This is a genomic window from Acrocarpospora catenulata, assembly GCF_018476525.1.
GTDB lineage: Bacteria > Actinomycetota > Actinomycetes > Streptosporangiales > Streptosporangiaceae > Acrocarpospora > Acrocarpospora catenulata.
On sequence record NZ_JAHCST010000069.1, the window covers coordinates 1 to 48,329 of the forward strand.

The 48,329-nt window shown below is 71.3% G+C and carries 46 protein-coding genes; 22 read left to right on the top strand and 24 right to left on the bottom strand.

Going from position 1 to position 48,329, the window contains the following annotated elements:
• Positions 1–586 (bottom strand): RICIN domain-containing protein (locus KIP79_RS39560; protein WP_308170127.1); only part of this gene is annotated, 586 nt, incomplete at its 3' end.
• Between the two features lie 444 nt (positions 587–1,030).
• Here KIP79_RS39560 and KIP79_RS39565 point away from each other — a divergent pair.
• Complete coding sequence (locus KIP79_RS39565; RefSeq protein ID WP_214110154.1) at positions 1,031–1,780, top strand: hypothetical protein; 750 nt, start codon at positions 1,031–1,033, stop codon at positions 1,778–1,780.
• Positions 1,781–1,783: 3 nt separating this feature from the next.
• On the opposite strand, the gene KIP79_RS39570 is transcribed toward KIP79_RS39565, so the two are convergent.
• The 8 genes from KIP79_RS39570 to KIP79_RS39605 all read right to left on the bottom strand — a co-directional run bounded on the left by KIP79_RS39570 (position 1,784) and on the right by KIP79_RS39605 (position 11,070).
• On the bottom strand, positions 1,784–3,007 hold the full coding sequence (locus KIP79_RS39570; protein ID WP_214110155.1) for an RNA polymerase sigma factor: 1,224 nt from the start codon (positions 3,005–3,007) through the stop codon (positions 1,784–1,786).
• A gap of 7 nt (positions 3,008–3,014) precedes the next feature.
• Positions 3,015–3,395: a YciI family protein gene (locus KIP79_RS39575; protein ID WP_214110156.1), complete on the bottom strand. Its 381-nt coding sequence runs from the start codon at positions 3,393–3,395 to the stop codon at positions 3,015–3,017.
• Between the two features lie 86 nt (positions 3,396–3,481).
• Positions 3,482–5,671, bottom strand: coding sequence for a glycoside hydrolase family 31 protein (locus KIP79_RS39580; protein WP_214110157.1), 2,190 nt, complete (start codon positions 5,669–5,671; stop codon positions 3,482–3,484).
• A complete protein-coding gene (locus KIP79_RS39585) occupies positions 5,668–6,837 on the bottom strand; it encodes a glycoside hydrolase family 15 protein (RefSeq protein WP_214110158.1) in 1,170 nt (389 codons plus the stop codon). Before KIP79_RS39585 ends, KIP79_RS39580 begins: the two co-directional genes overlap by 4 nt.
• Before the next feature lie 22 nt (positions 6,838–6,859).
• Positions 6,860–8,131 (bottom strand): ABC transporter substrate-binding protein, encoded by a 1,272-nt coding sequence (locus tag KIP79_RS39590; RefSeq protein ID WP_214110159.1) that lies wholly within the window; start codon positions 8,129–8,131, stop codon positions 6,860–6,862.
• A gap of 20 nt (positions 8,132–8,151) precedes the next feature.
• Complete coding sequence (locus KIP79_RS39595) at positions 8,152–8,949, bottom strand: carbohydrate ABC transporter permease (protein WP_214110160.1); 798 nt, start codon at positions 8,947–8,949, stop codon at positions 8,152–8,154.
• Positions 8,942–9,877: a carbohydrate ABC transporter permease gene (locus KIP79_RS39600; RefSeq protein ID WP_214110161.1), complete on the bottom strand. Its 936-nt coding sequence runs from the start codon at positions 9,875–9,877 to the stop codon at positions 8,942–8,944. The genes KIP79_RS39595 and KIP79_RS39600 overlap by 8 nt, the downstream gene beginning before the upstream one ends.
• Positions 9,874–11,070: an ROK family transcriptional regulator gene (locus KIP79_RS39605; RefSeq protein ID WP_214110162.1), complete on the bottom strand. Its 1,197-nt coding sequence runs from the start codon at positions 11,068–11,070 to the stop codon at positions 9,874–9,876. The genes KIP79_RS39600 and KIP79_RS39605 overlap by 4 nt, the downstream gene beginning before the upstream one ends.
• A gap of 176 nt (positions 11,071–11,246) precedes the next feature.
• On the opposite strand from KIP79_RS39605, the gene KIP79_RS39610 reads away from it, so the two are divergent.
• Both KIP79_RS39610 and KIP79_RS39615 read left to right on the top strand, forming a co-directional pair.
• A complete protein-coding gene (locus KIP79_RS39610) occupies positions 11,247–12,674 on the top strand; it encodes a sensor histidine kinase (protein ID WP_214110163.1) in 1,428 nt (475 codons plus the stop codon).
• Positions 12,671–13,324, top strand: a complete 654-nt coding sequence (locus KIP79_RS39615) for a response regulator transcription factor (protein WP_214110164.1) — start codon at positions 12,671–12,673, stop codon at positions 13,322–13,324. Before KIP79_RS39610 ends, KIP79_RS39615 begins: the two co-directional genes overlap by 4 nt.
• 1 nt (position 13,325) lies before the next feature.
• Here KIP79_RS39615 and KIP79_RS39620 read toward each other — a convergent pair whose 3' ends face one another.
• From KIP79_RS39620 to KIP79_RS39635, 4 genes are read right to left on the bottom strand one after another with little or no spacing between them, the layout of a single operon-like run.
• Positions 13,326–14,519: an ABC transporter permease gene (locus KIP79_RS39620; protein ID WP_214110165.1), complete on the bottom strand. Its 1,194-nt coding sequence runs from the start codon at positions 14,517–14,519 to the stop codon at positions 13,326–13,328.
• Positions 14,516–15,184, bottom strand: coding sequence for an ABC transporter ATP-binding protein (locus KIP79_RS39625; RefSeq protein ID WP_214110166.1), 669 nt, complete (start codon positions 15,182–15,184; stop codon positions 14,516–14,518). The genes KIP79_RS39620 and KIP79_RS39625 overlap by 4 nt, the downstream gene beginning before the upstream one ends.
• Complete coding sequence (locus KIP79_RS39630) at positions 15,181–16,203, bottom strand: peptidoglycan-binding domain-containing protein (protein WP_214110167.1); 1,023 nt, start codon at positions 16,201–16,203, stop codon at positions 15,181–15,183. Before KIP79_RS39630 ends, KIP79_RS39625 begins: the two co-directional genes overlap by 4 nt.
• Positions 16,200–16,709, bottom strand: a complete 510-nt coding sequence (locus KIP79_RS39635) for a hypothetical protein (protein ID WP_214110168.1) — start codon at positions 16,707–16,709, stop codon at positions 16,200–16,202. The genes KIP79_RS39630 and KIP79_RS39635 overlap by 4 nt, the downstream gene beginning before the upstream one ends.
• Positions 16,710–16,898: 189 nt before the next feature.
• Between KIP79_RS39635 and KIP79_RS39640 the strand changes: the two genes are divergently transcribed.
• The 10 genes from KIP79_RS39640 (at position 16,899) to KIP79_RS39685 (ending at position 26,197) form a co-directional block, all read left to right on the top strand.
• Entirely contained in the window at positions 16,899–17,468 is a 570-nt protein-coding gene (locus KIP79_RS39640; RefSeq protein WP_214110169.1) for a dihydrofolate reductase family protein, read from the top strand.
• A 178-nt stretch (positions 17,469–17,646) separates the two neighbouring features.
• A complete protein-coding gene (locus KIP79_RS39645; RefSeq protein WP_214110170.1) occupies positions 17,647–18,090 on the top strand; it encodes a CBS domain-containing protein in 444 nt (147 codons plus the stop codon).
• Positions 18,087–19,379: an ArsB/NhaD family transporter gene (locus KIP79_RS39650; protein ID WP_214110171.1), complete on the top strand. Its 1,293-nt coding sequence runs from the start codon at positions 18,087–18,089 to the stop codon at positions 19,377–19,379. The genes KIP79_RS39645 and KIP79_RS39650 overlap by 4 nt, the downstream gene beginning before the upstream one ends.
• Positions 19,380–19,515: 136 nt before the next feature.
• Positions 19,516–20,586, top strand: coding sequence for a 4Fe-4S dicluster domain-containing protein (locus KIP79_RS39655; protein ID WP_214110172.1), 1,071 nt, complete (start codon positions 19,516–19,518; stop codon positions 20,584–20,586).
• Positions 20,574–21,392, top strand: a complete 819-nt coding sequence (locus KIP79_RS39660) for an FAD/NAD(P)-binding protein (RefSeq protein ID WP_214110173.1) — start codon at positions 20,574–20,576, stop codon at positions 21,390–21,392. Before KIP79_RS39655 ends, KIP79_RS39660 begins: the two co-directional genes overlap by 13 nt.
• Entirely contained in the window at positions 21,392–22,195 is an 804-nt protein-coding gene (locus KIP79_RS39665; protein ID WP_214110174.1) for an NADH-quinone oxidoreductase subunit B family protein, read from the top strand. Before KIP79_RS39660 ends, KIP79_RS39665 begins: the two co-directional genes overlap by 1 nt.
• The gene (locus KIP79_RS39670) at positions 22,192–23,478 is read left to right on the top strand and encodes a Ni/Fe hydrogenase subunit alpha (RefSeq protein ID WP_214110175.1); all 1,287 of its coding nucleotides are present in this window, start codon (positions 22,192–22,194) and stop codon (positions 23,476–23,478) included. The genes KIP79_RS39665 and KIP79_RS39670 overlap by 4 nt, the downstream gene beginning before the upstream one ends.
• Positions 23,475–23,966 carry a hydrogenase maturation protease gene (locus KIP79_RS39675; protein ID WP_308170130.1) on the top strand — a complete coding sequence of 164 codons (492 nt, stop codon included), beginning with the start codon at positions 23,475–23,477 and terminating at the stop codon, positions 23,964–23,966. Before KIP79_RS39670 ends, KIP79_RS39675 begins: the two co-directional genes overlap by 4 nt.
• Before the next feature lie 57 nt (positions 23,967–24,023).
• The gene (locus KIP79_RS39680; RefSeq protein WP_214110176.1) at positions 24,024–25,514 is read left to right on the top strand and encodes a bifunctional aminoglycoside phosphotransferase/ATP-binding protein; all 1,491 of its coding nucleotides are present in this window, start codon (positions 24,024–24,026) and stop codon (positions 25,512–25,514) included.
• 20 nt (positions 25,515–25,534) lie between these two features.
• A complete protein-coding gene (locus KIP79_RS39685; RefSeq protein ID WP_214110177.1) occupies positions 25,535–26,197 on the top strand; it encodes a CBS domain-containing protein in 663 nt (220 codons plus the stop codon).
• Here the strand turns inward: KIP79_RS39685 and KIP79_RS39690 are convergent, their stop codons facing one another.
• Entirely contained in the window at positions 26,198–26,614 is a 417-nt protein-coding gene (locus tag KIP79_RS39690) for a hypothetical protein (RefSeq protein ID WP_214110178.1), read from the bottom strand.
• A 98-nt stretch (positions 26,615–26,712) separates the two neighbouring features.
• Here KIP79_RS39690 and KIP79_RS39695 point away from each other — a divergent pair, with 98 nt between their 5' ends.
• From KIP79_RS39695 to KIP79_RS39720, 6 genes are all read left to right on the top strand, one after another.
• Positions 26,713–27,690: a GlxA family transcriptional regulator gene (locus KIP79_RS39695; RefSeq protein ID WP_214110179.1), complete on the top strand. Its 978-nt coding sequence runs from the start codon at positions 26,713–26,715 to the stop codon at positions 27,688–27,690.
• Between the two features lie 56 nt (positions 27,691–27,746).
• Positions 27,747–30,113: a glycoside hydrolase family 65 protein gene (locus KIP79_RS39700; RefSeq protein WP_214110180.1), complete on the top strand. Its 2,367-nt coding sequence runs from the start codon at positions 27,747–27,749 to the stop codon at positions 30,111–30,113.
• Positions 30,114–30,200: 87 nt separating this feature from the next.
• Positions 30,201–31,208: an Acg family FMN-binding oxidoreductase gene (locus KIP79_RS39705; protein WP_308170131.1), complete on the top strand. Its 1,008-nt coding sequence runs from the start codon at positions 30,201–30,203 to the stop codon at positions 31,206–31,208.
• 48 nt (positions 31,209–31,256) lie between these two features.
• Positions 31,257–31,925: a dienelactone hydrolase family protein gene (locus tag KIP79_RS39710; RefSeq protein ID WP_250214604.1), complete on the top strand. Its 669-nt coding sequence runs from the start codon at positions 31,257–31,259 to the stop codon at positions 31,923–31,925.
• A gap of 75 nt (positions 31,926–32,000) precedes the next feature.
• Positions 32,001–32,414, top strand: a complete 414-nt coding sequence (locus KIP79_RS39715) for a hypothetical protein (protein WP_214110181.1) — start codon at positions 32,001–32,003, stop codon at positions 32,412–32,414.
• Entirely contained in the window at positions 32,411–32,695 is a 285-nt protein-coding gene (locus KIP79_RS39720; protein ID WP_214110182.1) for a hypothetical protein, read from the top strand. The genes KIP79_RS39715 and KIP79_RS39720 overlap by 4 nt, the downstream gene beginning before the upstream one ends.
• Positions 32,696–32,723: 28 nt before the next feature.
• Here the strand turns inward: KIP79_RS39720 and KIP79_RS39725 are convergent, their stop codons facing one another.
• From KIP79_RS39725 to KIP79_RS39740, 4 genes are read right to left on the bottom strand one after another with little or no spacing between them, the layout of a single operon-like run.
• Positions 32,724–34,094 carry an FAD-binding oxidoreductase gene (locus KIP79_RS39725; protein WP_214110183.1) on the bottom strand — a complete coding sequence of 457 codons (1,371 nt, stop codon included), beginning with the start codon at positions 34,092–34,094 and terminating at the stop codon, positions 32,724–32,726.
• A complete protein-coding gene (locus tag KIP79_RS39730; protein ID WP_214110184.1) occupies positions 34,081–35,115 on the bottom strand; it encodes a methyltransferase in 1,035 nt (344 codons plus the stop codon). Before KIP79_RS39730 ends, KIP79_RS39725 begins: the two co-directional genes overlap by 14 nt.
• Complete coding sequence (locus tag KIP79_RS39735) at positions 35,112–36,239, bottom strand: aminotransferase class V-fold PLP-dependent enzyme (protein ID WP_214110185.1); 1,128 nt, start codon at positions 36,237–36,239, stop codon at positions 35,112–35,114. Before KIP79_RS39735 ends, KIP79_RS39730 begins: the two co-directional genes overlap by 4 nt.
• Positions 36,239–36,979: a tryptophan 2,3-dioxygenase family protein gene (locus KIP79_RS39740; RefSeq protein WP_214110186.1), complete on the bottom strand. Its 741-nt coding sequence runs from the start codon at positions 36,977–36,979 to the stop codon at positions 36,239–36,241. The genes KIP79_RS39735 and KIP79_RS39740 overlap by 1 nt, the downstream gene beginning before the upstream one ends.
• A gap of 336 nt (positions 36,980–37,315) precedes the next feature.
• Between KIP79_RS39740 and KIP79_RS39745 the strand changes: the two genes are divergently transcribed.
• Together KIP79_RS39745 and KIP79_RS39750 are read left to right on the top strand one after the other, a co-directional pair.
• Positions 37,316–37,987, top strand: coding sequence for a pentapeptide repeat-containing protein (locus KIP79_RS39745; RefSeq protein WP_308170133.1), 672 nt, complete (start codon positions 37,316–37,318; stop codon positions 37,985–37,987).
• Between the two features lie 47 nt (positions 37,988–38,034).
• Entirely contained in the window at positions 38,035–39,081 is a 1,047-nt protein-coding gene (locus KIP79_RS39750; RefSeq protein ID WP_214110187.1) for a quinone-dependent dihydroorotate dehydrogenase, read from the top strand.
• On the opposite strand, the gene KIP79_RS39755 is transcribed toward KIP79_RS39750, so the two are convergent.
• From KIP79_RS39755 to KIP79_RS39770, 4 genes are all read right to left on the bottom strand, one after another.
• Entirely contained in the window at positions 39,078–39,929 is an 852-nt protein-coding gene (locus tag KIP79_RS39755) for a carbohydrate ABC transporter permease (protein ID WP_214110188.1), read from the bottom strand. The two genes, KIP79_RS39750 and KIP79_RS39755, sit on opposite strands and share 4 nt — an antisense overlap.
• A 1-nt stretch (position 39,930) precedes the next feature.
• Entirely contained in the window at positions 39,931–41,037 is a 1,107-nt protein-coding gene (locus KIP79_RS39760; RefSeq protein WP_214110189.1) for a carbohydrate ABC transporter permease, read from the bottom strand.
• A gap of 73 nt (positions 41,038–41,110) precedes the next feature.
• A complete protein-coding gene (locus tag KIP79_RS39765) occupies positions 41,111–42,373 on the bottom strand; it encodes an extracellular solute-binding protein (protein ID WP_214110190.1) in 1,263 nt (420 codons plus the stop codon).
• 44 nt (positions 42,374–42,417) lie between these two features.
• Positions 42,418–43,434, bottom strand: a complete 1,017-nt coding sequence (locus KIP79_RS39770) for a LacI family DNA-binding transcriptional regulator (protein WP_214110191.1) — start codon at positions 43,432–43,434, stop codon at positions 42,418–42,420.
• Positions 43,435–43,589: 155 nt separating this feature from the next.
• Between KIP79_RS39770 and KIP79_RS47855 the strand changes: the two genes are divergently transcribed.
• The gene (locus KIP79_RS47855) at positions 43,590–45,860 is read left to right on the top strand and encodes an amylo-alpha-1,6-glucosidase (RefSeq protein ID WP_308170132.1); all 2,271 of its coding nucleotides are present in this window, start codon (positions 43,590–43,592) and stop codon (positions 45,858–45,860) included.
• A 349-nt stretch (positions 45,861–46,209) separates the two neighbouring features.
• Here the strand turns inward: KIP79_RS47855 and KIP79_RS39780 are convergent, their stop codons facing one another.
• Both KIP79_RS39780 and KIP79_RS39785 read right to left on the bottom strand, forming a co-directional pair.
• Entirely contained in the window at positions 46,210–47,913 is a 1,704-nt protein-coding gene (locus KIP79_RS39780) for a beta-N-acetylhexosaminidase (RefSeq protein WP_214110192.1), read from the bottom strand.
• Between the two features lie 326 nt (positions 47,914–48,239).
• Positions 48,240–48,329 (bottom strand): transposase (locus KIP79_RS39785; RefSeq protein WP_214110197.1); only part of this gene is annotated, 90 nt, incomplete at its 5' end.

Consider the following 48,329-nt stretch of genomic DNA (forward strand, 5'->3'; position numbering starts at 1 on the left):
TGAGCTTCAGCGGCTGCATGATCGACACCGGCGGGGTGGCGGCGTCGGCCAGGCCGTACAGGGTGCCGGAGCCGACCCTGGTCACCGGGCGGATGACCGAGCCCACGTTCACGACCAGGGTGCCGCCACTCGCGGGGGTGCCGCTCCACCGCTGGTTGGCCTGCCCGTTGCAGGTCCACAGGATGACCGAGGTGCCGTTGGCCGTGCCCGCCAGGTTCACATCCAGGCACAGATTGGACTGCAGGCCGGTGATGGAGCCGTCGGCGTTCTGCCGCCACTTCTGGTTGTTCTGCCCGTTACAGGTCCAGATGATCACCTGGGTGCCGGGTGAGGTCTGGTTGTTGTAGGCGTCCAGGCAGCGCGTACCGTTGAACGTCCGCAGCTCGCCTGCCGCCGTGAACTCGAACGCCTGGTTGGCCTGGCCGTTGCAGTCCCAGATGTTCAGCGGCGTGCCCTGGGCGTTGTTGTTGCCCGCGACGTCCAGGCAGCGTCCGGAGGAGGCGCTGACCAGTGGCGCGGGCGCGGCCCAGGCCGGCGTGGCCCAGGTGATCGCGGAGGCCAGGAGGGTCACGAGCGCCGTCGCCACGCTCGTGACCACGGCCCCCGGCGATCGTCGCCGAACCGGTAAACGGACGGATGAATCGTGCATGGTGATGTCTCCTCGGGTGGAGAGGGGGCGGTCGCGCCCTGCGGGCCTCGATGGTCGGGAGAGGCCGGGTGTGTTATCGGTAACATCAGGATTTAGAACCTCTGTGGCACCCTGTCAATCCTCGCCACCGGCAACCGCAGGTCCGATCCGTCACTCCCAGGCGTTAGCGCTGTTCACAGCTGCCAGGAAGGAATGAAAGATGCATCAGCTGCCGACGACGGCGGGTGTTATCGCAAACACTCAAGAAACCTGATCGGAACAGCGGCGCTTGACACACCCGCGCCGTCTCGCCGAATCTCGCAGGAACAGGTGTCGCGACCTCGGCGGCCAACAGGGGCTGTGCGGGCTGAAACGTCGACTCTTCACGAAGGGATGACGTGGATGCACCCCATGCTGCGACGGCTGGACGACCTCGCCGCCCACCTGGCCACCCGCGGTGACGCTCTCGCCGTCCTCGGCCTCGGCTCGGCCGGGCTGGAGCACGACCGCCTCGACGAACACTCCGACCTGGACTTCTTCGTCATCGTCGAGGACGACGCGAAACCCCGCTACCTGGAGTCCATCGACTGGTTACAGGCGCCCTGCCCGGTGGCCTACAGCTTCGTCAACGACCGCAACGGCCGCAAGGCGCTCTACGCCGACGGAATCTTCGTCGAATACGCCGTCTTCACCCTCGCGGAACTGCCCCGGATCCCCTTCCAGGGCGCCCGCGTCGTCTGGCGCCGCGACGACGCCCCCGCCACCCTCGCGGCCTCCGGCACCCCACCCACCGCCCCGTCCGACGACACGATCGAGTTCCACCTCAACGAGGCCCTCACCAACCTCTACGTCGGCCTCCACCGCGACCTCCGCGGCGAACGCCTGACCGCCTCCCGCTTCATCCAGTCCTTCGCCATCGACCGAATAATCGCCCTCCTCCGCCTCACCTCCCCCCAGACACACCACCGCCGCGACCCATTCGAGCCAACCCGCCGCGTGGAACAGGCGTACACCCCAGCCGAACTCCCGCTGGCCGAGATGATCCCCGGCTACGAACACAACAGACAGGCCGCCACAACCACCCTCACCTGGCTGGAAAAACACTTCCCCGTCGACCCCGTGATCGCCGCCGCCATCCGCCAACTTCTGTAGCGGTCACCCGGCCGAAGCGGCGGCTGCTCGTTCCATGAGGAGGGTGCGTTCGCGGGTTGTGGGGGCCAGGGCGGCCGCGCGTTCCAGTTCCTCGGCTGCCTCGGTGTGGCGGCCCAGGCGGAGGAGGATGTCGCCGCGCACCGCGCCGAGGAGGTGGTAGCGGGCCATCCGGGGGTCGTTGCGGATGGTGTCGATTGCCTGGAGGGCGGTTTGGGGGCCGTCCGCATGGAGGAGGGCGACCGCGCGGTTGAGGTCGACGATGGGCGAGGGGGCGAGCTGGGCGAGGGCGTCGTAGAGGGCGACGATGGCCTCCCAGTCGGTGTCCTCGAAGCGACGGGCGCGGGCGTGGCAGGCGGCGATGGCCGCCTGCACCGTGTACGGCCCGAGCGGCTTGCCCATGCGCCTGGCCCGGGCGAGGGCGGCCAGGCCATGGGCGCTCAGCGTACGGTCCCAGCGCGAACGGTCCTGGTCCTGGAGCAGGACGGGCTCGCCGTCCGGGCCGGTCCGGGCACGGAACCGGGACGCCTGGATCTCCATCAGCGCCACCAGCCCGTGCACCTCGGGCTCACGCGGCATCAGACCGGCGAGGATACGGCCGAAGCGCATGGCGTCCTGCGCCAGATCCCAGCGGACCCACTCCTCGCTGGACGTGCCCGCGTACCCCTCGTTGAAGATGAGGTAGACGACCTCCAGCACAGCGGACAGGCGGGCGGGCAGTTCCTCGTCCCTGGGCACCTCGAAGGGCACCTGCGCCTCGGCCAGGGTGCGTTTGGCCCGGCTGATGCGCTGGCCCATGGTGGCGGAGGGCACCAGGAACGCGCGGGCGATCTCCTCGGTGGTGAGCCCGCAGACCAGGCGCAGCGCCAGGGCCGCGCGTGACTCCCGGGACAGGACCGGGTGGCAGGCGACGAAGACCAGGGACAGCAGTTCCGCGTCGCCGGCCTCCGGACCAGGGGCCCGGAGGTCGGCGGCCACCTCGGCGTACTTCTCGTCCCGCATGCGCTCGCGGCGGATCAGGTCGATCGCGCGGCGTTTGGCCGTGGTGGTCAGCCAGGCGCCGGGATTGTCGGGGATGCCTTGTCGCGGCCACTGTTCCAGCGCGCTCGCGAACGCCTCCTGCGCGATCTCCTCGGCCAGTCCGACGTCCTGGATCACCCGGGCCAGGAAGGCCACCAGGCGCGCGGACTCCATCCGCCACACCGCTTCGACCGTACGCCGCGCGTCCATCGCAGCCTCAGCCCTGCGCGCTCAGGTGCGCGAAGTCCGCCTCCTCGTAGTACGGGCGAATCTCCAGGATCTCCCGCGTCCCGGCCGGGTCGTGGGGGCACTGCCGGGCCCACTCGACGGCCTCTTCCATCGAGCTGACCTGCCAGATCCAGTAGCCGGCGATGATCTCCTTGGACTCGGTGAACGGGCCGTCCACGACCGAGGTGGTGCCGCCCTCGAAGACGACCTGGGCGCCCGCGGAGCTCGGCTTGAGGCCCTCGCCGTCGAGCATGATGCCCGCTTTGAGCAACTTCTCGTTGTAGGCCCCCATGATCGCCATCATCTCCGGATTCGGGGCGACCTTGTCCTCGCTCGCGCCGTCGACCTTGATCGTGACCATGACCTTCATGTTGTCTCCTTCTTCGGCGGGCCCGCCCGGCCATTCTGTCCGAGCGGGCGTTGTCATCTGGACGTCGAACGGGGGAGCGGCGTTTTCTACATGCCTTGGTCGGAGAAAATGGAACGCAGGTCAGGCCAGTGCCGGGCCGCGCAGAGCACCGGTGGCCGGTCCAGCGGCGCGGGGAGGGTGAGGGTCCTGCCTCCTTCCAGGGTGGTTTCCGTCCATACGTCGACCCACTGCCCGGCGGGCAGATAAGCCTCGATCTGGCTGGCGCCGGGCTCGGTGACGGGGATGACGAGCAACGCGTCGCCGAGTTTGTACTGCAGGGGGTGCGCCCAGATGTTCGGATCGTCGGGATAGTCGAAGAACAGTCCGCGCATCAGGGGCGCTCCGCCGCGCACGGCCTTCGCCGCCTCTCCCTCCAGGTACGGCACGAGCCGCTCCCGCACCCGCACGAAGCGCCGGAACACCGGCACGACGGCGGCGTCGCCGGTCCGCTCGGAGATGTTCCAGGGCGTGCGGTCGCGCAGCGGCCTGCGGTGGTGGTTGAACTCCGAGTGGTACTGCATGATCGGCATGAACGCCGAGGTGCCCGCGGCGCGCAGGTAGAGCTCGGCGGTGGGGATCTCGCCGGAGAATCCGGCCAGGTCCCACCCCCAGTAGACGATCCCGCAGGCCGAGGCGGTGATCCCGGCCCGGATCGAGGAGCGGAACGCATCCCAGGTGGAGTCCTCGTCGCCCGCCCAGAAGGCGCCGTGCGGCTGCGATCCGGCGAACCCCGCCCGGCTGAAGGTGACGGGCGCCTTCCCGCAGGAGCGCAGCAGGTCGCCGAAGGCCCGCGCGTAGTGGACCGGGAACCGGTTGTTGCCGTCGGCGCCCCGGGTGCCGTCGGCGTAGCGCAGGTCGTGGCCCCAGGCGTGCTCGCCGCCGTCGGTCTTGAACCCGTCGATCCCGATCTCCTCGACCAGGTAACGCCGCTTGGCCGTCCACCAGTCGCGTACCTCGGTCGAGGACAGGTCGGGCATCAGCGCGAGCGGGAACCACCACCCCCGGTTCCGGTACGGCCTGCCGTCGGCTTCCCGCACGCCGTACCCGTGCTCGACCAGTTGGCGGGCGTCCACGGCGGCCTGGTGGCGCGGGTGGGGGCGCATCTTCTGGAGCGGAATCTGCCACAGCAGCACCTTGACGCCGCGCTCGTGCAGTTCGTCGACCATGCCTTTGGGGTCAGGCCAGGGGCCGTCGGCCGGGAAGGTGTAGTCGCCCAGCCGGTGTGGCTCCTCCGACGGCGTGTACTCGGCGCCGCGGAAGGCGGTGAAGGTGGTCTCGTCGCTCCAGGCCTCGATGACCAGGGCGCCGACCGGGATGTCGAGGTCGCGGTGCCGGTCCAGCTCGGCCATCACCCGCTGCTGGGTGTTCCACTCGTTGCCGCTGGCCCACAGCCGGAACACCCAGCCCGGCAGCTCGACGGGCCTGCCGACCTCGTCGAGGAAGGCGTTGAGGATCTCGGCGGGGGTCCCGTCGTACAGGCGGAGGTCGAGTTCCGCCTCCGGCCCGACCTCGGCCTCGATTCGCAGGCGGTCCCCGAGGCGGTACCAGGTGCGCCGCGAGGTGGCCAGGTGCAGCCCCCAGGCCCGTGGCCCGCCGACGACCAGGGCGAACGGCATGGGCAGGTAGGTGCGGCCGTGTTCGCCCTGCGCCTTGTACTGCTCGAAGACCACCGCGTCGAGTTCGCGCCCACGCTGGTCGACCGCGTCGAACCGCTCCCCGAACCCGACCACGTGCTCCTCGGGCAGCAGCGCGAGCTCGAACCGGACGCGCAGGACCCCCTCCCCGTCGGCGAGCCAGCGAACGCTTCCTGGCACCACCCGGTCCACGCCCGACACGGTGAACTTCCCGCCGGTCTCGCCCCAGGTGGCCGCCGTCACCTTGAACCACCTGCCGGCACGGCCTCCGCCGGCGAAACGGTAGGCGTAACGGTGGCCGGCGCGTAGAACCGGGCTGCGCACCTGCCAGGATCCCGCGGCCGCGCGGGCGGCCTTGGCCTGGGCGGCGGCGAGGTGCCCGCCGTCGGCCGGCCCCGCCTCGGCCTCATCACGGGCGGGGACAAGAGGCAGCAGGATCGGCGGATCGTCGTCCTCGACCCACTCGCAGACCACCGATTCGACGGCAGTCGAAGCGCGGACCCGCAGTTCCACGCTCTCCCCATCGAGCGGCAGCGCCGGTACGCGCTGGTCCTCGGTGGTGGCGTAGGGATGCCCGCTGCCGAACGGCCGGTGGCGGATCATGACATGACTCCAAGTTCGTCGGCGAGGATCAGATACATGCCGTGGGACCACAGCAGCGGAGTCGCGACCGGTCCCCAGCGTTCCAGCCATTCGCCCAGCCGGTCGGGTGCGAGCAGCACGTCGGACACCTGTTCCGGCAGTTCCCCCGCCGGGGTCGCCTGCGCGGCCATCCAGTCCAGGTGCCGCAGCGCCTCCTCGCGCCGCCCCGCCGCCGCGTGGTTCAGGCCCAGCAGGCCGGCGAGCAGGATCCACCTGCCCCCGCCGTAGAAGGTGTCGGCCAGGTAGCGGTGCACGCCGTACCCGCGGGCGAGCTGGTCCTGGACGGCGGCCACGGTCGCGGTCGCCACCGGGTGCCCGGGCGGGTACAGGCCGAACGGGTACACGCAGGCCAGCAGGCTCGCGTCCACGGCATCGCCGGGCACCTCGGCGGTGTGGAAGACGGCGGGAGCGGTGGCCGGATCCGCTGTGGGACGGCCGTCGTCCAGCCATTTGCGCAGATGTCCGGCGGGGGCCACGCCGTAGCCGGCGACCAGGGCCGTGACCCCGGCCACCGCCACCTGCGCGGCGTGCGCGTCCGCCCGGTCGAGCACGCCGAGCGCGAGCGCGGCACGCAGCCCGGCGTGGATCGCGCCGAGCGTCGAGACGTGCCGCCGGTCGACGTGCTCCTCCCACCAGTCGTAGCAGGGCCGGTCCCAGAACCGGGACAGATACCGCACCGCCACCGCCACGGCGGGGCCGGGAACGGGAGCGCCGTGGCGGACGGCGTGCCGCTCCAGCGCCCACAGCCAGATGCCGTAGCCGTCCAGCTGGTGGTCCCACCACTGGTCGGCCCCGTCCGCACCGTCGAGGGTGAAGCGGGTCGGCAGCATGTCGGCCAGGGCGAGCTCCTGCCCGGCGTCCGCGCGGGCGATCAGGGCGTCCACCTGCGCGGCGCGAACGCCGATCACCTCCGCGCACCAGGCGTGGAAGGCGGTCGCGCTGTCCGCCTGGCCCGCGCGGCTCATGCCTTCGGCGATGAAGGCGCCGTCGCGCAGCCAGGCGTAGCCGCGGTAGGCGGAGAAGGTGGGCGAAGCCGGGTAGGCCCCCGAGGGCGACTGATGCGTGCTGATCAGCTCGATGCTGCGCGAGACGAGCAGGGCCCGCGTCAGCTCGCTTCCTACGGTCACTTCGTCAGATCTCCTGTTGCTCTCAGCCGAGCAGCGCGTCGACCTTGGCGGCGGCGTCCGCCAGGGCCTGCTCGACTGTCTTGCGGCCCGCGGCGGCGCTGGTCAGCTCCTGGGTCACCGCGTCCTGCATCTCCTGCTGCCGCTTGATGACCGGGGGCAGCGCGATCGCGTTCAGCGAGTCGAAGACCGCCTGCCGGTTGGCGGGCTTGGGGTCCTTGAGGTACCCGGCGAGGACCGCCTGGTCGGAGACGGGCGGGAGCTCCCAGGAAGACTGGATGCGCGTGGTGGCCGCCACCGGGGAGGAGCTCAGGAACTTGGCCCAGGCGTAGGCCTGCTTGCCGACCTTGGTGGTGGCCGACGCGGCGACCGCGTTGTGGAAGACGGCGCTGGCCTTCGAGGTGTCGCCGGGCTCGACCACGATGTCCCAGTTGAACGGCACGTCCTTGAGCCCGGCGAACTGCCAGATGCCGTTGTGCCACATGGCGAGCTTGCCGGACTTGAAGAGGTTGGTGTCGTAGTCGGCGGTGCCGCCGATCTCCGCCTCGGTCGGCATGGTCTTGCCGACCTTGGAGACCAGCCAGGTGGTGGCCTTGATCCCGGCGGGGCTGTTGAACGCGGTCTTGGTGCCGTCGGCGGTCAGGAACTCCCCGCCCGCCTGCTTGAGCGTCTTGTAGAACTCGAAGAACTGCACCGGCTGGAAGTCGCCGTACACCCCGGCCTTCTTGTCGGTGAGCTTCTCGGCGGCGGCCTGCTCCTCGGCCCAGGTCCAGTCGGCGGTCGGGGCGGGGATGCCCGCCTTGTCGAACAGGTCCTTGTTGTACAGGAGCACCACGGTGGAGAAGGAGGCCGGCAGGGCGAACTGCTTGCCGTCGTGCTTGAAGGCGTTCAGCGACTCGGCGGCCAGGCCCGCGGCGGGCTCGTCACCGGCGACCGAACCCAGGTCCAGCAGCGAACCGGCGGAGGCGTAGGTGACGAAGTTCTCGTAGTTCAGCTCGAAGGTGTCCGGGGCGGTGCCCCCGGCGAGGCTGGTCTGCAGCTTGGTGAAGTACTGGTCGTAGGGGGCCGTCTCGACGACCACGTCGACGTCCGGGTTCTCCTTCTCGAACGCCGCGACGATCGTGTCGAGATCCTTCACGTGGTCGGGGGCGGCGGAGAAGGTGAAGTAGCGGACCGTCACCTTGCCGCTCTCGGCGGACGGGGCCTTGGTGGCCGAGCCCTGGGCGCAGGCCGTGGCGAGCAACGCGGTGGCCAGGACGGCGGCGGCGAACCTCTTGGCCGGGAGTTCTTTGGGCATGGGGGTGTTCCTTTTGCTGGTTACTTGAGCCCGGACTGGGCGACGGAGGCGATGACCTGCTTCTGGGCGATGAGGTAGAGGACGATGATCGGCAGCACGCTGACCACCGACCCGGCCATCACGACGTTCCACTCGGTGGTGAAGCGGCCGTGCAGTTCGGCCAGGCCCAGCGGGAGCGTCATGAACTCGGGCGACTTGATGATCACCAGCGGCCACAGGTAGCTGTTCCAACTGGCCATGAAGGCGAAGATGGCGAACGTGGCGAGGGCGGGCCGAATCAACGGCACCACAATGAAGACAAAAATCCGGAAATGTCCGGCACCGTCGAGTACGGCGGCCTCGTCGAACTCCTTCGGCACCTGGGCGATGGCCTGCCGCAGCAGGAACACCCCGAACGCGGAGGCGACCGTGGGCGCCAGCACCGCGAAGTAGGTGTCGATCAGGTTGACGGTGCGCATCTCGATGAACAGCGGCACGATCAGCACCTGGAGCGGCACCATCAGCGTGGCCAGGTAGACCGCGAACAGCGCGCCCCGCCCGGGGAAGGGCAGCCGGGCGAAGGCGTAGGCGGCCATCGCGCTGGTGACCAGCTGCAGGATCGTGGACGCCACGCCGATCCACAGGCTGTTGAGCAGGATCCGCCAGAACGGCATCGTGTCCAGCAGCCGGCGGTACGCATCCAGGTTGGCGCCGTCGGGCGTGAAGTCCGGCGGGGTGGCCAGCACCGAACCGGCGGGCGTGATCGAGGTGATCACCATCCAGGCGAACGGGAACAGCATCACCAGCGCGCCCAGGACCAGCAGAACCCGTCTAGCCATAGTTCACCCACCGGCGCTGCGCGCGGATCTGGACCAGGGTCACCAGCAGGACGACCGCGAACAGCAGCCAGGACAGCGCCGAGGCGGCGCCCGCCCTGCCGTACCTGAAGGTGAGGTTGTAGATCTGCTCGACGACCACCTGCGTGCTCCCGGCGGGGCCGCCGCCGGTCATCACGTGCACCTGGTCGAAGACCTGGAAGCCGTTGATCAGGGAGATCACGATGACGAAGAACGTCGAGGGGGACAGCAGCGGCAGCGTGATCGACCGGAACCGCTGCCAGGCCGAGGCGCCGTCCACGCGGGCCGCCTCGTGGTACTCCTTCGGGATGGCCTGCAGCCCGGCGAGCAGGATGATCATGACGAAGCCGAGATCCTTCCAGGCCGAGGCGAGGATGATCGACGGCATCGCCCACGACGGGTCGGTCCACCAGCCGGGACCCTCGACGCCGAGCAGGCCCAGCGTCCAGTTGACGATCCCGGCCGCCGGGTTGAGCAGCCACTTCCACATCAGCGCCACCACCACCCAGCTGGTGACCACGGGCAGGAAGTAGACCGCGCGCAGCACGTCGCGCCCGCGCATCGCCCGGTTGAGCGCCATCGCCAGGCCGAGTCCGCCCGCGTACACCAGGGGGAGGTATCCAGCGATGAAGTACAGGGTGTGCAGGAACGCCGCGTGCGTCTCGGGGTCGGCCAGCAGCGTCAGGTAGTTGTCCAGGCCCACCCAGCGCATGGGGGTGATCAGGTCCCACTCGTGCAGGCTGGTCCACAGCGAACCGGCCATCGGGACCAGCGTGAACAGCGTCAGCGGGATCGCGCTGGGCAGCAGGAACACCGCCACGGTCAGGGCGTGGCGCCATCGCCGGCCGCGGGGTCGCGGCACCGGCGAGCCCTGGGACCGCCGGCCCTGCCGGGTCGCGGTGAGCGTCATGGCGCCGTTCCGATCAGGCGGGCGCGGACCAGGCGGCCCTGCTCGCCCGCCGCGCCCGCCGCGTCGAACGGCGTGGCCAGCACCAGCGCCGCCGCGCCCTGCGCCCAGCCGGTCTCGTCCCAGGACTCCACCTCGATCGGGATGTCCTTGCGGCCCGGCATCAGCTGGGCGCGGACCGCCCGGTCGAATCCGGCCTGCCAGAACGGCCAGTGCGCCACGCCCTCGCCGAGCACCACCACGACCTCGGGGTCGATCACGTTGATCAGCCCGGCCGCGGCCCGGCCGAGGATGGCGCCGGCCTGGTGGAAGACGTCCAGCGCCCGCCGATCCCCGTTCCCCGCGGCCTCGCCGAGGGCGTTCACGTCGGGGCAGTCGAGCCCGGCGGCCCCGGCGGCGGCCACCAGACCGTCCGCGCCGACGAAGGCCTCCAGGCATCCCCGCGCGCCGCACCCGCAGGCCGGGCCGTCCGCGCCCACCGGGACATGGCCGAACTCGCCGGCCCCGCCCCGCGCTCCCCGGTAGACCCGGCCGTCGGAGACGATCGCCGCGCCGACGCCGCGCCCGATGGTCAGCACCAGGAAGTCCCGGTGCGTGCGCCCCCGGCCGTACAGGCGCTCGGCCGCCGCCAGCGCGTTGACGTCGTTCTCCACCAGCACCGGGAGCCGCAGGCGGCGGCGGAGCCGCTCGCCGACCGGCATGGCGGGCCACCGCAGGGTGGGCGCGTTGACCGTGCCGACCGCCTGGTCGTCCACGCTGCCCGGCACGCCGACCCCGACCCCGAGCAGCGGCGGGTGGTCCTGCTCGGCCCGGGAGGTGACCTGCTCCACCGCGTCGGCCAGCTCGTCGAGCGCGCTCAGGGAGGCCGGGTCGAAGGAGCGTTCCCAGCAGCCGAGCACCTCGCCGTCCAGCCGCACCTCGACGATGACCAGATGGTCGGCGGTCACCTTCACCCCGACCGCCCGGCCCGCGCTGCCCACCAGCCCGAGCCGCTGCGCCGGGCGCCCGCCCCTGGACGGCCGCAGGTCAAGCTCTTCGAGCATCCCCGCGGCGATCAGCGCGCGGGTCAGCTGGGTGACGGTGGCGGGGCTGAGGTCCAGCTCCCGCGCGATCTCGGTACGGCTGAGCGGGCCCACCGTACCCAGCAGGGCGAGGATGGCTGTCCTGGTCAGGTCGCCGCGATCTGTGGCTGGCATGAACCGACTTTCTTCATCAATAAAGTTAGTGATGAAGAATATGAGGACCACGGATCCCCGCTGTCAAGAGTCCGAAACCCATCCGTAACCCAGGAGCGCGGCGGAAGGTCCCCCTTTTGGGGGAGGAGGGGTTGGGTTCTGGGGGTTACTCTGCGGTTGTGGGGCTCAGGCGCCGGATGGCCGCTTCGTATGTGCTGGTTACGGCGGCGGCGGTGCTGGTGGTCGAAACCGTGCTGCTCGGTGTGTACGTGCCGACGATCATCAGCGACTCCGATCTGAGGAATCGCGTCCAGGAGCTGGCCAACCGGGACGCGAAGGTGCTCAGCCTCGCTGTCAGCACCGTCGACGACGCCGCTCCCGGCACCGGATCCTTACTCGACACGGCACAGCGGGCGGCACGGGATGACCTCTCACTCGGGGGCTCCGAAGGGGGGCAGCGCGAGGTGGTGCCGATCGCCTTCACCGAGGGCGAAGCTAAGAACCAGCCTGTCGAGGTTCTGACGGATGCCGGCGGGGTCGTCGTCACCAGTTCCGCCTTGGGGTCGTATCCGAGGGGCGGGCGGTTGGACGTGCGGCTGCTTCCGGGCGGCGGGGGGACCACGAAGACGCGGACGGGGGCGGTGTCGTGGTGGTCCAGTCCGGTTCTGGTCCAGCCGAGGGATCCACAGGACCGGTCCAAGACGATCGTCGGATATGTCTACGTCCAGGCGCCCGTCGGCTACGCGGGGGCGTCGCCGGACCATGTACGCAACCTGCTCACGTCCGGCGCCCTGATCCTGCTGCTGGTCATCCCGGTGGGCCTGGTGTTCGGGCTGCTGAGCACCCGACGCCTGATCGGCCGGGTCCGGCACCTGGCGAGCATCACCGGCCGGGTCGCCCGGGGCGACTTCCGGCCCAGGGTCCGGGTGACGGCGGGGGACGAGGTCGGGCAGCTGGAGGAGTCGTTCAACCGCATGACCGAGCGGCTGGAGTCGGCCTTGACCGCCGAGCGGATGGCGGGGCAGGTGGAGGCCCGGCAGGCGGAGCGGGTGCGAATCGCCCGCGAGCTGCATGACTCGATCTCCCAGGACCTGTTCTCGCTGAGCCTGCTGGCGGCGGGGATGCGGCGGGCCGCGCCGGACGGGCTCCAGCGGGAGGCGGAGGCGATGGAGCGGACGGCGACCCGGGCGATGCGGGAGATGCAGGCACTGCTGCTGGAGTTGCGGCCGGTCGCGCTGGAGGATGCCGGGCTGCTGCCCGCGATCGAGGAACTCTGCCGGGCGTACGAGGCCAGGCTGGGCCTGCGGGTGCAGGCCAGGCTGGAAGAGGTCCCGCTGGGCCCGGCCACCGAGCACGCGGTGCTGCGCCTGGTCCAGGAGGCGCTCGGCAACGCGGTCAAGCACGCCGATCCCAGCCTGGTGGAGGTGCGGCTCTGCCTGGCGGGGGAGGCCGCCCGGGTGGAGATCCGCGACGACGGCACGGGCTTCGACCCGTCGGCGGCGGCCGTCAACCACGGGATGGGGTTGCGGCTCATGCGGGAACGCGTCGAGGAACTGGGCGGCACCTTCGAACTCGACTCGGCGCCCGGCCGGGGGACGACGGTCGCCGCGCTGGTGCCCGCATGATCAGCGTGCTGATCGTGGACGACCACGACGTGGTGCGCCAGGGCCTGCGTTTCGTGCTCGGCCAGGAGGACGACATCGAGGTGGTCGGCGAGTGCGCGGACGGAGCCCGGGTGCTGGCCGCGATTGCGGCGCTCCGGCCGGACGTGGTGCTGCTCGACATGGTCATGCCGGGCAAGGACGGTCTGGCCGTACTCAGGGAACTGGGCGCGGAGCCCGAGGGGCCCGCCGTGATCGTGCTGGCCTCGCTGGTCGAGGACGAGCAGGTGATCGAGGCCATCCGGTTGGGCGCGCTGTCCTACCTGGCCAAGACCACGGCGGTGGACCGGGTGGTGGCGGCGGTGCGGGCCGCCGCCGTGGGGGACAGCGTGCTGGAGCCCGGCACGGCGGCTCTGCTCGTCCAGCGCGTACGGCGGAACCGCCGCAGGAACCCGATCGACCTGCTGACCCCGCGTGAGCTCCAGGTGCTCACCGAGATCACCCGGGGCCGCGCCAACGCCGAGATCGCCCGCGCGCTGGGCATGGGCCGGGAGACGGTCAAGACCCACGTGTCGAGCGTGCTGGCCAAGCTCGGCCTGGCGGATCGCACCCAGGCGGCCATCTTCGGGTTGCAGCAGGGCCTCGTCCGGCTGGACGAGGCCCTCGACACGTAGCTCAGCTTGAGCGCAGGGCCACGGTCGGCGCCAGGCGGGCGGCGCGCAACGCGGGGTACAGGCCCGCGATCCCCCCGACGACCACCGCGACCAGCGGCCCGCCCCAGAGGGTTTCCACCGGGATCAGGACGGCCCAGCCCTGCAGCCGCGCCACGCTCACCGTGGCCAGGCTGCCCGCCAGCACACCCGCGGCCCCGCCCAACGCGCCGAGCAGCAGGGATTCGGCCAGGAACTGCCCCGCCACCTGCCGCCGGGTCGCGCCGAGCGCCCGCCGCAGCCCGATCTCGCCGCGCCGTTCCAGCACCGAGACGACCATGATGTTGCCGATCCCGATACCGCCCACGAGCAGCGCGATCGCGCCCAGGCCGAGGAACAGCACGGCCGCCGACTCGGCCACCGCGATGCGCGCCGTGAGCGCGTCGGAGGGCCGGGTCACTTCCACCTGGTCGGGACTGGCCGGGTTCGCGGTCGCGCTGAGCAGCTCCGCCACCTCGCTCACGCGGTCCTGCTGGGCGCGTACGTACAGGAGGCTCGGCTGGCCTAGGTACCCGAACACGGACGAGGCGGCGGGAAAGCCGATCAGGGCTGAGCTGTCCATTTCCGGGGCGAACGGGAACGGGTCGAGAATGCCCGCGACGGTGAACCACCGCCCGCCGAGCCATACCCGGGTGCCGGGGTCGACGGCGGCGATGCCGAGCGCGACGGCGGCGTCGTGGCCGAGCACGGTGACCGGGTAGGCGGCGGTGGCCGCGTCCAGGAACCGGCCCTGCCTTATCCGGCCGTCGAGGGCGGCCGGCAGGGAGACGTCGACGGCGCGCACGGCCAGGCCGCCGGTCTGCCCGGCGGGCACCAGCTGGTTGCGGTACACGCTCTTGCCGGCCAGCATCGCGGTCGGCGCCACGGCGAGCACCCCGTCGACCCGCCGCAGCATGCCGGTCGCCGAGGCGGGCAACTCCCGTTCCGCGCCGGAGAAGCCGGCGCCGCCGGAGACGGTGAGCAGATTGGTGCCGAGCCGGTCGATCTGGGCGAGCAGGGCCGACTGGCTGGACCGGGTGACCCCGGCCACGGCGACGATCGCGGCGATGCCGATCGCGATGCCGAGGCCGGACAGCACCGCCCGGGCTCGGCGCGTGCGCAGGCCCAGGGCGCCGGTGGCCAGCAGGTCCACGGCCCGCACGCGGGAGGCGGGGGTCACGGGACCACCTTCCCGTCGCGGAGTTCGATCCGGCGCGTGCAGGCGGCCGCCACGTCCGGATCGTGGGTGACGATCACCAGCGTGGTTCCCCGGCCGTTGAGCTCACGCAGGAGTTCGATGATCTCCGCGCTGTTGCCGGAGTCCAGGTTGCCGGTCGGCTCGTCGGCGAAGACGATCGCGGGGTCGCCCACCAGGGCGCGGGCGATGGCGACCCGCTGGCGTTCCCCGCCGGACAGCCACCCGGCGCGGTGGCCCGCCCGGTGGGCCAGGCCGACCCTGTCCAGCGCGAGCGCCGCCCGTCGCCGCCGGATCCTGCCCGGCACCGCCCGGTAGAGCAGGCCGGCGGCGACGTTCTCCAGCGCCGTCAGGGCGTCCAGCAGGAAGAACTGCTGGAAGACCACGCCGACGTGGTGGGCGCGCAGGCCCGCCAGACCGGCGTCGCCCAACTCGTGCACGGCGTGCCCGGCCAGCCGTACCGAACCGGAGGTGGGCCGGTCGAGGGCGGCCATGAGGTGGAGCAGCGTGGACTTGCCCGATCCCGAGGGCCCGAGGATCGCCGTCATCTCGCCCGCTTCGACGGTCAGGCCGATGCCCCGCACCGATTCCACCGGCGGCCGTCCCGGGTAGATCTTCCACACGTCGCGCAGTTCCAGGACGCCGCTCATTGGGTGGGAACCTCCACGCGGGTGCCCTCGGCCACGCCGGTGACCTCGACCAGGCCCGTCGTCTCGTCGAACAGGCCGACCTCGACGGGGACCAGGCCCGCGGGGGTGGTGACGGCGAACTTCCCGCCGGGCCGGGCCAGCAGGGCGACGATGGGTACGGCGAGCACGTCCTTCCGCTCTTCCGTGGTGAGGGCGATCTGCACCAGCGCCTGGTCGAGCGTGCGCCGCGGTTTGCCGGAGAGCCGGATGGCGACGGGCACCGTGGACCGCGCGTCCGGGCCCGTGGTGGTGGTCGCCACCGGGCTGACCCTCGCGACCCGGCCGTTCTTCCGGCCGCCATCGGGCAGGGTGACGACCACCCGGTCGCCCGCCCGCACGCCGGGGGCCTGGGCGGGGTCGAGCTGTACCGAGACGATCGGGGTGGTGCCGGTGCCGTGCAGCACCGGTCCCGCGGTGGCGGCGCCGAGGGTCGTGTCGTAGCCGGTGACCCGGAGGGCTTCGGGGAGGAACACGACCTGGCCCAGGGGGACGCTGCCGGTGACGGGCAGGCGCGCGTCGCGCTGCCAAGCCCGTACGGCGTGGTACGTCGCGAGCGAGAAGTGCCGGTCCACCGTGATCCCGGTGTGGCCGAGCGCGCGCAGGTTGGCCTCCAGTTGCTGGACATCCGGGCCATCGGGCACCCCGAGCGCGAGCGTGCGCCAGGCCGGGCGGGAGCCGTACAGCAGGGGGACCCGTCGGCCGTCGGCCTCGTAGAGGGCCTGGCCCCGCTTGATCGTGGCGCCGATGGCGGGCAGCCGGGTGATCCGGGCGCCCGTGCCGAGCACCCGGTAGTCGCCCTCGTACGCGAGGGTGCCGTTGACCTGCTGCCGCTGGGCGATGTCGGTACGGATCACCTCGGCAGTGGATGTGGCCACCGGCGGGGCCGGCGCGGCCGGGGGATCGGTGCGCAGGACCGCCCAGGCCCCGCCCGCGACCGCCAGCACCAGGACCCCGGCCAGGGCCATGATCGTGCGGCTCATCCGCCGGCGCCAGACGCCGGCACGATCGCCAGGCCCCTGCCCACGAAGTACTGCCGGCACGCGGGCATCTGGTCACGCCACCCGCGCTTGCCCAGGTCCATCAGGCGTTTGGGCAACGGGAACTCGCCATCCGCGTTGGGGTCGGGCCAGTCGGGGATGCCGTTGTCCCGGAAGCATTGGGCGAGCTTTCTGAGCTGGGCCAGCTCGGCGGCGGTGTACTGGGCCCGTTCCTGCCCCGGCAGCCGGTCCGCGATGGCCTTGCAGGCCGTCAGGGCCGCCGCGGGAACCTCCTGGTCGGTGTTCACCTCGATCTTCCCGTCCGCCCCCACGACAGGGTCGGGGAAGTTGGGCGCGCCGTGCTGCCGGATGCACGCGGTGAGCTCCCGGTACACCGCGAGCTCCGACGAGGGACTCGGGCTGCCCGCCGTGCCGGGCGGCCCGGCGGCCCCGCACGCGGTCAGCAGCGGCAGGGCCAGCAACAGCCCCGCCCGGTGCATACTCCTCATTGAACGACCTCCGCGACAGTGGATTCCTTCACCTTCGCGGCGGCTCCCACCTGGCACATCGCGCCCGGGTGGGCCAGGTGATCCCCCGTTCGGGGGAGCCGGGAAAAACTTCTCGGCGGGGATGTAGAGGATCCGCTGACGGCTCCGACTCAGGGATGTACCAACCGCCCACGGCAAACGGAGAGCGTCATGCGGAAGATCATCTACTGGATTCACACCTCCATCGACGGCTTCATCACCGGCCCCGGCGGGGCCTTCGACTGGCCGGTCATGGGGCCGGAACTCTCCGCGTACTCCACGGAGCTCGACGACCGGGCCGACACGTTCCTGTACGGCAGGATCGTGTTCCAGGGCATGGCGAGCTACTGGCCCACCGCCGACCAGGTGTCGGACCACCCGCACGACCTCAAGTTCGCCGAGGTCTGGCGGCGCACCCCGAAGATCGTCGTCTCCAACACGCTGAAAGAGGCCGAGTGGGCCACGCGCGTGATCAACGGGACCGCGCTGGCCGAGGAGATCACCGCGCTCAAGCGCGAGCCCGGCAAGGACCTCCTGCTCACCGGCGGCAACGGCCTGGCGGTCAGCCTGACCGAACTCGGCCTGGTCGACGAGTACCACATCGCCGTCCACCCGGTCCTGCTCACCGGCGGCACCCCGCTCATGAGCACCCTCAAGGACCGGGTCACCTTCCGGCTCCTGGAGACCCGCACGCTGGACGGCGCGGTGGTCGTCCACCGCTACGAGCGGTCCGGTGGCTAGAGTCTCGAGACGGGTCAGAAGACGGGCAATGTCGTGATCAGGATCGAGCACCCGGCCGCGCCGGAGAGCCAGGGGTAGCCCTCACAGCGGCATACCGTCCATCGTTGGTAGGGTCTGCTACCAGGTGAGCCGGGAAGCCTGGTCGGCGACGTTATCAGCGATCTTCGAAGGCGGAGTCATGCGTGCTCGCGATCTTCTCGTCGACTTCCCCACCGTCAGCCTGGACACCCCCATCCTGGAGGCGGCGCGGCTGCTGGCCGCGCGGCACCTGCCGGGGCTGATCGTCCTGAACCTGGTGGGAGCGCCCCTCACCATACTGCCGGGCACCCAGGTGCTCCGCCTGGCCGTCCCCGGCTACTGCCAGGAGGATCCGGCCCTGGCCCGCGTCATCGACGAGGCGCATGCCGATCGGATCTTCAGCGATCTGGCGGGCAGGACCGTCCGTGACGCCCTGCCCGCCGAACGCCGCGAGCTGCCCATCACCGACCCGGGTGCGACGGTGCTGGAGATCGCGGCGCTGATGGCGCGGACGCGCAGCCCGCTGGTCGCGGTGGTGGAAGGCGGGCGGCTGCTGGGCGCGGTCACCCTGCAGGGGCTGCTGGAGAGGGTCACCGCCGCGTGAGCGTGCTTGCCTGGCTGACGGTCGCGATCTTCCTCGGCGCGTACGCGCTGATCGCCACCGAGCGCATCCACCGGGTGGCCGCCGCGCTGGGCGGCGCCGGGCTGATGCTCCTGATCCGCGCCACCGACGCCGGGTCGGCCTTCTTCTCCGAGGAGACCGGGGTCGACTGGAACGTCGTGCTGCTGCTGCTCGGCATGATGGTCATCGTCGGGGTGCTCAAGCGGACCGGTGTGTTCGAGTACCTGGCGATCTGGGCCGCCAAGCGGGCGCGGGGCAGGCCGTACCGGCTGATGGTGCTGCTGGTGGTGATTACGGCGGTCGCCTCGGCGATGCTCGACAACGTCACCACCGTGCTGCTCGTCGCGCCGGTCACCTTCCTGGTGTGCGAGCGGCTGGCGCTGCCCGTGGTGCCGTACCTGATCGCGGAGGCGATGGCCTCCAACATCGGCGGCACGGCCACCCTGGTCGGCGATCCGCCGAACATCATCATCGCCAGCCGGGGCGGGCTCACCTTCAACGACTTCCTGGTGCACATGGCGCCCATGGTGGTCGTGCTGGTGGTGGCCTTCCTCTGGCTCTGCCGGCTGCTGTTCCGCAAGGTGTTCGTCTACGATCCCGAGCGGGCGGCGGAGATCATGCGCCTGGACGAGCGGGAGGCCATTACCGACCGGCTCCTGCTCTGGCAGAGCATGGGCGTGCTGGTCCTGGTCATGGCCGCCTTCGTGCTGCATCCCGTGCTCCACTACGAGCCCTCGGTGGTGGCAATCCTGGGGGCGGGCATCCTGGTCGCGGCCACCAAGGTGACCACCGAGCAGGCCCTGCAGGAGGTGGAGTGGGAGACGCTGGCGTTCTTCATGGGCCTGTTCGTCATGGTCGGCTCGCTGGTCGAGACCGGCGTCATCGGGAAGGTCTCCCAGCTGGCCGTGGAGGCCACCGCCGGTCACCTGGGGCTGACCGTGGGGGTGCTGCTCTGGGCCTCGGCCGGGCTGTCGGCCATCGTGGACAACATCCCGTACGTGGCGACGATGAGCCCCATCGTGTCCGAGCTGGTCACCGCCAACGGGGGCGCAGAACACGGCCAGGTGCTCTGGTGGGCGCTGGCGTTCGGCGCCGACCTGGGCGGCAACGCCACCGCGGTGGGCGCGGCGGCCAACGTGGTGGTGCTGGGCATCGCCGCCCGCAACGGCCACCCGATCAGCTTCTGGCAGTTCACCAGGTACGGACTGGTCGTCACGCTGGTCACGGTCGCCCTGGTGACGCCGTACCTGTGGCTGCGCTACCTGATGTGAGGGGCCGTTCGCCCTTCCGGTAAAGGGCCTTTGGCGGTGTTTCCGGTTGCGCTCGGAGTCGTACCTTCGGGAGAGGGTATAACGCTGGTCGCCGGATATGTCCGGCTTCCCCCGACCTGCGGCAGAGGGGGATGCCATGGACACTGCGGTGGCGGATTCGCTGGATCCGCTGATCGCCGAGTTGCGCTCGCGCGGGTTCGCCGTGGTCGGGCCGACCGTCCGGGACAGGGCCATCCGGTTCGCCGAGATCACCGGCGCCGCCGAGCTGCCCGCGGGCCAGGGGGACGAGCAGGACCCCGGCCACTATCGCGTGGTCGAGCGGGACGACGAGCTGATGTTCGGGTTCGCCGCGAGCCCCGACTCGGCCAAGCGCTACACCCAGCCGCCCCGGCAGGCGCTGTTCCGGATGCGCGAGGGCACGGTGGAAGAGGCCGAGCAGGAGGCGCCGCGCGTGGCCCTGCTGGGGGTGCGAGCCTGCGACCTGGCGGCCATCGCCGTCCAGGACCGGGTCTTCCTGGGCAGGCATCCCGACCCGGCCTACCGGAAGCGGCGCGAGGCGCTGTTCCTGGTCGCGGTGAACTGCGCGGTGCCCGGCGGCACCTGCTTCTGCGTCTCCATGGGCACCGGGCCGAAGGCCACCGCCGGGTTCGACCTGGCGCTCACCGAGCTGACCGAGCCGCACCGGTTCCTGGTCGAGACCGGGAGCGAGCGGGGCGCGGACGTCCTCGCGGGGATCCCGCACCGCCCGGCGAGCGCGGCGGACGTCGCCGCCGCCGAGGAGGTCTCGCGGGTCGCCGCCACCCGGATGGGCCGCGAGGTCGACACCGAGAACATCCAGGAAAGCCTGGCCGCCGCGCACGACTCGCCCCGCTGGGCCGAGGTCGCCGGCCGCTGCCTGGCCTGCACCAACTGCACGATGGCCTGCCCCACCTGCTTCTGCACCACCGTCGAGGACGCCACCGACTTCACCGGGAGCCTCGCCGAGCGCACCGAGGTGTGGGACTCCTGCTTCACGCTCGCCTACTCCGAGGTCGGCGGCTCTCCCGTACGCGGCTCGGGGCCCGCCCGCTACCGGCAATGGCTCACCCACAAGTTCTCCACCTGGTACGACCAGTTCGGCGTGTCCGGCTGCGTGGGCTGCGGCCGGTGCATCACCTGGTGCCCGACCGGTATCGACGTCACCGAGGAACTGCGATGCATCCGATGACGCCGGCGCCGTACCGGGTGAGCTCGCGCCGGGTGGACCGGGCCGACACCGTGACCCTGACCCTGAGGCCGATGGGCGGCCCGTGCCCGCCGTTCCGGCCTGGGCAGTTCACGATGATCTACGCTCCGGGCGTCGGCGAGATCCCGGTTTCGATCAGCGGCCGGGCTCGGGCCGGGGGATACGCCCAGACGATCCGCGCGGTGGGCGCGGTCAGCCGCGCGCTCTGCCAGACCCGCCGCGGCGACGTCGTGGGCGTTCGCGGACCCTACGGCACGGCCTGGGATGTGCAGGCGGCGGCCGGGCTGGACGTGGTGGTGGCCGCGGGTGGACTCGGCCTGGCGGCGCTGCGGCCGGTCATCCGCGAGCTGGCCGCGCACGGCTCCCGGTACGGGCGGATCAGCCTGATCGTCGGCACCCGCACCCCCGCCACCCTGATCTACCATCGCGAGCTGGCCCGCTGGCGCGACGTGCACGGCATCGACGTGCAGGTGACCGTGGACCACCCCGACCACGCCTGGAAAGGCCCCGTCGGGCTGGTGACCAGGCTGCTCGACCGCATCGTCTTCGAACCCCGGCGGACCTTCGCCTTCGTCTGCGGCCCCGAGGCCATGATGCGCGCGGTCGCCGACGACCTGGTCCGCCGGGGCGTCGCCGCCGGACGGGTGCTGCTCTCGGTGGAGCGCAACATGAAGTGCGGGGTCGGACGCTGCGGTCACTGCCAGCTCGGACCGCTGTTCACCTGCCTGGACGGCCCCGTGCTCAGCTACGCGCGGGCGGCCGGGCTGCTGGCCGTGCCGGAGCTGTGATGGCCGGCCCCGCCTCGCGCCGTCCGAAGCTGGCCGTGTGGAAGTTCGCGTCCTGCGACGGCTGCCAGCTGACCCTGCTGGACTGCGAGGACGAGCTGCCGGCCGTGGCGGGCGCGGTGGATATCGCGCACTTCACCGAGGCGTCCAGCGCCGACGGGCCGGGGCCGTACGATCTGTCGCTGGTGGAGGGTTCCATCACCACCCCGGACGACCTGCGCCGCATCCAGCACGTGCGGCGGGTGTCCAAACGCCTGGTGACGATCGGGGCCTGCGCCACCGCGGGCGGCATCCAGGCGCTGCGCGACTTCGCCGACGTGCGCGAGTACGCCTCCGTGGTCTACGCCCGGCCCGAGTACGTCGCCACGCTGGCGCGCTCCACTCCGATCTCGGCCCACGTGCCGGTGGACTTCGAGCTGCGCGGCTGCCCGATCGACAAGCGGCAGCTGCTGGAGGTCATCGCGGCCTTCCTGGCCGGGCGGCGGCCCTGCGTGCCCGCGCACAGCGTGTGCGTGGAGTGCAAGGCCAGGGGCAACGTCTGCGTCCTGGTCGCGCACGGCACCCCCTGCCTCGGACCGGTCACCCAGGCCGGGTGCGGGGCCCTGTGCCCGGCGTTCAACCGGGGCTGCTACGGCTGCTTCGGCCCGATGGAGAGCCCCAACGCGCGGGCGCTCAACGCGCGGCTGCGCGAGCTCGGGATGAGCACCCCCGAACTGGTCCGGATCTACCGGACCTTCAACGCGACCGAGGAGCCGTTCCGGCAGGCGGCCGAGCAGGCCGAACAGTCCGAGGAGGCCGATGGATGACCCACAAGTCGATCAGGATCGGTGGTCTGGCCCGCGTCGAGGGCCAGGGTTCCCTGCTGGTACGGGCCAGGGCCGGCCAGATCACCGGTCTGGAGCTGAACATCTACGAGCCGCCCCGGTTCTTCGAGGCGCTGCTGCGCGGCAGGGCCCACACCGAACCGCCCGACATCACCGCGCGCATCTGCGGGATCTGCCCGGTGGCGTACCAGATGAGCGCCTGCCAGGCGATCGAGGCGGCCTGCGGGGTGGAGGTCACCGGGCCGCTGCGGGACCTGCGGCTGCTCATGTACTACGGGGAGTGGATCGAGTCGCACGCCCTGCACATCTACCTGCTGCACGCCCCCGACTTCCTCGGCTACGACAGCGGTGTGGCCATGGCGGCCGACCACCGCCCCCACCTGGAGCGCGGCCTGGCGCTGAAGAAGGCGGGCAACGAGGTGGTGGCCACTCTCGGCGGCCGGGCCATCCACCCGGTGAACGTGCGGGTGGGCGGCTTCCACCGGGTGCCCGCCCGGGCCGAGCTGGCCCCGCTCGCGGAGCGGCTGCGCCGGGCGCTGGACCAGGCGCTGGCCACGGTGGAATGGGTGGCCGGCTTCGAGGCGCCCGAAGTGGAGCACGGCTACCGGTTCCTGGCGCTGCGCCATCCGCAGGAGTACGCGATCCTGTCCGGCTCGGTCGCGGTCAGCGATGGCACCGAGTTTTCGGCGGCCGACTGGCCCGTCCACGTGGTGGAGGAGCAGGTGCCGCACTCCACGGCCCTGCACGCGCGGCTCGACGGAGCCACCGGTTACCTGGTGGGCGCGCTGGCGCGCTACGCGCTCAACGGGGCGCTGCTCAATCCCGTGGCGCGTTCGGCGGCCGAGGCGGCCGGGCTCCCGCCGGTGTGCCGCAATCCCTTTCGCAGCATCGTGGTCCGGGCCGTGGAGATCGTGCACGCCTGCGCCGAGGCGCTGCGCGTCATCGAGGGGTACGCCGAGCCGGACGTCCCGTATGTACCGGTCGAGCCCCGCGCGGGGGTGGGGCACGGGATCTCGGAGGCCCCGCGCGGCACGCTCTACCACCGCTACCGCCTGGACGGGGCGGGGCTGGTCGCGGAGGCCGCCATCGTGCCGCCCACCTCGCAGAACCAGGCCCGCATCGAGATGGACCTGCGCGATCTCATCCAGCCCCGCCTGGGCCTGCCGGAGGCGGAGCTGGCGGCGCTCTGCGAGCGCGCGGTGCGCAACCACGACCCCTGCATCTCCTGCGCCGCCCACTTCCTCGACCTTCACCTGGACCGGTGAGCGTGTCCAGTGTGGTCATCGGGATCGGCAACGACCTGCGCGGGGACGACGCGGCCGGGCTGGCGGCGGCCCGCCGGCTGCGCGGCGCGCTCCCGGACGGGGTGCGGCTGATCGAGAGCGGGGGCGACCTGGCCGGGCTGATCGAGGCGTGGTCGGGCGCGGACCTCGCGGTCGTGATCGACACGGTGGTCTCCGGCGCGCCGGCGGGCACCGTGCGCCGGCACACCCCACTGGCGACCCCGGCGGAGATCCCGTGGCCCTCCCTGACCGCCCGGCATGGCAGCTCCCACGCGCTGGGCGTGGCCGACGCGATCGCGCTCGGCCGGGCACTCGGCCGACTGCCGCGGGAACTCGTGCTGTACACCGTCGAGGCCGCCGACCTCGGCCTCGGCGCGCCGCTCACCCCCGCGGTACGGCGGGGCGTGGCCCGGATCGCCGTAGCCGTGGCCCAACTCCTGCGCGACCAGAAAAATCACCCATTCGGGTGAAAAATCCCCAAGTTTGCAGGGAATGGAACCGGGAGAACGAACTCGGAGGCGGTGTCGATGAGACCGTGGGCGCAGATCAAGGAAACGCACACCGCTGCTGTGATCTTTCTCGGTGACCGCGTTTTCAAGATCAAGAAGCCGGTGGATCTCGGCTTCCTGGACTTCACCACGCTCCAGGCCCGGCGTACCGGCTGCCAGGAGGAGGTGGCGCTCAACCGGCGGCTCGCCCCCGACGTCTACGAGGGCGTCGCCGACGTGGTCGGCCCGGACGGCCAGGTCTGCGACCACCTGGTGGTGATGCGGCGCATGCCGGACGACCGCCGCCTCGCCGAACTGGTCCACTCAGGAAAACCGGTCGAGGAACACCTGCGCCGCATCGCCCGCCTGCTCGCCAACATGCACGCCCACTCCCCGCACCGTCCGGAGATCGACGAACAGGGCGGACGGCAGGCGCTGCGCGCCCGGTGGACGGCGAGCTTCGACCAGGTACGCGCGCTCCCCGGCGCGCTGGACAAGGACGTCCTCGACGAGATCGAACGCCTGGTGCTCCGATTCCTGGACGGCCGCGAGTCCCTGTTCGAGCTCCGCGTCGAGGAGGGCCGCATCGTGGACGGCCACGGCGACCTGCTGGCCGAGGACGTCTTCTGCCTGGAGGACGGCCCCCGGATCCTGGACTGCCTGGAGTTCGACGAGCGGCTGCGCTTCGTGGACGGCCTGGACGACGCGGCCTTCCTGGCCATGGACCTGGAGCGGCTGGGCGCGCCCCGGCTGTCGGAGCTGTTCCTCGGCTGGTACGCCGAGTTCTCCGGCGACTTCGCCCCGCCCGCGCTCTGGCACCACTACCTCGCCTACCGGGCCTTCGTCCGCGCCAAGGTCGCCTGCCTGCGGCAGCGGCAGGGGGACCCCGGCGCCGGCGGGCAGGCCCGTGAGCTCGCCGACCTCACCCTGCGCCACCTGCGGGCCGGCGCGGTCACGCTGGTCCTGGTCGGTGGCCCGCCCGGCACCGGCAAGTCGACGCTGGCCGCCGAACTCGCCGACCGGCTGGGCTACGTGCTGCTGAGCAGCGACCGGACCAGGAAGGAGCTGGCCGGCCTCGCCCCGGAGGAGTCCGCGGCCGCGCCCTTCGAGGAGGGCGTGTACAGCAGGGAGTGGACCGAGCGCACCTACGCCGAGCTGCTGGCCAGGGCCGAGCTGCTGTGCGGGCACGGCGAGCCGGTCATCCTCGACGCGTCCTGGACCGACCCCGCCCACCGGGCGGCCGCCGAACGGCTCGCCGAGCGCGCCCGCGCCGACCTGGTGGCCCTGCGGTGCACCGCGCCGCCGCAGGTCGTGGCCGAGCGCCTGGCCCGCCGTACGGGCGGGGTCTCCGACGCCGACCAGGCGGTCGCCACGGCCATGGCGGCGCGGACGGCGCCCTGGCAGGGCGGGGTCGAGATCGACACCGGCGCGTGCCCGCCGCGGCCGGTGGAACGGGCGCTGGCGGCGGTCCACGCCCGCTGGGCCACGGCTCCCCGGCGGTTCCGGCGCCCTCAGATGGAGCCGGGCTGATTCAGCGTTGGGAGGGGCTGATGCATACCACTGTCGAACAGGTGATGAGCCGGCAGGTGATCGCGGTGACCGAGGACACCTGCTTCAAGGACATCGCCGCCACACTCATCACCCACGGGGTCAGCGCCGTGCCGGTGCTGGCGAAGGACGGCCGGGTGGTCGGCATCGTCTCCGAGGCCGACCTGACCCGTGCCGAGGAGTGCCGGGAGCTGTTCCGCGGCGAGGGCTACCAGGCGCCGGTGCACGGCGACGGCCGGGACCGGGCAGGCAGCACGGTGGCCGGCGAGCTGATGACCACCCCAGCGGTCACCGTCACGCCGGAGACCCCCGTGACGGTCGCCAGCCGCATGATGGACGAGCACGGCGTCAAACGCCTGCCGGTGGTGACCGGTGACGGTCGCCTCGCGGGCATCGTCAGCCGCCGCGACGTGCTGAAGGTGTTCGTCCGCTCCGACCAGGACCTCGAACACGAGATCAAGGTGGACATCCTGAGCCGCTCCCTCTGGATGGACACCGCGCGGGTGCACGTCGCGGTCGCCGACGGCGTGGTGACCATCACCGGCCGGATGGGGCTGCGCCGCGACACCGAAGTCACGGTGTGGATGGTCCGGCAGGTCGACGGGGTGGTCGAGGTACGCGACCAGCTGGGCTGGGACCGCGACGACACACCGGTCGGCGGCTGATCAGTGGTGGGCGTGGGTGTACTCGTCCCGCCGCCGCAGCATGACCGCCAGCATGAGCGGGAACATCGCCACGTGCGCCACCATCATCAGGGCCATCCCGTCGATCACGTCCAGCCACAGGAGCGGGAACAGCGGCACGATCGGGGCGAACATGGCGCCGCACATCTCCAGCGTCGGGGCCCAGGCGTGGCCGCGCACGCGCATCCAGGCGGCCATGCCCACGGACATGTCGAAGGCCATCAGCAGGTAGGCGAGCTCCGGGTCGCGGGCGTAGGAGAGGTCGATCCCGAAGGCGGACCAGAGCAGGTCGAGCGCGAACATCCCGGCGAACATGGCGATGATCATCTCGACGTAGTGCAGCGCGAACCGTCCCCAGCGCCGCGCCTGGGACCGGGTGCCGGCCATGGTCTGAGTCATGGTCCAACTGTCCGGGTGGCCGCGGGCGGTGCCAAGGACGGCGGCCGAGACAGGTCAGAAAACTTGGGGTCCCCGTCCTTCTGACATAGCCTCGAGCCATGACCGGGCGGAGGGTGGTCGTGGTCGGGTACCACGCGGCGGAACTGCTCGACATCGCCTGCGTGACGTCGACCCTGATCGCGGCGAACGTACAGGGCGGCGCCCCGCTCTACGACGCGTGCCTGGCCACGCCGTCGGGCCGGCCCATCACCTGTGCCAGCGGGCTGACCCTCCAGGGGCAGCGGTCCCTCCAGCGTGTCACAGGACCGCTGGACACGCTGATCGTGTCGGGGGGAATCGGGCACGAGGACGCGGCCGAGGACCGGCTGATCGTCGCCCACGTCCGCCGCCTGGCCCGGGAGAGCCGCCGCGTCGCCTCGGTGTGCACCGGCGCGGCGGTGCTGGCCGCCGCGGGCCTGCTCGACGGCCGGCGCGCCACCACCCACTGGCAGTACGCGCCCGTGCTCGCCGCCCGCCATCCGGAGATCGTCGTCGACGCCGACCCGATCTTCATCCGGGAGGGCAAGGTCGCCACGGCCGCCGGCGTCACCAGCGCCCTGGACCTGACCCTCGCCTTCATCGAGGAGGACCACGGCCCCGCCCTCGCCCGGAAGGTGGCCCGCAACCTGGTGACCTACCTGCAACGGCCCGGCAACCAGGCGCAGATGAGCATGTTCACCGAGGGCCCGCCACCCGGCAACCACCTGGTCAGGCAGGTGGTCGACCACATCACCTGCCACCTGGAGGCCGACCTGTCCACGGCCGCCCTGGCGGCCGGCGCGGGCGTCAGCGAGCGCCACCTGACCCGGCTGTTCCTCCGGCACCTGGGCCAGACCCCGGGCCGTTTCGTCCGCCGGGCCCGTACCGAGGCCGCCGCCCACCTGCTGGCCGCCACCTCCCTGCCCATGGCCGCGATCGCGACCCAGTGCGGCTTCGGCACGGCCGAGACCCTCCGCCAGGCCTTCGTCGACCGTTACGGCATCCCGCCCTCGCGCTACCGCCTGACCCAGGGCGGTAACGGGTCCTTCGTCACCTGATTCCAGGCCCGACGTCCCTCCGGCGAGCGCCCAGGGCAGGCGTAGCGTCGCAAGAGGTGAACCCCTGGAAGCTTGTCTACGACGGATTCGACCCGGCAGGGGAAGGCGTGCGCGAAGCCCTCTGCACGCTGGGCAACGGCTACTTCGCCACCCGGGGGGCCGCGCCGGACGCCGTCGCCGACGAGGTGCACTACCCCGGCACCTATTTCGCGGGCTGCTACGACCGTCTCACCTCGGCCGTCGCCGGGCGGACGGTGACCGACGAGTCGATGGTCAACGCGCCCAACTGGCTGCCGCTGACCTTCGCCACCCCGGACTCCGACTGGTTCGCCACCAGCAGGGCCGACCTGCTCGGTTACCGCCAGGAGCTGGATCTGCGGCACGGGCTGCTCGACCGGAGCCTGCTCGTCCGCGACGCCTACGGCCGCCGCACCGCCGTCCGGCAGCGCCGCCTGGTCTCCATGGCCGATCCGCACCTGGCCGCCCTGGAGACGACCTTCACCGCCGAGAACTGGTCGGGGACCGTACGGGTGCGCTCGGCACTCGACGGCCGGGTGCGCAACGGCGGCGTGCCACGCTACCGCGACCTGCGCGGCGACCACCTGGTCGACCACGCCGTCGGCCAGGCCGCGGACGCCACCTGGCTACGCGCCCGCACCCGGTCCTCGGAGATCACGATCGCCCTGGCCGCCCGGGTGGAGCCCGGCGACGGCGCGGGTGCGGCGCTTCAGGAGCCGGGCTGGATCGAGGAGCACCGCGACCTCCACCTGGAACCGGGCGTGCCCCGGACGATCGTCAAGACGGTGGCGCTCGCCACCTCCCGCGACCACGCCACCGCCGACGCCCGCTCCACCGCCCTCCGCCTGGTACGGCTGGCACCGCGGTTCCCCGTCCTGCTGGCCCGCCACCGCCTGGCCTGGGACCGCCTGTGGACGCGGGCCCGCCTCGACCTGGGCGACCCGGCGGACGCGCACCACCTCCACCTGCACACCTTCCATCTCCTGCAGACCCTCTCCCCGCACAGCGCCGACCTCGACGCAGGGGTCCCGGCGCGCGGGCTGCACGGCGAGGCCTACCGGGGGCACGTGTTCTGGGATGAACTGTTCGTCCTGCCCTGGCTGAACGTGCGGTTCCCCGAGATCAGCCGCGCCGTGCTCCGCTACCGCCACCGCCGCCTGCCCGAAGCCCGGGCCGCCGCGCGCGACCTCGGCCTGCCCGGCGCCCTGTTCCCCTGGCAGAGCGGCAGCGACGGGCGGGAGGAGACGCCGCTGCTCCACCTGAACCCCCGCTCGGGCCACTGGCTGCCGGACAACTCCCGCCTCCAGCGGCACGTCGGTCTGGCCGTCGGCTACAACGTCTGGCAGCACTACGCGGCCACCGGAGACCTGGAGTTCCTCACCGGGTTCGGCGGGGAGCTCCTGATCGAGACCGCCAGGTTCGCCGCCGCGCTGGCCCGGCTGGAACCCGCCTCAGGACGGTACGAGATCCGCGGCGTCATGGGCCCGGACGAGTACCACGACGCCTACCCCGGCGCGGACCGCCCCGGGCTGGACAACAACGCCTACACCAACGTCATGACCGTCTGGCTGCTGCGGCGCGCCCGCGAGACCCTCCGCCTGCTGCCCCGGCGGGAACGCGAGGAGCTGACGGCGCGGCTCGCGCTCACCGGCGAGGAGCTGGCCCGCTGGGAGAAGATCGTCCGCCGGATGCGGGTGGACTTCCACGACGGGGTGATCAGCCAGTTCACCGGGTACGCCGACCTGCCGGAACTGGACTGGGACCGCCACCGGGGCGTGCGCAGGCTGGACCGCGCGCTGGAGTCGCGGGGCGACAGCCCCAACCGGTACCGGGCCGCCAAGCAGGCCGACGTGCTCATGCTGTTCTACCTGCTCACCGCGGAGGAACTGCGGGAGATCCTGGAAGGGCTCGGATACGCGCTCCCACCCGAGATGGTCCGCGAGACCGTCCGCTACTACCTCGCGCGAACCTGCCACGGGTCCACGCTGAGCGCCATCGTGCACGCCTGGGTGCTGTCCCGGTCGGACCGCTCCCGGTCGTGGCGCTTCTTCACCGAGGCGCTGGGCGGCGACCTCACCGACGTCCAGCGCGGCACCACCGCCGAGGGCATCCACCTGGGCGCGATGGCCGGCACCCTGGACCTGGTCCAGCGCTGCTACCTCGGCCTGGAGGTCCGGCACGGCGAACTCCACCTGAACCCGCTCCTGCCCGACCGGTTCGCCCTGCTCTCCCTGCCGATCCGGGTGCGCGGCGCCACCGTGTCCATCGACATCGACCACGACAAGGCCAGGATCGCCCGCGCCGACGACGGCCCCGCGTACCTGCGGGTGACCGTGCAGGGCCGGCCCGTCGAACTCCGCCGCGACGCCGAGCACACCTTCTCCCTCCGGCCCCGCCCCGGATAACGGCCCAATGGCCGCCCCGCCAGGGACCTATGGCCCGCGTCGGTTCACGCTCTCCGGGGCAGGGTGAGCGTGTCAGGAGGTGACGGAGTGTCGACACGAGAAGAACTTCAGACTGTGGTGGAGGCGGCGGTCTGGGCGCCGTCGGTGCACAACAGCCAGCCGTGGTCGTTCGCCATCGCCGGGGAGGAGATCAGCCTCCGCGCCGACACCGACCGGCGGCTCCGCGTGGGCGACCCGGAGGGACGGCAACTGCTGCTCAGCTGTGGGGCGGCGCTGTTCAACATGCGTACGGCGGTGCGCGCCATGGGCCACGTGCCGGTGGTGCGCGTGCTGCCCGACCCGGACCGCCCCGCCCTGCTGGCCACGGTACGGATCGGCGCCGCGGAGCCGGTCGAGGAGCGCGTCGAGGCGATCCGCGCGGAGATCCCCCGGCGTCGGACCCACCGGGCGGGCTTCACCGACCGCCCGATCCCCGAACGGGTGCTGGAGGCGCTGGTGAAGGAGGCCAACCGGGAGGGCGCCCTGCTCACCCCGGTCAGATCACCGGCCGCGGTGCGCATCCTGTCGGCGCTCACCACGGCGGCCCAGCATGTGGAGGCGGAAGACCAGGCGTTCGGCCTGGAGATGATCCGCTGGGGCCGCCGGCCGGGAAACAGCCGCAGGGACGGCGTGCCCGCGGAGTCCTACCCCCGGCAGACCGGGCAGACCTCCCCGGACTTCCCCCAGCGCGACTACGCGCACGGCCAGGGCTGGGGCAGCCCCGACGACCAGTCGATGGCGACGGAAACCGGCGTGGTCGCCCTGCTCACCACCCGGACCGACACCCGCATGGACTGGCTCCACGCCGGACAGGCCCTGCAGGCCGTACTGCTGCACGCCGCCACCCACGGGATCGGCGCCGCCTTCCACACCCAGTTGCTGGAATACGAGCACCTGCGCGCCTTCGTCGCCGAGGAACTCTGCTCGGGCCAGTTCCCGCAGATGGTGATGCGTCTCGGCTACCCACCCGACCGGGGCGAGGGCGTACGCCGCCCCCTGGGCGAGGTCGTCACCGAGGGGCAGTCCCCTATCGGGCACACAATGGGTTTGACATGATTTGACAGACGATGTTGAAATGTCCTGTTTCGTGGGCAGGGTCGTGATATGCGATCTTCTTCGAACCCGGAGAACCCGGAACGGGCGGAGGAAGTTCAGGTGCCTGCGGACATGGTGCGGCTGCCGGGGACGCTGGTGCGGCCCGGGGAGACGGGCGGGATCGTGGTGTTCGTGCACGGCAGCGGCAGCAGCCGGCACAGCCCGCGCAACCGCTACGTGGCCCGGGAACTCCAGCGGGCCGGTCTTGGCACGCTCCTGTTCGACCTGCTGACCGCCGTCGAGGAGACCGACCGCCGCAAGGTGTTCGACATCGCACTGCTCGCCGGGCGGCTGCGCCAGGTCACCGAATGGCTGCGCGGGCGCATGCCCACGGCCAGGATCGGCTACTTCGGCGCCAGCACCGGCGCGGCGGCCGCCCTCTGGGCCGCGGCCCTGGAGAAGGACATCGGCGCGGTGGTCTCCAGGGGTGGTAGGCCTGATCTGGCCGGACCCTGGCTGGCCGCCGTCACCGCCCCCACCCTGCTCATCGTGGGGGAACGCGACCCGCAGGTCCTGGCGCTCAACCTTGACGCGCAGCGGAGGCTGCACGGGGAGAGCCACCTGGAGGTCGTGCCCGGCGCCACCCACCTCTTCGAGGAGGCGGGCGCCCTGGAACGCGTGGCCGACCTGGCCCGCGACTGGTTCACCCGCCACCTCACCGCCGTGACCGCCACCTGATACCGATGGTTGCGCTCCACGCTTGGTGAATTACCCTCTGTTACGATCATGGCGGTCGTGCACGAGGAGGTACCGGTGAGGCCGTGGACGCGGGCGATTGTGGTTTGCGCCGTCGCCTGGGGGGCGGCGCTGGGGAGCGCCGTCGCCTGGGCTGAGGAGGCGCCGCCGGAGACCCCGGACAACTCCGAGCTTTCCCGGCTGGTCGGGGCCGATCTCGGGAGCGTGGTCCGCATGTTGCCGGGGGTGTTGTGCGGCTACCGGCTGGTCAGTTACAACTCGCCGGTCACCAACTCACCGGTGATCTGCGTCAACGGGCCGATCGCCAGCGGCAACTCGACCCACAGCGGGAACTACGTCAGCCACGGTAACCCGGTGAACAGCGGGAACTTCTCGAACACCAACGGGTCGACCGGGAGCGCCAACGCGTCGAACAGCGGCAACGCCGCCAACGGGCGCCAGGAGAACAGGGTCAAGGAGATCGCGCGATGATGATTGTGACGTCGGTCGCCGCGCTTGCCATCGCGCCGATCATCGCCACCGGGGTTGACCCGAAGGACAGCTCCAACACCAACACCAGCGGTGACACCTACAACACCGGCAACAGCGAAAACAGCGGCAACTTCCGCAGCGAAAGCACCGCGATCAACAGCGGCAACTTCGGCAACGCCAACGGCGGGACCAACAGCAACAACGCCGCGATCAGCACGAACCTGGCCGACGGCCGGCAGAAGATCATCGTGATCAAGCGTCTCATCAAGCGGAAGTGCTGACCGAGGACGCGCGTTCCCCGGCCGGCACTCACCCCGCGGGCGGGACGTTCTGGTTCAGGTGGAAGAGGTTGGCCGGATCCCACTTCCGCTTGAGCTCGGCCAGACGGGCGTAGTTGCCGCCGTACGCGCGGCGGATCCCGTCCCGTCCCTCGTCGGCGAGATGGTTGATCTCGGCGCCGGTGGACCAGGGGAGGGTGGCCGACCAGAGAGTGTCGGCCCAGTCGATATGGCGCCGGGGGTCCTCGTCGGTCTCCGGCCAGGAGGCCGCGATCTCCAGGCAGTAGGCCGCGTCGCGGTGGTGGAAGGCGGTCGCGTCCGGGGCGACGGCGGCGGTGGCGCCACCCATGGGGAGGAGCAGGATCAGGTTGCCGGGGGAACTGGGCCTGGCGCCGTGGTCCAGGATGGTGTCGATCAGCTCGTCGGTGATCGGGCCGCCCAGGTGCGCCCGCATCCGGTACGGCGTGGGCGCGGCCTGCGCGTCGAAGAAGTGCTGGAGCACCTCGAACGTGGTGGGCCCGACCAGGTCGGCGAGCGGCTTGCGGAACTCCCGGAGCGGAGCCAGTTCGGGTACGCCGCCGGCCCCGACGTAGCAGACGGCCAGCGCCAGCACCGGCTTGCCGTGGAGTTCCTCGGGAACGAAGGGCGCGGGCGGGGCGGCGAGGATCGCGGGAGCGACGTTGACCTCGTCGGGGGCCTTCTGTCCGTAGTCGGCGACGTGGCGGAGCACGTCGCGGGCGTCCTCAAGGCGGTACATGAGCATGCCGCCGAGGAGGTCCGCCACGGGGTGCAGCCGGAGAGTGAACTCCAGGACGATGCCGAGGTTGCCGCCGCCGCCCCGCAGCCCCCAGTAGAGGTCCGGGTTCTCCGCGGCACTGGCCCTGACGATCTCGCCGGACGCGGTGAGCACGTCGGCGGCGACCAGGTTGTCGCAGGCCAGGCCGTACATACGGGCCAGCCAGCCGTTGCCGCCGCCGAGGGTGAGGCCGGCGACGCCGACGTCGGCGACATGCCCGCCGACCGGGGCGAGGCCGTAGCCGGCGGCGGCCGCGGTGAGCTCGCCCCACCGTACGCCGGGGCCGACCTTGGCGGTGCGCTCCAGCAGGTCGATGACGATCCGCTTCATCGGCCCGAGGTCGAGGACGAGGCCGCCGTCGGTGGTGGAGAAGCCGGGGAAGCTGTGGCCGCCGCCGCGTACCGCCACCTCCAGGCCGGCGTCCCGGGCGACGGCGAGCGCGGCGACGGCGTCCGCCCGGGTATGACATCGGGCGATCGCGGCGGGTTTGCGGTCGACACGCCGGTTCCACACCCGGCGGGCGGACTCGTAGGCGGCGTCCTCGGGCAGGATCACCTCCCCGTCGAAGCTCTCCAGCAGCTTCCGCAGGGCGCTATCGGGATACACGTGTTTCCTCCGAAGTCGATTTGGTGGCGACGATCAGTTCCACGGGCCCCGGAAGCACCGTGATGTCGGCGAAGCCGCTCCCCTGAAGCAGCCGCTCATAGTGCGAAATGGCGTACAACCTGCTGACACAGGCGTCCACGCCCATCAGGAAGTACGACCAGAAGAACTGCGCGGCCAGCCGCTCGGGTGTACGGAACTCCTCGCAGATCAGGACCCGCCCGCCGACCGGCAGGGCCTGGTACGCCTTCCGCAGCAACATCCGCGCGGTGGGAATCGGCCAGTCATGCAGAACCCGTACGAACGACATCGCGTCGTACCCGCCCGGCAACGGCTCACCGAGGAAGTCACCCCCGACAAACCCCAGCCGATCGCCATGCGGCCGCTCCGCGCGGGTGCGCGCGACCAGCGGCTCCGCCTCGGGAAGGTTGTAGACGTCCACCACCAGCGACGGCGCGTGCCCGAGCAACTCGGCCGCGAGGGTGCCGTTCCCGCCGCCCACATCAAGGAGCCGCAGGCCCGGTGCACCCCAGAGCGTCGGCGCGTGGTCGGCGAACGTCGTGACGAAGGGCGCCAGCCCCGCGGCCATGCTGCTCTCGAACCCCTCCAGCTGCGCCGCGCTCGGCGGCCAGGCGAACGCGCTCTCCGGCATCGACACCGTGCCCCGCAACACCTCCGGCAGGTTGCCGTGCAGCGACCGCCACGGATACCGGTCGCGATCGAGCTCCAGCGACCCCGGCCCGGCGACCGCCACGGCCGCGTCCCGCAGCCCGGGGACCGCCAGGTACCGGGTCAGCGTGAAGTCATCCCCGATCGCCTCACCGCGTACCAGACCCAGGCTTTCCAGGCAGTCCAGCAGCTTGTACAACCGCCCGGGCACCACCTCGAACTTGGCGCTCAGCGTGGCCACGTCGGCGGCCTCGGCCTCCAGGGCGTCGAGCAGGCCCAGGTCCAGCGCGGTGCGGACGACGTCCATGGCCTTGGTGCCGTTGGCGAGCAGGCTCAGCAGCGCTCGGGGAGTCATGTGGTGGCCGGCTTCCGTTCGATTTCGAGGGCGTCCATGAAGGCGTCCACCTCGCCGAGGGTGTTGTAGATGTGCGGGGCCACCCGCAGCGCGCCGCGCCAGCTGCAGACCACGCCCCGGGCGGCCAGCGCCTTCTTCACCCGCTCCGCGCCGGGGAAGCGCAGGCTGACGACCCCGCCGCGCCGGTCAGGATCGCGCGGCGTGAGCACCTCTAGGCCGAGCTCGTCGGCGCGTTCCAGGATGCGGCCGGTGCAGGCCAGCGAGTGCCGCCGGATCTCCTCGATGCCCACCAGGGTGAGCAGGTCGAGACCGACCCGGGAGATCATCGGGCCGAGCGGCAGGGGAGTGCCCCCGGCCAGGCGGCGGGCGTCGGACGCCAGGGTGGTGGCCGGGCCGAAACTGGTCGGGTCCTCGCCGGCCAGCCAGCCGGTCGCCGCCGGGCGCAACTCCGGCAACAGATCGGGGCGCACGTAGAGGAAGGCCGTGGCGGCACCGCACATCCACTTGTGCGCGCCGCCGAGCAGGAAGTCGACGCCGAGCGCGGTGACGTCGATGGGCACCGCGCCGACGGTCTGGTAGGCGTCCACGATCACGTACGCGCCGACCTCGTGCGCCCGGGCGATGACGGGTGCCAGGTCGAGCACGGCCCCGGTGGCGTACGCGCCGTGCGAGAGGCAGACGCACCGGGTGCGCTCGTCGATGGCGTCCACCAGCGCGGACACGTCGTGGTTCGTCAGGCGCACGACGTCCAGGACCGCGCCGTACCGGGTGAACCCCCGCCAGAGGAGCGGAACCGTGGGGAACTCCAGATCGCTGGTGATCACCTTGTCCCGGCGGTCGTCGAAGTCGAGGCAGGTCGCGACCCGGGCGAGCAGCGTGCTCAGGTTGAGGTCGGTGACGATCGAGCCGGGCGGCGCGCCGATGAACCGGCCCAGCGCGTGGGTGTAGGCCCGGGTCTGGTCGAGCCAGCCGTCCCAGACCTCGTCCCGCCAGGCGGTCAGCGTCTGCCAGTACCGGTTCAGCACGGTTTCCACCCCTCGGGGGATCGCCCCGGTGGAGTTGCTGTTCAGGTACAGACAGGTGTCGAGCAGCGGGAACTCGGCCCGGAGGGTCGCGTGGTCCATCACGTCTCCGGTCTGCCGGTTCTGGCCGCGCCCGGCGCGTAGCCGCCGCTGCCGTTCCAGGTCGCGGTCATCTGCTCGCGGACCTTCCAGAGCTGCCGGAACAGCGGCTGGGTCATGCGCCCGGTGAGCACCTGGGTGGACACCCCGTCCAGCGCCGCCGTGCCCCGGCTGACGCCGATCGTCCGGCGTACCAGCATGAAGTGGGTGAACAGCCAGGTCTGGTACGCCTCGTCGACGTCGACCAGGCACTCCAGCACCCGGCGCAGGTCGGCGGTGCCCGGGCCGGGCACGGCGTACACGTCGTAGACCGTGGTGCCGCGCCGGTCGACCAGCCGGTCCAGAGTGCCGGAGACGTACTCGGCGGCGACCCGGACCCGGTTGTAGCCAGGGGACTCCTGGCCGCTGCCCTTGCCGAGGTGGCGGCGGATCGTCTGGTACGTCTCGGGGGTGAGCGTTTCGAGCACCCGGATCTCGCCGGACAGGCAGTGGCCGATCCTGACGATGCGCTCCAGGCGGGCGGACGCCTCCCAGAGCGCGTCGTCGTCCAGTTCCCCGACCAGCTCGGTCAGCTCGTGGGTGAGCAGTTTGAGCCACAGCTCCTGGACCTGGTGCACGATCTGGAACATCAGCTCCTCGGAGCAGATGAGTTCCTCGGTGGGCGATTGCAGGGTGAAGAGTTCCGAGGTGCTCAGGTACCGCTCGTAGTCGAGCTTTCCTTCGCCGACGAAAGTCTTCAGCACCGGATTGAAAATCGGCCTCGATACCGCGTGTCTGAGTTCGTCCACGGCGAGGCTCGCGGTCTTCGTGTTCACTGTCTCTCATCTCGTGTATGGGAGGGAGGACGCCGGAGGCGATCTGGGTGGGCCTCCGGGGTTTGACCAGGCAAGCGTTGGGTCCGGTCGGGGCACTCGCGGAGGAAATGGCGCCGCTTTGCTCCCTCTATTTCTTCCATCGGACGGTGCTCGGCGGACAGGGCCAGTAGTCAATAAGAAACTCCGGCAAGTGGTCCGCACGGGTCCATCTGAAAATTAATGTCTGACATAAATGTCAAATTCTGATTTTTCCGGTTGCCCGCAGTGGCGGCCGGGCCCTTCGCCGAACTGTCGGTGCGGGTGCGTACGGTGGGGGCTGTGGCGAAACGAGGGCACGGCGGGATCCCGCCGGAGACGCACAGGTCCGTACGGTCGGCCGACTGGGACGGGGAGGACCTGTCCGGTCAGGAGCACCACCAGGTCGAGTTCGTCGACGTGGACCTGACCGAGGCCACCAGCACCCGCGCGCTCTTCTCCGAATGCGTCTTCCGCGGCGTGCGCTTCAACGTCTCCACGCACACCGAGACCGCTTTCCTCAACTGCGTCTTCGTGCGCTGTTCCTTCTTCGACGCCACCTTCACCGGCTGCAAACTGGTCGGCAGCGTCTTCAACGACTGCGAGTTCCCCCTGCTCAAGGTGGCGGGCGGTGACTGGTCCTACGTCTCGCTCCGCACCGCCGACCTCGGCGGCGCCTCCTTCGAGGGAGTGCGCCTCCGCGAGGCCGACCTCACCGCGGCCCGCTGCCAGCGGGCCGTCCTCCGGCAGGTGGACCTGTCCGGCGCCACCCTGGACCGCGCCGACCTCACCGGCTGCGACCTACGCGGCAGCGACCTGTCCGCCCTGGACCCCCGCCAGGTCACCCTGAAAGCCGCCAAAATCGACTACATGCAGGCGGTAACCCTCGCCACCGCCCTCGGCCTGGAGGTGTCCCCCTGATCGAGCCGGACCGGCGGGGGACATGGCGGGCGATACTCTGAGTCGTGATGTACCGACTGCTTTTTTCCCGAGTGCTGAGCCGCACTGACGCGGAGGCGATCCATCACCTGACCGTCCGGCTGCTTCGGATTCTGGCGATCCTGCCGATCGTCCGGCGGATCCTCCACGGCTGGCTGGCCCCGCGTGACGAGGCGCTTCAGGTGACCGCGTTCGGCCTGCGGTTCCCTTCCCCGTTCGGTCTCGCGGCCGGGTTCGACAAGGACGCGGCCTGCGCGCCGGCGCTGTCCGCGCTCGGCTTCGGTCATGTCGAGGTCGGCACCATCACCGCGCACGCCCAGCCCGGCAACGCCCGCCCCCGGCTGTTCCGGCTGCCGGCCGAGCGGGCGATCATCAACCGGATGGGCTTCAACAACGCCGGGGCCGCCCGCGCGGCGCGACGCCTGAGCGGGCCCCGTCAGGGCGTGGTCGGGGTGAACATCGGCAAGACCAAGGTGGTGCCGGAGGAGGAGGCCACCCGCGACTACGTGGCCAGCGCCCGGCAGCTGGCGCCGCTCGCCGACTACCTGGTGGTCAACGTGAGCTCACCCAACACTCCGGGCCTGCGCGACCTGCAGGCGGTGGATCGCCTGCGGCCGCTGCTGGCCGCCGTCCAGGAGGCGGCGGGCAGCACGCCGCTGCTGGTCAAGATCGCCCCCGACCTGGCGGACGAGGACGTGGACGGCGTGGCCCAGCTGGCCGTGGACCTCGGGCTGGCCGGGATCATCGCCACCAACACCACGATCAGCCGGGAGGGCGTGTCCAGCACGGAGGCCGGCGGCCTGTCCGGGCGCCCGCTGAAGGCGCGCTCGCTGGAGGTGCTCCGGCGGCTGCACGCCAAGGTCGGCGGGCGGCTGGCGCTGGTCTCGGTGGGCGGGGTCGAGGACGTGGACGACGTCTGGGAGCGGCTGCTGGCCGGTGCAACCCTGGTCCAGGGTTACACCGGCCTGATCTACGGCGGGCCACTGTGGCCGTACCGTATCCACCGGCAGTTGTCCCGCCGGCTCCGCCGCCATGGCTACGCGTCGGTGGCCGAGGTCGTCGGCCGCGCCGCCTAGCCCTTCTCGGAGCCCTCGTTGGCCCCCCGGACGAAGTACCGTTGGAAAACCAGGAAGATGATCGCCACCGGGATGGTGGCCAGCACCGCCGCGCCCAGCTTCAGCGGGTACTGCGTACCCACCCCCAGTGACCCGGAGACCAGGTCGGCCAGGCCCCTGGGCAGGGTGAACAGGGCTGGGTCCTGCACCGCGACGAGGCTGTGCGGGAACTCGTTCCAGGTGCCCTGGAAGGCGATGATGGTGAGCGTGAGCAGGGCCGGTCTGGCCATCGGCAGCACCACCGACCAGTAGGTGCGGAACACCCCGGCCCCGTCGATCCTGGCGGCCTCCTCCACGCTCACCGGGATCGACTCGAAGAACTGTTTCATGATGAACACGCCGGCCGCGTCCACGATCACGGGCAGGATCAGCGCGGTGTAGCTGTTGTAGATCCCGAGCTGGTTGAGCACCAGGAACTTCGGGATGAACAGCACCACGCCGGGCACCGCCATGACCGCGATGAGAGCCGAGAAGATCGCCTTGCGGCCGCCGAACCTCAGACGGGCGAGAGCGTAGCCCGCCATCGAGTTGAGCAGCACCCGGGCCACCGTGACGACGATCGTCACCAGCACCGAGTTCCCCAGCCAGATGGGCAGGTCGGTGCCGAGGAACACCCGCTCGTACGCGCTGGTGGAGAACACCTCGGGAACCGGCGAGAGCGGGTTGGCCGCCGCGTCCGGCTCGGTCTTGAAGGAGTTGCCGATCTGGATGACGAACGGGTACAGGAACACCAGCGCGAAGAAGACCAGCACGAAGTAGCCGAGGAAAGTCGACGCCAGCGTGCGGGCCTGGCTGCGGTCACGGGCCATCTCACACCTCCCGCTGCGCCGCGGCGGCCCGGCTGCGGCCCGGTGCGCCGCGGTCGCGCATGATCCAGCGCTGCGCCAGCGTCATGATCACGATGATGGCGAACAGTACGAACGAGATCGCCGTCCCCGGGCCGTACTCGAAGTTCCGGAACGCCGTCCGGTACGACAGGTACGCCGGGGTCAGCGTGGTCTTGGCAGGGTTGCCCTGGCTCATCACGTACACCTGGTCGAAGACCATCCAGGTGGCGATCATGCCGAGGGTCAGCACCAGGAACAGGGTGGGCTTCAGCATCGGCAGCGTGACGTGCCGGAAGACCCGCTTCCGGTCGGCGCCGTCGATCATCGCCGCCTCCGAGAGGCTGGCCGGGATGTCCTGGAGCGCAGCCAGGAACATCAGCATGAAGGTGCCCGAGGAGGTCCAGATGACCAGGATGATGATGGTCATCATGCCCACGCTCGGCCCCGACAGCCATTCCCACCAGGACAGGCCGAACGGACCGCCGGACAGCAGCGCCGCGGGCGGGTTGTCGATGTCCCACAGGCCGACCGCGCTGAGCAGCAGGTGGAGCGTGCCGCGCGCGTCGGAGAACCACTGCGGTCCCTCGATGCCGAACAGCCCGAGCAGCCCGTTCACCGCGCCGGAGTTGGCGAAGATGAACAGGAAGACCACGCTGATCGCCACCGAGCTGGTGACCGAGGGGAAGAAGAACGCCCCCCGGAAGAACGTCTTGCCCTTCAGCACCCGGCTGTTGACCACGATGGCCAGCCCCAGCGCCAGCACCGTCTGGGCCGGGACCACGATGACCACGTAGTAGAAGTTGTTCCTGAGGCTGGTCATGAAGTCCTGGCGGGCCAGGCCTTCATCGGTGAACAGCTTGGTGTAGTTGTCCAGACCGGCCATCGGCACGGTCGACTTGAACGGGCTGCCCTGGCCGTTCCAGTCGGTGAAGCTCACCCAGAGCGCCATCAGGATGGGCAGCAGCATGAACAGGCCGAGGATGATGACCACGGGTGCCACGAACAGCCAGCCGGCGATGTTCTCCTTGGCCCGGGCGGACAGCCCCCGGCGGGACGGCGGATGAGCCGCCGGGTGGGTTGTCGCGGCCATGACCGGCCTCCTTTCTGCCGGGTACGGCACCCGCCCCCGATGCGTTCCGAGCGGGTGCCGTACCGCGGTCAGGTCAGTTGCCGAGCGCCGCCTGGACGTTCTTCTGCACCCGCGCCAGCAGGGCCTTGGTGTCGGTGCTGGCCAGCTGCTGGATACCGGTGTCGAAGTCGGCCAGCACGCTGTCCATCTTCGGAGCGTTGACCGGGCCGTGCGCGTACTCGGCGCCGTTCACGAAGGGGGCGTCGTCGGGGAAGGCCGCGGTGTAGGCGTCCTTGGCCGACTGGCGGGAGGGCATGACGCCGAACGCCTGGGCGAAGGCCATCTGCTGCTCGGCCGTGGTCATCGCCTCCACGAAGCTGATGGCCTGGTCCTTGAACTTGCTCTTGGCGGCGATGCCCCAGCAGTTGGTGAAGGAGAGGGTGCCCTTGCCCTTGGGGCCGGCCGGCATCTCGTGCACCGTGTACTTCACGTCGGGGAAGTCGTTCTTCAGGGCGCCCTTGATCCAGTTGCCCTCCACGGTCATCGCGGCCTTGCCCTTGCCGAAGGCCTCACCGGCCCAGCCGGCGTCCAGTTGCTTGGGCGTCTGGGCGTACTTGTCCTTCATCAGGCCCTTGACGTAGTCCAGCGCGGTCAGGTTCTCCGGGCTGTCGGCGGTGGCGGTCTTGCCGTCCGGGCTGATCAGCCAGCCGCCGGCCTCGACCATGAACGCGCCCACCCGGTCCCGGGTGTCGCCGAGCGCCAGCGGGGTGATGTCCTTGGCCTTGAGCTTCTCGCTCACCGCGGTGAGCTGGTCCCAGGTGGTGGGCACGTCGGCGTCGGTGAGCCCGGCCTTGGACCACAGGTCGGAGTTGATCACCAGGGCGAGGGTGGAGAAGTCCTTGGGGGCGCAGTAGTACTGGCCGTTGTAGGTGAAGGTGTCCCGCAGGCTCTGGTAGAAGTCGGTCGAGTTGGAGATCTTGTCCCCGTACGGCTCCAGCGCGCCCACGCTCGCGTAGTCGGCGAACCGGGAGGCGTCCACGTAGAACACGTCGGGCGGGCTGTCCCCGGCGAAGGCCTGGCCGAGCTGCTGGCCGAGGTCCTGGGCGGGCGTCACGGTGGCGGTGTTGCCGGTCTTGGACGCCCAGGCGTCGGCGGCGGCCTTGACCGCGTTGGTCTCGGCGTCCCCCGAGGAGCCGATCATGATCTGCAGGTCCGCCTTGGTGGCGGGGGCCTGGCTGGCCGACTCGCTGGACTGGGCGTTGGGCTCTTCGAAGCCGCTGCCGCAGGCGGCCGTGGAGAGCAGGGCCGCGGAAGTGGCGGCCCCCAGGGCTGCTTTCCAGAGGTTGCTGCGCTTCATCGGATATTTCCTAACTTTCCGGGGGGGTTGTGCGATCACTGGGGTCAGGCCGACTGCCGGACCACCAGCGAGGGTTGGAGCAGGGCGTGGCCGGGCGGCTGTCCCTCGAACAGGCGGGCAAGCAGGGCGACGCAGTTCACCGCGGCCTCGGCCAGCGGCTGGTGCACGCTGGTCAGGCCGATGGCCTTGGCCACGGCGGTGTCGTCGAAGCCGGTGACCGCGACGAAGCCGCCGGCGTCGGCGCGCCAGGCGGGGCTGGGCTCGCGGGCCACGTGCAGCGCGCCGAGGGCGAGCGAGTCGCTGGCGCAGACCAGGGCGGTGATGGCGGGGTCGGCGGCCAGCAGGTCGCGGGCGGCGGCCTCCCCGTCGGCGATGCCGTCGGTGGTGGCCCGGCTGAGGCCGGTGGCGTCCAGACCGGCCCGGTCCAGCGCCCGCAGCCAGCCCTGCCTGCGGTCGTCGCCGACGCCGGACCCGTCCGGCCAGCCGATGAAGCCGATGCGGCGGTGGCCCTTGGCGATCAGGTGGCTGGTGGCCGCGTCGGTCCCGGCGGCGCCGTCCACGTCCACCCAGGGGTGGGGGAGCGCCGGTAATTCGCTCCACGGGCGGCCGAAGGTGACGAACGGCAGGCCCTGCTCCAGCAGCCAGGAGGTGCGCCGGTCCTTGTGGTGGGTGCTGGTGAGCACGAAGGCGTCCGGCTCGTACGCGCCGAGCAGGTCCTCGAAGGCGGCGATCTCGCGGTCGTCCCCGTCGGCCGTGTAGACCAGCAGCCGGTACCCGGCCTGCACGGCGGACTCGGTGAGCGCGTGCAGGAACCGGTCCAGTACCGACCCGTTGATGCCGTCGTGCTCCGGGTCCACCCGGATCGCGATCAGACCGGACCGTCCGGTCCGCATCCGCCGCGCCGCCTGGTTGACCCGGTAGCCGAGCTCCTCCACCGCGTCGAGCACCCGCTGCCGGGTCTCCTCGCGGACGACCTCGGGAGTGTTGAGGACGTTGGACACGGTCTGACGGGAAACGCCCGCGGCACGGGCGACGTCGGCGATCGTCACCTTATCCGCCATAAAGGCACCTTTCGGACATTTCGCGAGGTCTGGGGGCTTGAACGTTCAAACCGAGGTAAGGCATGATTTGATCGTTCAAGTGAAGGAATTGTTACGAAATCTGCACCCCATGGAGCCGTCTGTCAAGGCGGGGCCAGGTAACGAAAGGGGCAACTGTGTTCGCCGCGGTCACGCCCGAACCGCAGAGCGGCCGGGACGACTATCGCCTGCAACCGTTGCTGCATGATCTGATCAGCACTGTGCTGGCGCCCACCAGCGCGCTCAGCGGCGCCGACGGGCAGATCCGCCCGCACGGCGTGCAGGGTCTCTTCCACGCCGACAGCCGGGCCCTGTCCCAGGCCCTGCTCCTGGTCGACGGGGCCGAACCCGAGGCCGTCGGGTACGCCCCGGCCGGCACCGGCCGTAGCCGCTTCACCTCGCTCGCCCGCCATCTCGGCGACCGCCATCCGGACCCGACCGTCCGGCTGGACCGCTGGCGCGAGGTCAGCCCGTACGGCATGAGCGAGCGGGTGGAGGTCGCCTCCACCGCCACGATGCCCGTGACCACCACCGTGAGCATCGAGTTGGGCTGCGACTTCGCCCCCATCGAGGTGGTCAAGTCGGGCGGCGACACCGCCGCCGCCGAACCGGTCAGGACCGGTCCCGGGCAGCTCTCCTGGCGCTCGGGCGACATCCGGGTGACCGCCACCGGCGAGGGGGCCACGATCACCGGCGGCAACCGGCTGGAGTGGACAGTCACGCTGCTCCCGCGCAGCCGGGTCACGCTGTCCTGGGACGTCACCGTGGCGGACCCCGACGCGGTGGTGGCCGCGCCGCCCGGGCCGCTGGAGTGGAGCATCCCGCAGGTCACCGCCGACGACCGGCGACTCATCCGGCTCTTCGACCAGGCCATGGACGACCTACGCGGACTCCGGCTGACCGAGTCCACCCGACCGGAAGCCTCATCGACCTCGGGGGCGTCGGGCTCGGGTTTGTCGAGTTCTGGTACGTCGAGTTCTGGTTTGTCGGGCTCTGGTTTGTCGGGCTCTGGGCTGTCGGGCTCTGGGCTGTCGGGCTCTGGGCTGTCTGGCTCGTTGGGCTCCGGCTCGTTGGGCTCGTCTGGTTTGTCGGGCTCGGGGGACACCTTCCTGGGCGCTGGTGTGCCCTGGTTCCTCACCCTGTTCGGCCGGGACAGCCTGTGGGCGGCGAGCATGATGCTCCCGCTCGGCACCACGCTGGCCGCGGGCACCCTGCGCACCCTCGCCCGCCGCCAGGGAACCAAACTGGACCCCGCCACCGGCGAGGCCCCCGGAAAGATCATGCACGAGCTCCGCAGGAACGAGTTCGTGGACGCGCTCAGCAACGTGTACCTGCCCGCCGCCTACTACGGCACCATCGACGCCACCCCGCTCTGGATCACCCTGCTCCACGACGCCTGGCGCTGGGGCCTGCCGGAGGCCGAGGTGGCCGCGCTGCTGCCCAGCCTGGAGGCGGCCCTCGGCTGGCTGGGCGACCACGCCGACCCCGACGGGGACGGCTTCGTCGAGTACATCGACGCCAGCGGGCGCGGCCTGGCCAACCAGGGCTGGAAGGACTCCGGGGACTCCGTCCGGTTCCACCACGGCGGCCAGGCCGAACCCCCCATCGCGCTGGTCGAGGTCCAGGGGTACGCCCACGAGGCGGCCCTGGCCGGAGCCGCGCTGCTGGAGGCGTTCGGCCGTCCCGGCGCGGAGTCCTGGCGGGAGTACGCCGCCGCGCTGGCCGAACGCTTCCGCGCCCAGTTCTGGGTGGACGGGCCACTCGGGCGGTATCCGGCCCTCGCCCTGGACCGGGACAAGCGGCCGGTGGACGCGCTGACCAGCAACATCGGGCATCTGCTCGGCACCGGGCTGCTCTCGCCCGAGGAGTCGGCACAGGTGGCGGGACTGCTCGGGGGTCCCGCACTGGCCGGCGGCTTCGGGCTGCGGACTATGTCGGCGCTGGACGGCGGGTTCAGCCCGCTCTCCTACCACTGCGGCTCCATCTGGCCGCACGACACCGCCATCGTGATCGCCCGGCTGGCCCGCGAAGGCTTCGGCGCGCAGGCCGCGACCCTGGCCGAAGGGCTGCTCGGCGCGGGGGAGAGCTTCGGGTACCGGCTGCCCGAACTGTTCGCCGGGGACGACCGCGAGGCCGTGTTCCGGCCCGTGCCCTACCCGGCGGCCTGCCGGCCCCAGGCATGGTCGGCCGCGGCGGCCGTGACCATCGCCCACGCCGCCGTCGGGCTCTACCCGGACGTGCCGGAGGGCCGGGTCACCCTGCTGCCAATGGCAGGCGCCCCGCTCGGCGCCGTCGCGGCACGCGGCCTCCGGGTGGGATCCGCCTCGGTGGACGTCCACGTCGACCACACCGGCAAGGCCACAGTGACCGGCTTGCCTTCCGGCATGTCACTCAGCCCAGGCGGCTGACCCTCTAACGGTCAGCCGCCGGCCGGTATACCTGACGCGAGTGGCCGCGCTGGGCGGTGCAGTTCCTGACACGGGCGGCGCTGGGTGGTGGGGCTTGCTCTGCGGTCATGCTGGGCGGTGGGCTTGCTCTGCGGCTCGCGCTGGGTGGTGGGGCTTGCTCTGCGGTCATGCTGGGCGGTGGGCTTGCTCTGCGGCTCGCGCTGGTGGTGGGGCTTGCTCTGCGGTCATGCTGGGCGGTGGGCTTGCTCTGCGGCTCGCGCTGGGTGGTGGGGCTTGCTCCGCGGCCATGCTGGCCGGTGGGACTTGCTCTGCGGCTCGCGCACTGAGGCCGGGGCGAGCCGTGACGTGGTCAGACGCTTGGACGCGTGGAGTCCGCCGCGTGGGTCAGCTCGTCCAGGTGGGCCGTCACGTCGCGGACCGAGAGCATGCCGGGGCGGTGGGCCCGCCAGCCGCCCCCGCGCTGCCACGGGCGCGGGCCGTTCAGCGGGCGGTACTCGACGCCGAGCGCGTCCAGCCGTGGCAGGTGCGCGGCCAGCCGGGCGGCGAAGCCCTGGGTGGGGATGTCCTGAGTGAGACTGTCCTGGGCGGGGGTGTCCTGAGTTGGATTGTCCTGGGCGGGGGGGTTCTGGGCGGGGGCGCCGGTCCAGGCGATTTCGGCGACCGCGCAGCCGCGGGGCCAGGCGCGGTAGTCGAGGGTTCGGGCGTCGGGGATGCGCTCGCTCCAGAGCTGGAACTGCACGCCCGCGACCCGCTCCCGCTCCGCCGCGTCCCACCCCTCGGGAACGGGCGCGAACCCGGCCACGTCGGACACGGTGATCGCCTCGCCGATGGCCAGCGGCTCCTCCGCCGAGCCCGCCTCCGCATAGTCGAAGTAGAGCGGGAACACCGGCGTCAGCACCACCTGGTGCCCCGCGGCGACCGCCCGCCGGGCCACGTTCATGCCCCGCCACGGCATGACCACGGTGTCCTCCCGGAGCCTGCCGCTGACGAACGCCTCGTCCCAGACCACCGCGCGCACGCCCCGGTCGGCGAGCACGTCGGCCAGCCGGCGCAGGAACCACGCGTGCAGGTCACCGGGCGTCGCCAGCCCAAGGTCGTTCTGGTGGGCCGCGATGTCCTCGGACGCCGCCCAGTCGTCGAGCACGCACTCGTCCCCGCCGATGTGGAAGAACGGCACCACCCCCAGGGCGTCGATGATCTCGTCGAAGACCGTGGTCAGGAAGTTCACCGTAGCGGGGAGGGGCGACAGAATCGCGGAGGAGATGCCCCAGCGGTCGAGCACCTCGTACCGTTCGCCGGGCTTGGCGCCGAGCTCCGGATAGGCGGCCAGGATCGCGGAGGCATGGCCGGGAACATCGATCTCGGGAACCACGGTGACCGCACGCTCCCTCGCGTACGCCGAAATTTCCGACAAATCATCCAGCGTGTAGTGGCCCCCATGCGGGATGCCGTCGTAGGCCAGATCCTCACGGTAGTAGCTGGTGGTGGTCCGGGACCGGTGGGATCCGATCTCGTGCAGCCTCGGGTACGCACGGCTCTCCACCCGCCAGCCCTGGTCGTCCACCAGGTGCAGATGCAGCATGTTCAGCTTGTGCACGCCCATCAGATCGATCATCCGCAATACTTCCCGCTTCGGCAGGAAATGCCGTGACACATCCAGATGCACCCCACGCCAGGGCACCGCCGGACCGTCCTCCACCCGCCCGCAGGGCACCACCCATGCCGCCCGCGGAAGACGCACCGACCGGTAGGCATCGACCGGAAGCAACTGCCGTATCGTCTGCGCCGCGTAGAAGGCACCCGCCACCCCTCCGGCGACGATCCGGATCCCGTCCTCAGCGATCTCCAACGTGTAGGCCTCCGACCCGAGCGCCGGATCCTCAACAACCTGAACCACGGCGTTCCCGGCCGCCTCGCGAAGGTCAAGAACGGCCAGCGCCAGCCGTACCGCCCGGGTCAGCGGTTCAGGCCCGGCGATCAGATCGCCCGGCGAGAAGGTGAAATATCCAGATGCGGGAACGGCCACTCGGGGGCTCGGCAGCAGATGCTCCATGCCCTAGAGCATGCCAAACGCATCCAAAACTTCGTCCCGATCCCCCCATTTCCCCCGATGGCGAGTGCGGCCGGGCCCAGGCCCGGACCTGGAGGCTCATTCTCCTCCGGGCCGTCCGACATCCCAGGATGGATGAGACAGGACAGCCCTGCTGCGGGATGGTGGCGCCGACGCCTGACCTCGAGCTCGTGACGGTCGGCGTGGGGGCGCGGGATTTTCAGCGAGATCTGGCGTGGAACCCTGGGCGTTTGCGCCCGGGAGGAAACGACAGCGCGGGAGGGCCTCCAGGCCGAGCGGTGCCGTGACAGGTGGTCCGCCTGAGTAGCTCAGCCGGGCCGTTTCTGGTTCTCGATGTACTCCTTGATGATCGAGAGTGGGGCTCCGCCGCAGGAGGCGGCGAAGTAGGACGGGGACCA

Coding starts and splice junctions, on each gene's coding strand:
- KIP79_RS39720 (WP_214110182.1), top strand. CDS start 32,411: ATGATGATTGTGACGTCGGTCGCCGCGCTTGCCATCGCGCCGATCATC.
- KIP79_RS39680 (WP_214110176.1), top strand. CDS start 24,024: ATGAGACCGTGGGCGCAGATCAAGGAAACGCACACCGCTGCTGTGATC.
- KIP79_RS39670 (WP_214110175.1), top strand. CDS start 22,192: ATGACCCACAAGTCGATCAGGATCGGTGGTCTGGCCCGCGTCGAGGGC.
- KIP79_RS39600 (WP_214110161.1), bottom strand. CDS start 9,877: ATGACGCTCACCGCGACCCGGCAGGGCCGGCGGTCCCAGGGCTCGCCG.
- KIP79_RS39760 (WP_214110189.1), bottom strand. CDS start 41,037: ATGGCCGCGACAACCCACCCGGCGGCTCATCCGCCGTCCCGCCGGGGG.
- KIP79_RS39635 (WP_214110168.1), bottom strand. CDS start 16,709: ATGAGGAGTATGCACCGGGCGGGGCTGTTGCTGGCCCTGCCGCTGCTG.
- KIP79_RS39765 (WP_214110190.1), bottom strand. CDS start 42,373: ATGAAGCGCAGCAACCTCTGGAAAGCAGCCCTGGGGGCCGCCACTTCC.
- KIP79_RS39570 (WP_214110155.1), bottom strand. CDS start 3,007: ATGGACGCGCGGCGTACGGTCGAAGCGGTGTGGCGGATGGAGTCCGCG.
- KIP79_RS39645 (WP_214110170.1), top strand. CDS start 17,647: ATGCGTGCTCGCGATCTTCTCGTCGACTTCCCCACCGTCAGCCTGGAC.
- KIP79_RS39575 (WP_214110156.1), bottom strand. CDS start 3,395: ATGAAGGTCATGGTCACGATCAAGGTCGACGGCGCGAGCGAGGACAAG.
- KIP79_RS39750 (WP_214110187.1), top strand. CDS start 38,035: ATGTACCGACTGCTTTTTTCCCGAGTGCTGAGCCGCACTGACGCGGAG.
- KIP79_RS39710 (WP_250214604.1), top strand. CDS start 31,257: ATGCGATCTTCTTCGAACCCGGAGAACCCGGAACGGGCGGAGGAAGTT.
- KIP79_RS39665 (WP_214110174.1), top strand. CDS start 21,392: ATGGCCGGCCCCGCCTCGCGCCGTCCGAAGCTGGCCGTGTGGAAGTTC.
- KIP79_RS39660 (WP_214110173.1), top strand. CDS start 20,574: ATGCATCCGATGACGCCGGCGCCGTACCGGGTGAGCTCGCGCCGGGTG.
- KIP79_RS39595 (WP_214110160.1), bottom strand. CDS start 8,949: ATGGCTAGACGGGTTCTGCTGGTCCTGGGCGCGCTGGTGATGCTGTTC.
- KIP79_RS39615 (WP_214110164.1), top strand. CDS start 12,671: ATGATCAGCGTGCTGATCGTGGACGACCACGACGTGGTGCGCCAGGGC.
- KIP79_RS39630 (WP_214110167.1), bottom strand. CDS start 16,203: ATGAGCCGCACGATCATGGCCCTGGCCGGGGTCCTGGTGCTGGCGGTC.
- KIP79_RS39755 (WP_214110188.1), bottom strand. CDS start 39,929: ATGGCCCGTGACCGCAGCCAGGCCCGCACGCTGGCGTCGACTTTCCTC.
- KIP79_RS39655 (WP_214110172.1), top strand. CDS start 19,516: ATGGACACTGCGGTGGCGGATTCGCTGGATCCGCTGATCGCCGAGTTG.
- KIP79_RS39730 (WP_214110184.1), bottom strand. CDS start 35,115: ATGACTCCCCGAGCGCTGCTGAGCCTGCTCGCCAACGGCACCAAGGCC.
- KIP79_RS39610 (WP_214110163.1), top strand. CDS start 11,247: ATGGCCGCTTCGTATGTGCTGGTTACGGCGGCGGCGGTGCTGGTGGTC.
- KIP79_RS39605 (WP_214110162.1), bottom strand. CDS start 11,070: ATGCCAGCCACAGATCGCGGCGACCTGACCAGGACAGCCATCCTCGCC.
- KIP79_RS39690 (WP_214110178.1), bottom strand. CDS start 26,614: ATGACTCAGACCATGGCCGGCACCCGGTCCCAGGCGCGGCGCTGGGGA.
- KIP79_RS39695 (WP_214110179.1), top strand. CDS start 26,713: ATGACCGGGCGGAGGGTGGTCGTGGTCGGGTACCACGCGGCGGAACTG.
- KIP79_RS39735 (WP_214110185.1), bottom strand. CDS start 36,239: ATGGACCACGCGACCCTCCGGGCCGAGTTCCCGCTGCTCGACACCTGT.
- KIP79_RS39565 (WP_214110154.1), top strand. CDS start 1,031: ATGCACCCCATGCTGCGACGGCTGGACGACCTCGCCGCCCACCTGGCC.
- KIP79_RS39590 (WP_214110159.1), bottom strand. CDS start 8,131: ATGCCCAAAGAACTCCCGGCCAAGAGGTTCGCCGCCGCCGTCCTGGCC.
- KIP79_RS39625 (WP_214110166.1), bottom strand. CDS start 15,184: ATGAGCGGCGTCCTGGAACTGCGCGACGTGTGGAAGATCTACCCGGGA.
- KIP79_RS39685 (WP_214110177.1), top strand. CDS start 25,535: ATGCATACCACTGTCGAACAGGTGATGAGCCGGCAGGTGATCGCGGTG.
- KIP79_RS39640 (WP_214110169.1), top strand. CDS start 16,899: ATGCGGAAGATCATCTACTGGATTCACACCTCCATCGACGGCTTCATC.
- KIP79_RS39580 (WP_214110157.1), bottom strand. CDS start 5,671: ATGATCCGCCACCGGCCGTTCGGCAGCGGGCATCCCTACGCCACCACC.
- KIP79_RS39770 (WP_214110191.1), bottom strand. CDS start 43,434: ATGGCGGATAAGGTGACGATCGCCGACGTCGCCCGTGCCGCGGGCGTT.
- KIP79_RS39780 (WP_214110192.1), bottom strand. CDS start 47,913: ATGGAGCATCTGCTGCCGAGCCCCCGAGTGGCCGTTCCCGCATCTGGA.